The sequence below is a fragment of the Bradyrhizobium sp. CSS354 genome (assembly GCF_029051725.1).
In the GTDB taxonomy this organism is placed as follows: domain Bacteria; phylum Pseudomonadota; class Alphaproteobacteria; order Rhizobiales; family Xanthobacteraceae; genus Bradyrhizobium.
On sequence record NZ_JAACFU010000025.1, the window covers coordinates 1 to 57,671 of the forward strand.

Annotated in this window: 35 protein-coding genes and 3 pseudogenes; 14 read left to right on the plus strand and 24 right to left on the minus strand. The window is 58.1% G+C overall.

Annotation, left to right across the window (positions count from 1 at the left end; genetic code table 11):
• Positions 1-475, plus strand: a 475-nt coding sequence (locus tag GWG67_RS34650; RefSeq protein ID WP_275174100.1) for a hypothetical protein, incomplete at its 5' end; no start/stop codon positions are given.
• Positions 476-833: 358 nt separating this feature from the next.
• Here GWG67_RS34650 and GWG67_RS34655 read toward each other — a convergent pair.
• From GWG67_RS34655 to GWG67_RS34675, 5 genes and pseudogenes are all read right to left on the minus strand, one after another.
• Positions 834-1,127, minus strand: coding sequence for a hypothetical protein (locus tag GWG67_RS34655; RefSeq protein ID WP_148756540.1), 294 nt, complete (start codon positions 1,125-1,127; stop codon positions 834-836).
• Entirely contained in the window at positions 1,127-2,782 is a 1,656-nt protein-coding gene (locus tag GWG67_RS34660) for an IS66 family transposase (RefSeq protein WP_275174102.1), read from the minus strand. The genes GWG67_RS34655 and GWG67_RS34660 overlap by 1 nt, the downstream gene beginning before the upstream one ends.
• Before the next feature lie 73 nt (positions 2,783-2,855).
• On the minus strand, positions 2,856-3,203 hold the full coding sequence (tnpB, locus tag GWG67_RS34665; RefSeq protein ID WP_275174103.1) for an IS66 family insertion sequence element accessory protein TnpB: 348 nt from the start codon (positions 3,201-3,203) through the stop codon (positions 2,856-2,858).
• A 236-nt stretch (positions 3,204-3,439) separates the two neighbouring features.
• Positions 3,440-3,595 (minus strand): annotated as a pseudogene (locus GWG67_RS34670) (transposase); the annotation flags it as partial.
• A 156-nt stretch (positions 3,596-3,751) separates the two neighbouring features.
• Positions 3,752-9,313, minus strand: coding sequence for an AAA family ATPase (locus tag GWG67_RS34675; protein ID WP_275174104.1), 5,562 nt, complete (start codon positions 9,311-9,313; stop codon positions 3,752-3,754).
• Positions 9,314-11,279: 1,966 nt separating this feature from the next.
• On the opposite strand from GWG67_RS34675, the gene GWG67_RS34680 reads away from it, so the two are divergent.
• From GWG67_RS34680 to nolL, 4 genes are all read left to right on the plus strand, one after another.
• A complete protein-coding gene (locus GWG67_RS34680) occupies positions 11,280-11,963 on the plus strand; it encodes a response regulator transcription factor (RefSeq protein ID WP_275174106.1) in 684 nt (227 codons plus the stop codon).
• 90 nt (positions 11,964-12,053) lie between these two features.
• Positions 12,054-12,443: a response regulator transcription factor gene (locus GWG67_RS34685; protein ID WP_275174108.1), complete on the plus strand. Its 390-nt coding sequence runs from the start codon at positions 12,054-12,056 to the stop codon at positions 12,441-12,443.
• A 991-nt stretch (positions 12,444-13,434) separates the two neighbouring features.
• Positions 13,435-14,697, plus strand: coding sequence for a diaminobutyrate--2-oxoglutarate transaminase (ectB, locus tag GWG67_RS34690; protein WP_275174109.1), 1,263 nt, complete (start codon positions 13,435-13,437; stop codon positions 14,695-14,697).
• Between the two features lie 927 nt (positions 14,698-15,624).
• Positions 15,625-16,746 (plus strand): nodulation factor fucose acetyltransferase NolL, encoded by a 1,122-nt coding sequence (gene nolL, locus GWG67_RS34695; protein WP_275174111.1) that lies wholly within the window; start codon positions 15,625-15,627, stop codon positions 16,744-16,746.
• Between the two features lie 974 nt (positions 16,747-17,720).
• Here nolL and panB read toward each other — a convergent pair.
• From panB to GWG67_RS34725, 6 genes and pseudogenes are all read right to left on the minus strand, one after another.
• Positions 17,721-18,593: a 3-methyl-2-oxobutanoate hydroxymethyltransferase gene (gene panB, locus GWG67_RS34700; protein WP_275174152.1), complete on the minus strand. Its 873-nt coding sequence runs from the start codon at positions 18,591-18,593 to the stop codon at positions 17,721-17,723.
• Positions 18,594-20,011: 1,418 nt separating this feature from the next.
• The gene (bioD, locus tag GWG67_RS34705) at positions 20,012-20,644 is read right to left on the minus strand and encodes a dethiobiotin synthase (protein WP_275174113.1); all 633 of its coding nucleotides are present in this window, start codon (positions 20,642-20,644) and stop codon (positions 20,012-20,014) included.
• Positions 20,641-21,537: pseudogene (locus GWG67_RS34710) on the minus strand (aminotransferase class I/II-fold pyridoxal phosphate-dependent enzyme). The gene bioD and the pseudogene GWG67_RS34710 overlap by 4 nt, the downstream one beginning before the upstream one ends.
• An 83-nt stretch (positions 21,538-21,620) precedes the next feature.
• Entirely contained in the window at positions 21,621-21,974 is a 354-nt protein-coding gene (panD, locus tag GWG67_RS34715) for an aspartate 1-decarboxylase (RefSeq protein ID WP_275174115.1), read from the minus strand.
• 59 nt (positions 21,975-22,033) lie between these two features.
• Positions 22,034-22,558, minus strand: a pseudogene (locus tag GWG67_RS34720) (biotin synthase); the annotation flags it as partial.
• A 1,505-nt stretch (positions 22,559-24,063) separates the two neighbouring features.
• Positions 24,064-24,252 carry a hypothetical protein gene (locus GWG67_RS34725; RefSeq protein ID WP_275174117.1) on the minus strand — a complete coding sequence of 63 codons (189 nt, stop codon included), beginning with the start codon at positions 24,250-24,252 and terminating at the stop codon, positions 24,064-24,066.
• Between the two features lie 1,313 nt (positions 24,253-25,565).
• Here GWG67_RS34725 and gmd point away from each other — a divergent pair.
• The 4 genes from gmd (at position 25,566) to GWG67_RS34745 (ending at position 31,156) form a co-directional block, all read left to right on the plus strand.
• The gene (gene gmd / locus GWG67_RS34730; RefSeq protein ID WP_275174119.1) at positions 25,566-26,651 is read left to right on the plus strand and encodes a GDP-mannose 4,6-dehydratase; all 1,086 of its coding nucleotides are present in this window, start codon (positions 25,566-25,568) and stop codon (positions 26,649-26,651) included.
• Complete coding sequence (locus GWG67_RS34735) at positions 26,632-27,609, plus strand: GDP-L-fucose synthase (RefSeq protein ID WP_275174121.1); 978 nt, start codon at positions 26,632-26,634, stop codon at positions 27,607-27,609. Before gmd ends, GWG67_RS34735 begins: the two co-directional genes overlap by 20 nt.
• Before the next feature lie 219 nt (positions 27,610-27,828).
• A complete protein-coding gene (glmS, locus tag GWG67_RS34740; RefSeq protein WP_275174123.1) occupies positions 27,829-29,655 on the plus strand; it encodes a glutamine--fructose-6-phosphate transaminase (isomerizing) in 1,827 nt (608 codons plus the stop codon).
• A 151-nt stretch (positions 29,656-29,806) separates the two neighbouring features.
• A complete protein-coding gene (locus GWG67_RS34745) occupies positions 29,807-31,156 on the plus strand; it encodes an MFS transporter (protein ID WP_275174124.1) in 1,350 nt (449 codons plus the stop codon).
• 580 nt (positions 31,157-31,736) lie between these two features.
• Here GWG67_RS34745 and GWG67_RS34750 read toward each other — a convergent pair.
• From GWG67_RS34750 to GWG67_RS34810, 13 genes are all read right to left on the minus strand, one after another.
• Complete coding sequence (locus tag GWG67_RS34750; RefSeq protein ID WP_275174126.1) at positions 31,737-32,603, minus strand: electron transfer flavoprotein subunit beta/FixA family protein; 867 nt, start codon at positions 32,601-32,603, stop codon at positions 31,737-31,739.
• Between the two features lie 408 nt (positions 32,604-33,011).
• Entirely contained in the window at positions 33,012-34,769 is a 1,758-nt protein-coding gene (gene nifA / locus GWG67_RS34755) for a nif-specific transcriptional activator NifA (RefSeq protein ID WP_275174128.1), read from the minus strand.
• A gap of 258 nt (positions 34,770-35,027) precedes the next feature.
• Complete coding sequence (locus GWG67_RS34760) at positions 35,028-35,864, minus strand: SDR family NAD(P)-dependent oxidoreductase (protein WP_275174130.1); 837 nt, start codon at positions 35,862-35,864, stop codon at positions 35,028-35,030.
• Between the two features lie 1,373 nt (positions 35,865-37,237).
• Positions 37,238-37,645, minus strand: coding sequence for a hypothetical protein (locus GWG67_RS34765; RefSeq protein ID WP_275174132.1), 408 nt, complete (start codon positions 37,643-37,645; stop codon positions 37,238-37,240).
• 1,139 nt (positions 37,646-38,784) lie between these two features.
• Positions 38,785-39,759 carry a nodulation protein NodZ gene (locus tag GWG67_RS34770; protein ID WP_275174133.1) on the minus strand — a complete coding sequence of 325 codons (975 nt, stop codon included), beginning with the start codon at positions 39,757-39,759 and terminating at the stop codon, positions 38,785-38,787.
• A gap of 193 nt (positions 39,760-39,952) precedes the next feature.
• On the minus strand, positions 39,953-41,956 hold the full coding sequence (locus GWG67_RS34775; protein ID WP_275174134.1) for a carbamoyltransferase: 2,004 nt from the start codon (positions 41,954-41,956) through the stop codon (positions 39,953-39,955).
• A 193-nt stretch (positions 41,957-42,149) separates the two neighbouring features.
• Positions 42,150-42,938, minus strand: coding sequence for an ABC transporter permease (locus GWG67_RS34780; RefSeq protein ID WP_275174135.1), 789 nt, complete (start codon positions 42,936-42,938; stop codon positions 42,150-42,152).
• Between the two features lie 3 nt (positions 42,939-42,941).
• A complete protein-coding gene (nodI, locus tag GWG67_RS34785; RefSeq protein WP_275174136.1) occupies positions 42,942-43,856 on the minus strand; it encodes a nodulation factor ABC transporter ATP-binding protein NodI in 915 nt (304 codons plus the stop codon).
• A 4-nt stretch (positions 43,857-43,860) separates the two neighbouring features.
• A complete protein-coding gene (gene nodU, locus GWG67_RS34790; protein WP_275174137.1) occupies positions 43,861-45,573 on the minus strand; it encodes a nodulation protein NodU in 1,713 nt (570 codons plus the stop codon).
• 11 nt (positions 45,574-45,584) lie between these two features.
• A complete protein-coding gene (nodS, locus tag GWG67_RS34795) occupies positions 45,585-46,214 on the minus strand; it encodes a nodulation methyltransferase NodS (protein ID WP_275174138.1) in 630 nt (209 codons plus the stop codon).
• 24 nt (positions 46,215-46,238) lie between these two features.
• Positions 46,239-47,594 (minus strand): chitooligosaccharide synthase NodC, encoded by a 1,356-nt coding sequence (nodC, locus tag GWG67_RS34800; RefSeq protein WP_275174139.1) that lies wholly within the window; start codon positions 47,592-47,594, stop codon positions 46,239-46,241.
• A complete protein-coding gene (nodB, locus tag GWG67_RS34805; RefSeq protein ID WP_275174140.1) occupies positions 47,591-48,268 on the minus strand; it encodes a chitooligosaccharide deacetylase NodB in 678 nt (225 codons plus the stop codon). The genes nodC and nodB overlap by 4 nt, the downstream gene beginning before the upstream one ends.
• Complete coding sequence (locus GWG67_RS34810; protein ID WP_275174141.1) at positions 48,265-48,897, minus strand: NodA family N-acyltransferase; 633 nt, start codon at positions 48,895-48,897, stop codon at positions 48,265-48,267. Before GWG67_RS34810 ends, nodB begins: the two co-directional genes overlap by 4 nt.
• Positions 48,898-49,754: 857 nt before the next feature.
• On the opposite strand from GWG67_RS34810, the gene GWG67_RS34815 reads away from it, so the two are divergent.
• From GWG67_RS34815 to GWG67_RS34835, 5 genes are all read left to right on the plus strand, one after another.
• Complete coding sequence (locus GWG67_RS34815; RefSeq protein ID WP_275174142.1) at positions 49,755-50,699, plus strand: LysR family transcriptional regulator; 945 nt, start codon at positions 49,755-49,757, stop codon at positions 50,697-50,699.
• A gap of 2,138 nt (positions 50,700-52,837) precedes the next feature.
• The gene (locus GWG67_RS34820; RefSeq protein WP_275174143.1) at positions 52,838-53,557 is read left to right on the plus strand and encodes a MerR family transcriptional regulator; all 720 of its coding nucleotides are present in this window, start codon (positions 52,838-52,840) and stop codon (positions 53,555-53,557) included.
• Between the two features lie 390 nt (positions 53,558-53,947).
• Positions 53,948-54,388 (plus strand): hypothetical protein, encoded by a 441-nt coding sequence (locus tag GWG67_RS34825; protein WP_275174144.1) that lies wholly within the window; start codon positions 53,948-53,950, stop codon positions 54,386-54,388.
• Between the two features lie 625 nt (positions 54,389-55,013).
• Entirely contained in the window at positions 55,014-56,111 is a 1,098-nt protein-coding gene (gene hisC, locus GWG67_RS34830; protein WP_275174145.1) for a histidinol-phosphate transaminase, read from the plus strand.
• Between the two features lie 205 nt (positions 56,112-56,316).
• Positions 56,317-57,345, plus strand: coding sequence for an LLM class flavin-dependent oxidoreductase (locus tag GWG67_RS34835; RefSeq protein WP_275174146.1), 1,029 nt, complete (start codon positions 56,317-56,319; stop codon positions 57,343-57,345).
• Positions 57,346-57,671: the final 326 nt, after the last annotated feature.

Sequence of the window (57,671 nt, forward strand, 5' to 3'; positions counted from 1 at the left end):
GACAACGCCCCCCGTCTCACCCTATCAACAGGGTGGCCGCCTTCGTTCGGATTGGGTGGCCGCTTTCGATCGGAATCGCTGGCCGCCTTCCGTCGGAATCGGTGGCCGCTTTGCCTCGGATTCCGCAACTGATCTCCATGAGCCCAACGACGTGCTGGCGGCGGTGGGGTTTCTGCTCGCGTCAGGTGCCTTACGCATCACAGAAGAGTGCATGATGCCATTGAACGCGCGCCGTCTATCGCGAGCGGCAGCCGTGGCGTCCAGCTACGGGGCGAACTTCGCAGAAAAAAACGATGCACCAGTAGCGGCCCATGGAATGGTTCGCACCGCATCGCAGCAATGCTTTGCATTGAGATCGGATTACGAGCGCGGCGCCGGCTCTTTATTGTCAAAGCACCCCCTTCCCAACCAGTTCAGCACGGACTCTTGCGACTGGGATAACCTGATTTGCCTCCGAAGCTCTGCTCAAGCTTAGGCGAGGGTTGCATGCAACTAAAAACTACTTTCCGGATTGATATCGTCCTTCCGGCTCAAACAACGATGCTTTGAATGAGGATTGCCGTCCCATCTCGAACACTGCGCCTGCAGGTTTCGTTTGATTGCGCTTGATGGCTTGCAATTCTCTAGAGATTTGCAAAGAGCCAGCGAGCGTCTGGAATCTGACATTGCGGTCGAGTTGCAGATTTTCTGACAGTTCGTCACAATTAGCCGTCGCGCCAACACTCCCGCCGGGCAGCAAGAAACGCGAATGTCTCAAATTATCGAGGTCGCGCAGCTTACTTCGTAACCATGCGCTGTAGGCCGCAAGCGCGTTGATCTGTTCGGTTAGCGGTTTAGATCTCGTCGGACTCTTCGGTCTTCGGCTTCATCATCGCAGCGAGCGCTTGGCGGCGTTTTTCGATGATGCTGGGGGTGTCCTTGTGGATTGCGATCAGCTCCTTGAGGTTCTCGATCCCGTCATCGGTGAACGCCATCACCCCGTCTTCACCGACGCCGACGACCCATAGCTGGCCATCCTCGGTGTCCATTTCTTCGGCGACCTCGAACAGCCATTCCTCGTCTTCACCGAGCATCTCAGCGACATGGCTGAGAGTGAACACGTGGCTGACTTTGTTGACGTGCCCCATCAAGCCGCCTGCGCCGCAAGGCCTTGCTGTTGCGCAGTCTTCCAGTTCCAGGGCAGCAGCTCATCGAGCCTGTGGGCGGGGTGGGTGGCGATGCGAGCGAGTACATCGGCGAGCCAGGCCTGAGGGTCAACTGCGTTCATCTTGGCAGAGACGATGACGCTATACATGGCGGCGGCTCGGCGCCCTCCGCGGTCGGATCCACAGAATAACCACGACTTTCTGCCCAATGCGATGCCGCGCAGCGCTCTTTCGGCGGCATTGTTCGAGAGGCAGACGCGGCCATCGTCGAGGAAGCGCGTGAAGGAGGCCCAGCGCTTGAACATATAGTTCATGGCCTTGGCCAGATCGTGACCGCGGGAGAGCTTCGCGCACTGCTCGCGCATATAGGCTTCCAGATCGGCGACGAGCGGCGCGCTCTGCGCCTGGCGAACAGCCTTTCGTTGGTCGGCGTTTTGGCCATTGATAGAGCGCTCGATCTCGAACAGAGCGTCGATGCGGCGCACGATCTCCATGGCGACGGGCGAGATGACGATCTCCTTCTTTCCGGCCGCTTTGCGCCGCGCGTTCTCCTCAAGATCCGCCATGGCGAAGAACGGGCGCCGGGCATGGACCCAACAGGCCGCTTCCCTGATCAGCCCAGCACTTCGCGCGGGCTCGTAGAGCTTGATGTATCCGCCGAAGGCGTCGGCCTGGAGGATCCCGGTGTAGTTGGCCAGATGCGCCTGCGGATGCTCACCACTTCGATCGCGCGAGTAATAAAACATCGCCGCCGGCGGATCTGAGCCGCCGAAGGGGCGGTCGTCCTTCACATAGACCCAGCATCGAGCGACATCGCACTTGCCCAAGGCCAGCACGGGCACGGTGGTGTCGTCGCCATGGAGGCGTTCGGCTGCCATGACGTGGGCTTCCAAGAGCCGCGACAGCGGCTCCAACACCGTGCAGCACGCCCCTACGGCGTCTGCCATGGTCGACAGCGCGATTGGCACGCCTTCCAGAGCGTAGCGCTCGGCCTGACGGTTCAAGGGCTGATGCTGACCGAACTTCTCGAACACGATCATGGCCAAGAGGCTTGGGCCGACCCACCCCCTGGCGATGGCGTGGAACGGCGCCGGTGGCTGGCTGATCTTCTCGCAGTCACGGCAGGAGAACTTCTCCCGCACCGTCTCGATCACCTTCCACTGGCGCGGCACCACTTCCAGCGTCCGCGTCACGTCCTCGCCGAGCTTGCGCAGACGGTTGCTGCCGCAGCATTCACAAGCTGTCGGCGGATCAATCACCACCCGCTCGCGTGGCAGATGCTCGGGGAACGTCTGACGCTCGGGGCGCTTGCGCGTAAATCCGCGCACTGTCGTCGTCTTGGCCACGGCTCGTTCTGCCGCAAGCTCGTCCTCGGTGGCATCGGCCTCCAGCTCTTCGAATGTCAGCGCCAACTGCTCGATCAGGCGCGAAGAACGCTCCGACCGCTGTCCGTAGATCTGTTGCTTTAGCTTGGCGATCTGCAGCTTCTGCTGGGCAATCAGCGCCTCGTCTTCCGACGCTTTCGCGCGGGCGACCGCGAGTTCAGCGGCGATCTCCAAACCCTTCGCGCGCTCGACAGTCAGCGCCTCCTTCAGGGCGGCAATGTCATCCGGAGCAGCGTCGCGATTAGCATTCATGCGACGCAGTGAATCACAGATTGGACGCGATGTGACTCCCCAAAATGCAAAAAAAGGCTGCAGATTATTCTGCTCAGCCTGCGCTCTGCGGCCGCCAGCTTAGTTGGGGATTCCTCCAGTCGATGCCCTCAAGCATGTAAGCCATTTGCGCCACTGAGATCGATATCGCGCCGGCCGATGCCGAGGGCCAGATGAACTTTCCGCGGTCCAGGCGCTTGGCGTAGAGCGACAGGCCCAACCCGTCATGCCAGAGAATCTTGACCAGATCACCGCGGCGGCCACGGAAGATGTAGAGATCGCCAGCGTGGGGATCGCGCTTCAGGCTCTCCTGAACTGTTAGAGCAAGGCTTCGCATGCCACGACGCATATCGGTGTGGCCAGTGGCGATCCAAACCCTGACGCCGCTCGGAATCGGGATCATCGTCGCCGCAGGAGTTCAAGAACTCGCTGCAGCGCCTCAACGTCCACGTCGCGGTCAACGCGAACGCGACAGCCGCCGCCAAGCTCGATCTCGATGATTCCAGCCCTTGCACGCTGCGCAGGCGGTGAAGACGGCGGTTGCGGCACGCCGTTCGAGATCGGAGCCGCCACAGGTGTGATCTCGACGGGAACAAGAGCAGGCGCGGCATCTCCGCCCAGTCGACCCTGGCGCGCTTGTCGACGCCACGTAAACAGCAGGCTATGAGCCACCCCATGCCGGCGCGCGACGCCGCAGACCGTCTCGCCAGCCTGCAAGGTCTCTTCGACCAGGCGAACCTTCTCGTCGTAACTCCATCGCCGCCGACGCTCGGCGCCCAGCACATTGACCTGCATTCGCCACGTGACCTTAAAGCTAGACTTAAGGTCAAATCCTCGGCCCGCCTCTCAAACTACACAAGGCGGCCGCCGCCGGAGGGATACCTTACTTCTGTCATGATGACCGGAGCTCCCGGAGCCCCTCTGCTCGACGACCCACTCGACCTCAGACGCTCAAGAGACCTGTTCCGCCCGATCCACGCCCTCCGGCGCAACGGGCATGCTGAACTGAAAGACGGCTCCGCGAGGATCATTGGCGCCCGCCCACATTCGGCCCCCGTGCGCCTCAATAATAGAATGGCAAATGGCCAGCCCCATGCCCATGCCTTCGGATTTGGTGGTGTAAAACGCCTCGAACACGCGCTCTGCGCTGTTTGGATCGAGTCCTGGACCCGTATCCCGAAAAGCGACCACTACATTATTCGAGCCGTCAGTCCGCGTAGCGATCAGTAATTCGCGCTCGCCTTCGTTGATCTGGCTCATTGCCTCGATGGCGTTCGTGATCAGATTGAGGATCACCTGCCGCACCTGAACGCGATCTGCTCGAACGAGCGGCAACGCCTCAGGCCGTCGGGTTCGCACCCACACTTCATGTTTTGCGAGTTCCGCGCCAACTAGGGCCAGCACCTCTAAGATCACTTCGTCAATTGCAAGAAGCTCCGTTTGTATCGGAGCCTTATTCATAAGAGCGCGGATCCGGCGAATCACATTCCCCGCGCGCATACTGTCACGGACAATCAAACCGAAGGTCTGCCGAACCTCTTCCAGATTTGGGGGGTGAGCACCGAGCCAATTTAGCCCTGCCCCCGCATTGCTGCTGATCGCCGCAATCGGCTGGTTCACCTCATGGGCGATCGAGGCGGCCAGCTGTCCCATTGTCGTGATCCGATTAGCGTGTGCAAGGCCCATCAGAGTTTCGCGATAACGTCGTTCGCTTTCACGGGCTTCCGCTTCCACTTTCTTTCGCTCTGTCAGATCGAGGACGAAGCCAACACCGTGGTCCTGTCGCTCATCGAATACGGCGAGGCCAATTAGCACCGGCACGCGGCTGCCATCCTTCCGAATATACTCTTTCTCGAACTGCTGAACAGCTCCGGTCCTTTTTGCTTCTGTCCGAGCATCCATTGTGCGCTCGTGCCATTCTGGAGGCGTCAGGTCGAGACCGTTCACTCGCCCTGCGAGAAGATCGCTTTGGTCGTATCCAACCATCGTGAGGAAGGCTTGATTTGCCTCGATGATCTCGCCCCCTTTGCGGATGATAAAGATTCCGACGACGTTAGCGTCGAGTAAGCGTCGGATTTTCGCCTCCCGTTGCTGCACTTCGCTGTACAACCGACTGTTTTCCAGCGCTGTTGCAGCTTGAGAGGCAAGCATTTTTAACACCGAGTTGCGCGCAGTCGAGAATATGCGCGGGGCGAGATTATTCTCCAGATAAAGTACGCCGATCAGCTTGCCTTGCGTGATCAGTGGCAGGCAAAGAATAGAACGCGATTTGCGCTCGCGGATATACGGGTCTTCCGCAAATGAAGGCTGGGCGGCAGCATCTTCGAGAATGACGTTTTCGCGGACACGTAGGACGAAATGCAGCACGCACTCGGGAAGAGCCATCGGAGTCACGGGCTGTTCACCTACCTTTACAAGCAGCGCATCCGCTACCGTTGTAGCTTCCGCCTCGATCCGTGGCTCGTCCCCATCCAGCAGAATCAACAAACCTCGCTCGGCGCCAGCCTGCTCAATGGCAGTCCGCAAAAGCGTGTCGATGAGCTTTTGAAGCACAATCTCGCCGGAAATGGCCTGCGACACTTTTGTCACCGTCGCCAGATCAAGATGCTCAACCGGAGCTCCGATCCTCATGCCATTCACGGCAAGAGTGGTCTCCTCATGGTTGAGATGGGGATTCAGCTCGTCGAGTTGACGCACCTTACCATCTGCTCCCCAACGAAGGTAGCCATGCCGGGCGTCCTGCAGGTAAACCCGGGAGATCCTGTCAAAGCCGCGCGCTGCATAAAAGCGCGCTGCAAGTTCACAAGCGACCCCCTCGTGATGGGCGAAACCGTTACGTCCTGCGGTCTGGATTGAGTGTTCGTACAGCCGCATTGCGTCTGCATCCCGGCATTCCAGCCTCGCAATTTCAGCCCCGACCAAGGAAGCCCGATTGTCAAAGTTTTCGGGGCAATTTGTGGCCCATATCTGCAGCTGCCTGTGATGGGCATCAATCATTTCTCGATGTTGCTGTTGTTCGCTTTCACACAGCCTCTCGCAGTAACAGGAGAGAGACAGCGCGCCATAGAAGTGAAACTCCGCGATCAAGGACTCTGTCGGGATGGTCCACAATCGGGGCTCTGCCTTCGAGCGAGCAGCAATAGCTGCAGGATAATCGCCGGCCAGAAACCGCGCCTGAAGTTTGCGGATCCAGTAGACGGTTTCGCTCGGTGACAGCTCCGGACTGCGTTCAAATGATCGCTCGATGTCCTGCTCGTCAAATTGCTGATCATCGAAGGAACCGAATGAGCGCGTGAGGCCGCGCATGGTTCTAATAATTGCGAGCTGTGCAGTCATGGCATCAGCAGCAAACTTGACCTTTTTGTTCCGTATCGTAGCAAGGCTCTTCTCTATCTCATTCTGCACCTCTTTCAGGGGATCTCCTGCCATCAACATATTTGAGGTTAGATGAACCAAGCTGTACGCCTCATAGATGAAATCGCCGATGCTGTTCGCAGCTTCGAGCGCTCGCCGGATCAACACTCGTCCGTCCCTCAGGGGCTTCGTCCACGGGATCACGTTGCCTCCCATCGCCAAATAGACCGGAGCCCGAAAACGAGAGAACTCACCGCGATCAACCAGATCGCACGCAAGACGACCAAATTTATCAGCCGCTTGGTAGTCACCGAAGCGGCCGGCCGAGATTCGGCCCAGCCATGCGTAGTGGGTACAAGACGCATCAGTGTTGCCGTATTGGAGGCTGATGCTGACGGCTCTGCAGATGACCAGGGCGGATATATTGGCGTCCGTGAAACCTGCGGGCGGAAGAATCCGCGTCAAGACGGAAAGCGTGGCAAGCGTGGTCTGATCTGTCATTTCAGGCAAACCAGCAAGCTCCTCGATCGCGTCCGGCAGACGTGACCACATCCGCTGATATTCGGTTAGTGTTTCTTGGTCCGTCGGATGCCGCGACCACTCGATCCCGACATCGCGAAGATATTCGAGACCTATGAACACCGCTCGGCCGTGCTGACCGAGCGTCAAGTAAAGATCGACCCGCAAACATGCGACCGTCGCTCGTTCGGGCGCGCTCAAAGCGCGCTTCGACAGCGCAGACAGGAGGCACTCCGCAGCCTCCAGCCGGCCTACCAAGCATTCACATTCGGCCCGATTGGTTTCCAGTGCGAATGCGAGTTCGTGGCGCCTTTGCCACGAATCCTGCGCGAGCAGCGCAGCACCGACGGTGAAATATGTCAGTGCCGAGGCGTAGGCCGCCGACGCTCTGGCACGCTGCCCTGCGATTAAATTAAACTCCGCGAGCTGCTCTCGCTCCTGACCGGAAGCGATGAGCGCGACACCTCGATTGAGTTGACTGACAACATCGAAGATAGCCTCCTCACGTTTGTGCGCAGGGACATGTGCCGCAAGCATTCGACCGATCCGCAAATGGGCAGGAGCGCGCGAGGATTCCGGCACCAGCAAGTAAGCCGCCTCTTGAACGCGATCGTGGACAAACCGGTAGACTGTTCCGTGGCGCGCGATCAGTTCCTGCCGGATCGCCGGCCAAAGCCTCGCATGCACCTGCTCGTGTGAGGTTTCGAGCACGATCGCAAGCTCCGCCGTCCCGGCGATGTTGCCGAAACAGGCAAGCTGTTGCAGCGCGTTCTGCGTTTCCTCGGGCAGCCGGATGAGCTTTCCGAGCATCAGATCGACGACGTTCTCGGTGTACGCTTTTGCGTGAATGCGCTCGAGATCCCAACGCCAGAGCCCCGGCTCGTGATCGAACGTTAACAGCTGCTCTTCGGCAAGTTCGGACAAGAATTGAATGGCGAAGAACGGATTGCCCATCGTCTTCTGATGCAGCAACTTTGCAAGCGGGGCAGCGCGCTTTGGTCCGCAGCGAAGGGTATCCGCGACCAACTGCGCGACATCGACTGCAGTGAGGGGCGACAGCGTGATCTCCTCGAGATTTACGTCGGCGACCCTGATGGACTCGAGCTTGCGTTTCAGTGGATGGCCTGCATCAACTTCGTTGCTGCGGTAAGCTCCAATCAACAGCAGGTGCAGGTCCGACTGAGTCAGAAGATCCTCAATCAGGTCGAGCGTTGCGGCATCGTGCCACTGCAAATCGTCGAGGAAGAGCACCAATGGATGGGTTCGCCGGGCGAAAACACCGATAAAACGGCGAAGCACGAGTTGGAAACGATTTTGCGCTTGCCGGGGTGGAAGCTCAGCTGGCGCGGGCTGCTCGCCAATGATCAGGCTCAGATCGGGGATCAATTCGACCATCAGGCGCCCATTCGCGCCGAGCGCCTCCCGGAGCGCTTGCCGCCAGGTCGCGAGTTCGCCCTCACTTTTGCTGAGAAGAGGACGCACAAGACTCTGAAAGGTCTGTGCTAATGTCGCATAGGGAACATCGCGCTTCAGTTGCTCGAATTTGCCTGATGCTAACAGTCCGCGCGAGGGCACGAGTACTTTGTGTAGCTCCTGGACAAGCGAGGACTTACCAATGCCGGAGTAGCCGGCAACCAGCACCAATCTCGGCGCGCCGCTCTTCACCGCGCGATCGAAAGAGCCAAGCAAGGTATCGATGTCGCGGGCTCTGCCATAGAGCTTCTCGGGGATGAGCAACCGATCAGGTGTGTCGTCTGCGCCGAGCTCAAATGTGTCGATGCGACCGTGGTTGGCCCATGCCGCCAGACAGCGTTGCAGATCGTGCTCGAGGCCAGCGGCCGTCTGGTAGCGTTCCTCGGCGGCTTTCGCGAGGAGTTTCATCACAACCTGAGAGATTGGCTCCGGGAGGTTTTGCGATTTTTCAACAGGCGGTGTCGCTTTTCTTGCAATATGACAGTGGATCCACTCCAAGGGATCTGAGCCCGTGAACGGCAGCGCGCCGGTCAGCATCTGATAGAATGTCACGCCAAGTGAATAGAGATCACTTCGACAGTCGACTGAGCGATTCATTCGTCCGGTCTGTTCGGGCGCCATGTAGGGCAGCGAGCCGGCGATGAACTCGGCAGGCTCAGGCGGCACGCGCTCGCGGGAAAGTCGGGAAGCCAGACCAAACCCAGTGAGTCGGACCTGTTCGTCAGGACAATTGACCAGAATGTGAGCGGGTTTCAGGTCCTTGTGCACGAAGCCGCGCTGGTGAAGCTTGCCCACCGCCCTTGTGATACCAACAGCGAGGCGCAGGAAGCGCTCGGGCTCCATGCGGCTCCCGAGTAAATTTAACAGTGGCTCGCCGCATGGATCCTGCAGGACCAGCATAGTCCGACCAGCTTCCCGGATGAGTTCCAACGGCCGCACCGCCCACGCCTCGTCTAGCTCCTCCCTCAGCTCACATTCATGTGCGAGGCGGTCGAGCGTCGCTGGGTGTTCCGCCATGGGCCGCACGACAAGGACGACAGCCCTGCTGCCGTGGATTTGCTGGCGCCACGCACGGCAGAACGCGCGATCACCGTCCTCCCACAGGGGCTGGATGTCACTGTCGACATTTGAGCCGAACAGAGTTCGGCTGAGGGAATCCCACGGCATTTGCCCGCCCAGTCAATAAGGACTGAGCCAGAATCTGACACATATGGGGCGAGCTTGTGAAGGGACTTCGCACGGGGCGAGTACCGATCAAGGCCGCCGAAGACTGGACCGCGGCAGCCAAGATGCGACTTACACAATACGTCACGGACTGATCGTGTCGATCCAGCCCAATCCCGCGCGCAGGCGGGCCTGCACAGCATTGGCAACGGCGTTCCCGACTAGGGCGTATTTGGGAATCGTGCGATGTGGACTGCTCAATGAGGTCCTGCGTCAGGTATGCTGCCACTGATCGTCTCGGCGACGATCGCGGTTCTCAGGCGCACCCAAATTAAGGCCCCCGTGGCCGAAGCGGATATGGAGAAAACTCGCTCGGTTACGGTTTGCGGAGAATCGTAAGGAACTTGGTCAGCCGCCGGGACTCGCAATCTGCTCTTATCTGTTGGGACGGATAGCCGCGGGGCTGATCGCTATGCTACCCGAGAGCTTACGTTTTCCCGAACGCCGAATTGTCAGGAGCGCTGCCTCGGAGCGACGAAAAAAGACCTTGAACCCCACTTAACGTCGGGTTGTAGCACTCAGCTCGCGAGCTTACGAAGTCTGTCTCTTCACGGGAGAGACGATAGATCCGAGAGATATCTCGCTGCTTAAATCGCTTCAAGCAAGGCGTAAGCTATCCCAAAAGCGGAAGATAATTGCAATCAAAACGAAGGACGGCGGAACGCCTCTGTCGCCGCGCTCACTGTGACAACATTTATTCAACCTCTGCGGACGAGAACTTTGCCGGATCGGACTTTTGCCAATTCGATAAATCTACACCAGGAGCGTACACTGTACGCTAGGTACGAAGACGCAGGGAGTCACTACTACTCTGCCTTGCTGAGCGAGCCTCAGTTTTGCCACGCTGGTTGCTTCATTGGAGGCAGCATCACCACGGATGTACTGGCGATGTGGGGCGAACCCGGCGCGCTTTCTTCTCGACGGAGTGCGTCGGGCCGCCTTTAATGACCCTACCTCGGCTCTATGCTCTTGGCGGATCGATGAGCTACTGGCAGGTCTGACAAGGGCTTCAGGTTGACCGCTCGGGGCGCGTTTTGCCGTTCCTATGTAGGTCAAAGAGCTAATCTTCAACTCCGGGCACGGTGATGTCCGCCAATTCTGGTACGAGAATGATTCTTTCGCTGGATCAGCGATTGTCTGGCTGATGCAGGAGAGCAAAGCAGCTGGCTTTTGCTGGTGAAGGAAGCAACGAGACGAACGAACGTGAGCGCCCCTCCAACAGCGTGAGTTAGAGCGCATTCCTACAAACATGATGACGGAAAGGACTTGAATCGCACCTTGCGTCAGGTTGTACGAAGCCGATGCAAGGTGCTTTCCCCGAGCTCGCCAAGACGCAACTCACAGGCGCTCTGACGACGGAAAAGAAGTGTTCATGTCCTGATGCCGCTGCTAGTCGTTCTGGTTTCTATTTTCCTTAGTACGGGTGCGATAGTTTACGCCTCTTGCCGATCGCAACGCCGACGGGATCTGCGCGTGCACAAGCACAATCGCGCCAATTCGTTCAGCTCGCGCCCCGGCGTTCAACGACCAAGGCGCCGGGCATTCTGATGCTTCAGCCGCAAAATGAGTCGTCCGCTGCGGCCCCACTCGCGAAGGCCAGGCGACACGCGCCGCCGTGCTAAAGCAAGCGCCTCAAGTCCTGGATTAGGTGCTTCTCGACCGGCTGTTCATCGATTTGATCGATGCCGCGGGGCCGCTCCAACGCGCCGGGGATAGACGCGAAAGGCTGTTCTCGACCACTCAAGCGGTTTTTGCTAGACTTACCTGTAATGGGTCGGGTGCGAATGGCTAACCAGTCACGTACCTCGAAAATCTCAAAGATTCGCCTGCGCCAAAGGCTGCGCACCTCAATCAACGGTCGTCGTTACGAGATTATTCTACTTTAAACCGTACAAACGAGGCTCTTATCGTGACCAAGCGCTCTGAATCGCGGAAGGAAGCCGCAAATGTTGTAGGGCCGGAGGTGAGGCCGAGCGTCCTCGTCGTCGACGACGACCTCTCGATGCGCGAATCCCTGGTCAACCTATTTCGTTCGATTGGTCTAGATGTCGTTGCTTACGGAACGGCCCAGGAACTGCTCCAGAGCGAGCTTCCTGATGTTCCTAGCTGCCTCGTGCTTGACATCAGGCTGCCAGGATCAAGCGGGCTTGAGCTCCAGAGTGAGTTAGCCAAACTGAAGATTCACATTCCCATCATTTTCATCACCGCTCATGGCGATATTCCGATGACCGTCAAAGCCATGAAGAGTGGAGCAATCGATTTTCTCAGCAAACCATTTCGCGATCAGGAACTGCTCGATGGCGTAGTCGCAGCTATCGAACAGGATCGGAAGAGGCGGGGTGTAGAGAAGGTCGTCGGGAGGCTGCAGTCCTTGTTTGAGGCCCTAAGTCCACGAGAGCAGGATGTCTTGAAACTGGTCGCCGCCGGCCTGTTGAACAAACAGGTAGCCGCGGAACTCGGGCTCGCCGAGATTACAGTGAAAATCTATCGCGGGCACGTGATGAAGAAGATGGGCGCTCGATCGCTAGCCGATTTGATCAGGATGAGTGAGAGGCTTGGAATTGGCACCGACCGTTTCACGGTACAAACCTAAGTATGATTTTACAATTTCATCGAACACGCGCACCCTTCGGTTGGCTGTCATGCTTCTGCCACCGCCTTCGCCCAACTAGAACGGGGTGTCTTGTCCAGGTATTCAACCGTTTCCGTTGTCGACGACGATCCTTCGATTCGTGCCGCACTGAGCAACCTTTTGAAATCGCAGGGCCACGTCGTTCATACGTTTGCGTCGGCTGAGGAGTTCTTGCGGTCGTCTCAATTGAAGAACACGTCCTGTGTCATTGCAGACGTGCAGATGCCCACGATGAGCGGCTTTGAACTTTTGGAAAAGATGCGGGCCCAGGGCCACGCTGCGCCATTCATCCTGATTACTGCCGTCGCGGATGATCGTACGCGAGCCCGCGCGTTGAGCGCCGGTGTAGCTGGCTTTTTCGCCAAACCCTTTGCCGGTCTGGAGTTGATAACCTGCCTCGATGAAGCGCTCCGCGAGCATCGTGGCGGCACGGACGCGTGAAAGACGGGGAAGCAGCAGTCTCCACCACACCGCGCCCGCGCGGCGCTTGCGATATCGATCCATGTGCCGCTGCCACTGCTTATCTCGCGCCCGTGGCACCATGGCCTTTCCACCTTGCCGCATTCCTGTCTCTGTTGTTGTGCTTTCGGCCTCTTATCGAAGCACTTGCAAGGGCTCCTGACAACAACGCCACCTGTATGATCGCGTAATCAGACGAGCAGAGGCCCTCCTCGCCCGAACAAAGGTGCGCACTAACGGCGATGCTGAGCTTAGGCCGAAAGTACCACGGCAGCGGCTTGCCAGGCAGGACCTCGCCGAAAAGGGTTCACCCGAGCTTTCGCGAATTCTCCACAGAAAGTCCGGCCCCGGTGTCTGTGGAGGATGACGCGCCAATCACAGCGAAATCACGCAGCCCTTAAGACGATCGCTGCAATCACAAAAGGCTGCAGGCCATGTTGAACTTGCGAGCGATCCACAGTTTGCACCGCGAGATTGGAGCATTCCATCCCAGTATCCTTCGGCGGGCCGAAGCACCCGAAACTTACGTATCCGTTGCAGCCCTAACACTGATGCCCCTGATCGATGCGATCTCAAGCCCTGCCTTCGCTACCGACGGGAGTGCACCCTTTTGGGTCACCATGAAAGTTAGGTCCAGTCTTTCTCTTTTTCAGGATTCATCTCTAACGCAAGCTACCGCACGGCATGCGACAATTCCTCGCGCGCCGGCTAAGCAAGAGCCTGTCCGCGAAAGACGACCTTAGCCAGTGGCGTTCGTTGGACGTGGAGATACTACTAGACATAGTAGCTTCGTTCCGCACGGTTCTCAGCTAAATCAATGGAGCTGATTTTCGGACGCGCTACGCGCAACCCAAAGGACGTCGGGAGACGACTGTTCGACTCTCTTGTACGATGTTGGCCGCGCGCATGTTCGTCAGGCAGCTTTTCTTGTTGAGGAGACGATCACATGGTCGGAGTACACGAGCCGCGCAGAATGAAAACAGTCGAAACGCTCGAGTCGAATGTCCGCTCGTACTCACGTTCCTTTCCTGCTGTCTTCAGTCGGGCGCGCGGCTCGATCATGTTCACTGAGGGCGACCGAAAGGTCATTGACTTTCTGTCCGGCGCTGGAGCGCTAAACTATGGCCACAACAATCAGGAGATCAAAGCAGCCATCACCAAGTACCTGGAGTCGGACGGCGTCGTCCACGGCTTGGACATGGCCACTCCAGCAAAGGTCGAATTCATGGAGACTTTTAGCTCTGTCATCCTTCGTGAACGGAATCTTTCCTATCGCTTTCAATTTACGGGTCCTACGGGAGCTAACGCCGTTGAAGCAGCCCTAAAGCTCTCGCGTAAGATCACAGGGCGTCACAACGTCATTTGTTTCACGAATGGATATCACGGCCACAGCTTGGGAGCCCTAGCTGCGAGCGGTAACCGCTTTTACCGCAACGCCAGCAGCATTCCCTTATCCGGCACAACTTTCATGCCGTATGATGGGTATCTTGGCTCCGCTGACAGTCCGGCGGATTACGTGCGAAAGGTATTAGTGGACGAGAGCAGTGGTATTGACCTTCCCGCCGCCATTCTCGTCGAAACCGTGCAAGGAGAGGGAGGAATTAACGTCGCGGGTAAGGAATGGTTGCAGTCAATTCAGGCTTTGGCAAAAGAGGTCGGAGCTATTTTCATAGTTGACGATATCCAAATGGGCTGTGGTCGTACAGGCGAGTTCTTCAGCTTTGAGTTCGCTGCTTTGTCGCCAGACATTGTTGTGATGTCGAAATCGCTGAGTGGGTACGGCTTGCCGCTGTCGATGCTGTTGATCAAAGAAGCGATCGACGCATGGGAACCAGGCGAGCACACGGGAACGTTTCGAGGAAACAATCTTGCACTCGTTTCTGGCAAAGCGGCCTTGACCCTGTATTGGCGTAACCAGACGTTCTCGCACCAGGCCCAACGCTTGGGCGCATTTATGCGGCGTCGGCTCGATGCCATCGTGCATCAGTACGGAAACAAGTTTGCTGTTCGTGGACGAGGCATGGTATGCGGCTTCGATTGCAAAACGACACAGATCGCAGAGGCGACGTCACATAAAGCGTTTGAGAAGGGCTTAATTATCGAGCGATGCGGAGCGACGGATCAGGTTGTGAAGTTCTTGCCCGCACTTACGATCGACCAAGACACGTTGGGACAAGGCCTAGACATATTTGAGGAGTCGTTGACCGAAACGTTGAATTCAGCCCGAGGAAGCTAATTTGTAGGCACACGAGACAAACTGTTGCGCAACAGCATGGCCGCACAAGTCACTAGCGCCAGCTCCTCCTTGCCGCCGAAACGTTCAGGAGTTTTGAAGCCGCGATTATGGAGGTGACGCCTGAACGCCGATTCTGTCTGTGATCCGCTGAGTCGGCTGATGCGCGAAGAACGGCTGCTGCCCTCGATCCACGACAGTGAGTGCGAGCAGCACCCTTGAGCATAGAATCTCGCAATCGCGAACGACACTAGTGGAGCTGGCTCTCTATCAATCATCATGCGAGTACGATCCAACTAAAGGCCTTCGCGGATGCACACCAAGCCACGAGCTGCACCAAGAGATGGCGCGACGAAAGTCGTCAAGGCACGCGGGTTGACGGCATCAGTCACACGAAGCCGAACAAGCCTCCCAATCAAAACGGTTGGTCCTCGGCTTTTGCGCCAGAACTGCAGAGCACCGCTATCGGCGCACGCCCGTAGCACGTGCCGTAATCCCAATGTTGGCGTGCTCGCCGTTCCGTTACCGGAAGCCCCTGTGGGCGTGAGCACCTCGGCGTCAAGCGAAAGTGATGGACCGCATGCCAACTATGCTGGGCCAACCAAGGAAGCCCGACGCATCTGCCGGGTCTGAGATGCGTCGGGCCGAGCGGGAGACTGAGCGTGACAGTCTTCCTCCCGCAAACACGTCCGCAAGTCGTATGCCGCGCCTATGCCGCTACGGCCGTGTGCGAAATTAGGGTATCTTGTCTTTGCCACAAAGTTCCGCGAGGCATTCAGAGATGCGCGGCTCACAGCTGGTTCGTGGAAGGCCTAACAAGCTGAGCCTATCCTCCTTCCAAAAACTCCCGCCATCGCCTTTCGTTTGGATCAAAAATGAGGCAGAAGAAGCGGACAACGGGCCGCCGGCTCCTCAACAACAGATATCTAGATGTTTGATACATTGCTACCCGTGACTCGAACGAACGTCCCCAGCTCGCGCACGGCAGAGGCATACGATCGCGATCTCAGTTTAGATTTCGCGAAAGGTGCCCTCATTGTTTTGGTGATTGTTGGGCACCTGATCCAGTATGTCATCTACCGAGACGACGGATTTTGGTATTCACCGTACTACAAATTGATCTATATGTTCCACATGCCACTTTTTATGGCGATAAGCGGATATCTTTCTGCTCGATCGCTGCTGCAAAAGCCGTTCACTCGAGCCGCCAGCGACCGTGCGAAGCAGCTGTTGCTGCCGATGCTGTTTTGGTGGGCAATAATGGAGACAGCTAAGTTGGCGGCGTTGTGGCGCGCGACCAGCCTAACAAGCGGACTTTCGGAAGTTCTAGACGATCTCGCTGGCACGTATTGGTTCATCTGGGCCACGTTTATTTCCTACCTTCTCATCAAGATTTCTACCATCCTTACCCGCCGATCGTGGGTCATAACTGGCTCAGCCATACTGGTCGCGCTCGTGCCTCTGACATTCTCCATATCACCGCTGATCAGATTTACTTACCCGTTCTTCTGCTTCGGCTTCTTGCTTGCTCAATCGGGAGAACGATCGACCAGTGCATTGCGACATCACAAGCCGCTCCTGATTTTATTTCTCTCAATTGTGACCTGCGTATGCTTTCTAGCTTGGGGCAAGAGCACCTATGTCTACAACAATCTTGGGGTAATTCACGACTTTCGGTCAACTCAAGACGTGCTTGTGATGTTTGTTGGCTCTGCAGCTGCGTCCGCAATCGCTATCGTACTCCTGTTGCAATGCTGGCGCTTTGGCCATTCAAATCGAATGGCCCGCTTTATCGCTGTGGAGTTGGGCCAGACCACGCTGCTGCTCTACCTGGTCCAGGGTACCGTGTTCCGTCTCATGGATTTCATACAATTCGGAGAGCTTTGGGATCTCACGACCCGGTTGATCATCGCGGGTGTGCTCGGGGCCGCGATCATTGCGATCGCCCTAACGATCCGCTCGATCGTTCGAGGCGTTCCATATCTGTCTCAGCTCGTCCTTGGAATGCCGCCACGCTCAGGTCTCCCGCAAGCCAAACCTGCAATGAACTAGCTGTATCCATTTGATTGTTTGAGTACGGCAGGGTGCCGATAGCAACGACTTGTGAAGCCGCTGGAATAGCTTTCGAACCCAGATCCGGCGGCGACGGCGAGCCGCCGTCGAGGCGATGATCGGCATAAGAGCAACCCAATCGAGCGTGTATTGCTCTCAGTTGTATGGCACCGGCGAACTCAGCCCATTGCCGTCCATCCAAATACGGTCGAGTGCCGTGAGATTAGCTTCGGCTGTACCAGTCGTCTAGCCGTCAGTTTTCCCAGATCGAAGCCAATCCATTCACACTCAACAAGATGGTTCTTCGACTGCCGTACTGAACCCGAGATCTCCCAGTCGTTCGAATCTCCGTCTAGACCCGCAGCTGCCCGAAGTAAAAGGCCTTTGGAAACCAACAAGCCGTTCTTGTTCGTTGAGGCGATCCGATTGCTCATCGCGAGCCTGTCTGCTTCTCACCGTCTCGAGACGGTGACGATCTCGATCGGAAGATTTAATTGAGATTAACGATCATGCGGCGCACGACCGCGCGTTGTTGAACTCCCGCGTCCAATGCATGCGACAATGGCTCCACGATGAAACAGCTTGCACACGTACTTTGCATGGCCGCGAAAATGCAAGCGTGTCGAGGCTTGGCGGGCTCGCCGGTTCGACGAGGTCTCAAATAAAGCCGGACAAGTCTCCCGGGATCTGGCGCAGAGACGAACCCGAGCCGCTTCGCGGCACGGCCACCGTTTGGGAAGTCACGAGACGATCTGCCGAGATCCTCTTTTGGTCTCAACTAGGGCGGGTGCGAGGAAGGCGCTCACTAACGGTGATAACGGAGGTCGTCGAGCTTTCGGCCTGGGCTAGATGACGATCGTGCGGCCAACGTATCGTCGCAGCAAGCCCCGCCTCGTTATCGGACTGGCGCTCCTCTGCAATGGCGCCGCGCAGTTCCCCGACCGTACTTGCTCGTTTGCATGTTGGACCTTGCACTAGCTTGACTTGGAAGGCGTCCAGTTTACGACCGCCCCGCGCAAGCCGTCCGGAAGCCGATATGACTCCTGCGCCGCAGGGAATGCTCCGCTACGGACATCAGCTGCCCAGCGCGAGAGGCCCTCCTGCAGCAGCTGATGGCCCTCTACATAGACACGCACGAATTTTGGATAATGGCTTCCTGCGAGCCCCAACACGTCGTGGAACACTAGGACTTGCCCTGAGCAACTTGGACCCGCTCCGATCCCAATCGTTGGTATGGTCAGAGATTCAGTCACTCGGGCAGCGAGCTCAGCCGGGATGCCTTCAAGGACAAGAGCAAAGCATCCCGCATGCTGTAGCTGGTGCGCATCGTCAAGCAGACGTAGGGCATCGTCGGCGTTCCGACCTTGTACCTTGAAGCCACCCATTGCGTTGACGCTTTGTGGCGTGAGACCTATATGGCCCATCACGGGAATTTCGCAATTCACCAAGGCTCGGATCGTCTCGACACGCTTACCCCCTCCCTCAAGCTTGACGGCATCGGCGCCACGCTGAAGGAAGCCTCCAGCGTTGCGTATCGTGTCGTCGGGACTGAGATGAAAGCTAAGAAACGGCATGTCAGCTACAAGCATGGCCCGAGGCCTTGTCCGCGCGACCGCTTCCAGGTGGTGATTCATCATCGCCATGCTGACCGGTAAAGTGTCATCAAACCCAAGGCATACGTTGCCGACGCTATCGCCAACAAGAATGAGGTCGACCACAGGATCGGCGATACGCGCCGTTACCGCATCATAAGCCGTGGTCATGACGATGGCACGCCTCTCCTCTTTGAATCGTTGCAGAACTGGAATCGTGACGCGCTCAACTGGCAGCTGCGAAATGTGACTCATGTTCGATCGGACCCGGCCCGCATGTTTCTGGAAATGGCCTTTCCCTTGGAAGAGCAAATGGTCTCTGTCAATAGGGAGGCCGAAAAGACGCGTCGCTGAGAAGTTGGAGAGCACAAAGCTTCCAATGATTGCGCGATCAGCAAACAAACTCTTTCAAGATGTTCCTCTGCGAGGTGGTTCTGGGACTCCACCATCCAAACATTCTGCGACTCAAAACGGCGGCCTGTAGACGATGCACGCACGCGGCGACAGTGAATGTCCTTATGAGGGTCCGATCGACGTGCCAAAGCCCACGTTAAGGCGGCAAGTCGATTTCGTATGGCCGTTGATTGGCGCTCAAAGCCGCGGCTTCGGAGGACTGCAGGCACATTCCGATGCGTGATCCAGGCGAACGAAATAGGGAAGATGCACCGGCGCTCGCACGGCTGCCTCACACTCCAGAATGCGGATGACGTGTCCACCATCTTCGCGTGCGTCGCCTCTTGATCAGACCCGCCGCCAGGCCGATCTTCTCTAATCAAAATGACGAACGACCTTCCGCAACAGACCGTCACCAATGGACGCATAACTTCATCACCTCATGGCGGATTCGGGTAGGCATCCTCAACGGGTACCCACTCGCCATGACGCGATCGGATGGAAAACGAACGCACGGTCACACTGTGGACCGGCCGGCGAAGCCCGCGGTCTCCCGGCCGGCCGCACCGACATTGCAGGATGCGAAGCAACAATCGTCAATTTCGTAGGCAGTCTAGGGCAAGGCTCTCTCAAGTGTTCGAGAAGCGGACGACAGCTCGGACTCCTGGATCTTGCACTCCCGCGCGCGTCTTCAGGCCAGCGCATCGGCACCGTCACAGACGCGTAATAACTTTCAGCCAGGTCTCCTGCTATTACGCAATACGGCGGCATCATGTAAATCGTATTACCGAATGGGCGCAGCAAGAGATTGCGGTCTTTAAAGATGGCGTGAAGCTTGGGGCTAACGCCTGCGAGATAGCCCGGTCTATCTCGTCTTCAGATCGTGTGCTGTGATTGTGCCGCAACGGCGAACGTTTGCAAAATAGCAGAGTCCCATCTTCAAGGCGACTTCCACGCTGGCTGAGCTACTATCCGAGTAGAAAACATGTTCGGCGCCTCGGGGTGCGAGGTTCAAAAGGAGCCGAGCGACCTCTTCAGCCGGATCGTGCGTGGAGCCGGCGAACATGATTTGGTCAGCTTGCCGGCCTGTTCTTCTAAATCGCGCTCGCGATTTGCGGATAGTAATGGCCGTGAGTGACGATCCACCAGGATGCGATTTCATTTTTGATCCGATGGCGCAGTGTAGAGATAAGCACCGTCGCCATGCACAACTTTGGTCATTTCGTTGTCAAGAGCATGCGGCGTGAATGGATGCCAAGTTGGCCACCTCTTGTTTGGCGTCAAGGCCCGAAATCGCCGGGGATAAACGAGCCCTTGAAGACAGCCTGCAGGCTGTCTGCCGTCAGAGGAGAAATCCAGGGAAGCCGTCCTAACCAACGCACCCGCGTGATGTCACAAATTGCGCTCTCAGTTTCAGAATTTCTTTCCCCGATGAATGCGATCCCAAGAAGTTCGATCTGGCGCTTTCGCAAGGCCTCTATCGACAGCAGAGAGTGGTTGATGGTTCCGAGTTGCGTGCGGGCGCAAAGCACGACGGGAAGCCGCCACCGCTCGAAGACGTCGATGTAAAGTGCGTTGGAATGCAGCGGCACCATCAGTCCGCCGACGCCTTCGATGACGAGCGGTCGCTCCCCGGCATCCGGCACCACGAGCGAATCGGGATCGATGCGAATTGCGTCTATTTCGGCGGAATGATGCGGGGAAGCGGACGTTCTAAGACGGTAACGCTCCGGAATGATCCGATCGGCCGACATACCGCCCAGTCGGGCGACCAGTTGGCTGTCGGTCTCTTCTTTAAGACCGGCCTGAATTGGTTTCCAATAATTCGCGCCGAGGAGATGGGCAAGGCCTGCCGAAAAGACAGTTTTGCCGATCCCAGTATCTGTGCCGGTCACCACGATCCGCTGACTCATCGAGATCCGTCCCTCGTCTCCTCAGCGAGCGCATCGAGCATCGCATGTACCTCTTCCTCTCCGACGTTAAGCGTCAGTGAAATTCGTAAGCGGAGCGTGCCGGCCGGCCGGCCGGCACCGTTTGCGGTCTAATTCCTCGGATGTCAAATCCGCGAGCGTGTAGCGCCGAGGCTAGCCTCATGGCGCGGGCATTCTCGCCGACGATATAGGGCAAGATCTGCGAGTTCGAAGGACTTCTCTCGCCTCGCGCAACGATCTCCCCAATGCTTGAACGCGACAAGTTTCGCTAGGCGCTGTTGGCGCTCCGGCTCCGCCTGCAGGGTCAACAGAGCCTCCCCATGCACCTCGCCCACAACCAACAATGCATCGTGCCGGTCCGCGATCGTGAGCGAATCTTCAACCGGTGCGGAAACGCCATCCATGATGTGGAGGCTCTCGACTACGATCCAGACCTGCCCCGCTCCGCCCGCGGCACGCCAGTCGCGAATTTCGCTCTCTATATCCTCGTGTCCCTTGTGGGCGCAGATTCTGAAAGCGGATCGGCCAGCTCGCGCCCCTTCATGAGTACTGGCGTGAACCAGAGACTCAATGACAAGCAGGTTGTGCCGTTGTTGCAGCCTTGTCAGCACTGGAAAACTTGCAAAATAGCCACCGCCGAAGACCTCGCAGTTGCCGCGCAGAAGCCGTGATCCGCCGGCTCCGATCGGAGTACCGGATTCCAGCGCGGTTAGCATGGCCTTTTCCATGCGCGGCGCGCTCACCAGGGCCAGATCATCGCTTGATGAAAAGTCGGTCCCGATGCGCGGCATGATACCGCGCAGGCGATCGTCTTCCTTAAGCGCATCCAAACCTGCCACATAGCTGGCCGATTTAGCGGCAATGACGGAACTCATTCTTCACTCGCTGAGCAACGATGGACGCCGCAAAACTCCAAGTGGCGGCGAAGATTAAACGTTCCCGCGTTGGCCGTTTGAATTCAAACTGGCAGGATGCGATTTTCTCGATCAACCAGCACAATGCGTGACCTGAAGACTTTTGCATCCTCCTCGTCAAATGACGCGTATGCGACGATACTTATCTTATCACCGGGCATCGCCAGTCGGGCCGCCGCACCGTTCACGTCTACGGTGCCGGATCCTTGTGGCGCTTCTGTCACAAACGTTGCAAAGCGTGCCCCCGTCTCAAGATTGTAGAGTTCGACGCGTTCGTTGATCAGGATACCGGCCGCGTCCAGGAGCCCGCGATCAATCGAGATCGAGCCTTCATAGTGCAGGTCGGCTTCAGTTACCGAGGCGCAATGAATCGTTCCCTTCATCAAGACAATTTGCATTTTTCACCTACGCTGATGCTTGCGCGCAGCACCTCTATCGGTTTGACAACCTAAGCGAAGTCCACGTTGTGATTGTAAAAGTCGAGGCCGGCGTCGGCGAGCCGTGCGGCTTGCTTTGGCGTGAGCATGCCGAGCGTTTCGCACGTCTCCATGACAACACGTTTAATGGCGGCAATCGTGCCGCAGACCTGATCGAGATCGTGGTCCTTTGGACTGCGCCAGGCCGCGGCCATGCAGAAGCGAGTCGCCCCGGCGGCCTTGGCGTGCTGCGCGGCGGCGACCACATCCGCGCGATCCATCAAGCGAGTCGCCTTCAGGCCAGTGTCGTAATGCACGACCTGTGCGCAGCAGGCGCAGTGTTCAGAATAACCGCCGGCCTTGAAGCTGAGGAAGCTTGAGGTTTCGACATGGTTTGGATCGAAATTGCCGCGATGAACGGTCTGGCCGTGAAATAGGAGGCCGGCAAATGGCAGCGCGTAAAGCTCTCCCGCCTCGGCACCTTCCCGGTCGCGGCGGACCGGCGCGCCGTTGCGGCCGCTATCGCCCTCGACTTCCACAGCCTCCCGGGACTTTCGCTCAATCATATAGTCGACACCATCGTGCGTAGCTCCGCAAAGCAACACTCTTGCCCGGTCTTAAACGAGAATTGCCGCCGAGTTTCGCCGGGATGGCGCTCATATCAGGCTCATATCCGACTCTCACGCAGGATTTCCTCGCAGCATCGAAGAACGCGCAACAACACTCCCTCACTCCAGGCAACTAGCCGATGCGTACCGCGGTTGCGCTCCATAGGATCCTTTCCTGACACTAATGTCTTTGGCGGCGCGACATATATAACGGATCCACGGACCTGCTCTATTTGTCCCCCGGACGAGTCCTCGCTGGTGTGGTTATGCACGTCGCATTCCGCACACGAGCCGCTTGTGCGAGCGTTGCTTCCCGCCGCCTTCAGAAGCGCAGTGGATTGGGCTCTGGGGCGCAGAGGGTGACCCGCACGTCCTTGGCGGGCCTGTGCACCACTAGGTCACACAGGCTCCATCGACGGTGTGCTCGCCGCCTGTAGGAGCAGCAAAGTACTTTGCCGCCGCTCGACTTGAACACCGTCGGGCTCCGGTCGTCTCAAGCGGCAAATCTGCTTGGGCAGATGAGTGCGGTCTCATAAGGGATTTCGCCGCGTCGTCTCAAACAGGTCTTTGACGAGGCACATTTCGTCCCAGCTTGGAGATCGCCGTCGCGCCGACACCGAGACATGCTCCCATCCCCGAACGAACGAAGCCAATGATCTCGAGGTGACAGCCACAAGGCCCCTACGCGAAGTGAGCGGAAGGAACAGATCCTGGTTCGGTGGCGAATCGCCGACACGCCCTGCCTCGAGTTTTTCTAAGATTTGCTTCCTCACGCGTTCCTCCTTGCTTCGGCCGATAGAATTGACGCCGGCGCGGCTCGTGTCCTCTGGCTGATATATCGAGCGGTTGCCACCCCGGCGGGCAGTCCCAATTATTCTGATCATCTGCACCGAACTTATCTGGATGAAGAACATCGGTTCCGTCAGGAATCGTCCACCGGACCCGCATCGCCTTAATAAGCCGCAGCGTTATCGCGTTGAGCTATCCGTGTTTGGTCCAAGACGCCAGAGCTCGACTGAAACGCCCCACACCCAAAATGGCGGCGGAAGCCAATTCGCGTGGCGTGATCCGGTGAGCCGGTTACTTTGTCACCCAAAGCACGTCGCCGGCTTCAGCAAATGATGCAAAGCGATGCCAAATGCTTCGCCAGTTCGTCGCGCGAGAGGCTTGTAATTTCGCTCTTGCGGCGATCCGAGGGTGGGCTTTCATCTCATTCCTTCCCATGTCTAGCGGTTAGCCAGCTTGACGCCTGAAACACCGTCAACGCATCATCTAGGTGGCCGGCACCCTGACTCACAAGCGATTCACGGCCAGAGGCTCGGACGCGCTGACCGCACTTTTGAGCAGCCTCGCTCATTAGGGTTACCGATCAGGGCGTTTGCCCTAGAGGCGTCCGACGGCCGAGGCTTGCGCTGCGATCACAACGCCTTGACCTTCGATGCAACCGTTCGCTCCGGCGGACATCAGAACTGCCCGTCAACCTCATTTCTTTGCCGCTGCTCCGCGCGGCGAGCCAGCTTATCATATTCCTTGGCGATCTTGAGGAGCCTGCGTCTGGATGTGTCGTCCTTGAGCGACTCCGCTTTTACTCGCGTCGCTTCCGCACGGCCTCGCCAATGTTTGGCGTCGGGGAATGGCTTCTTCTGCTTCATGCAAAAGACGATGCAATTTTTACATCAAAAGAATGCGACACATGCCCTACGTAAGATCCCGTAGGTTGGCTTTCGCAAAAGCACCTCATTTGCCTTCATCTGCCGCCCGCTCTGTCAATGTCTGAGATGCGACAAACCATTCGTAGTAAACGCAAGCGCGTCGAGTAAGCTAGACTGCGGTCTTCTTGGTCGAGAACACCCGCTTGGAAACAGCACGCCAACGCAAGTTGATAGTGGAGATTGGACGCATTAGTCGGTCCGCGTCAGATCGCGCGCCAAATGCGCGACTCTCGACAAAAGGGCTTGAATCGGACGTAGCGTCAGATTGTAAGGTCTTCAATGCACCGCGCCTGGCGTACAAGAGCGTCCGGGCGACCAACTGGGAATGTGTCATTTGGAGCTCAGATTGCAGAACGCCCGATGCCGCGAAACGCCTCAGTGAAGTCGCCTCGGCGAATCATTGCAAGATCTCGCGATGAAACGGGGAGTGCAAGAGAACCGGATGCTAAGATCGGAGCAGCATCGCCTCGTGGTGATGGCCGATTTAAGATATTGTTCATGGTGGAGGTCGCCTTCCGAAAATTAGCGCTTCGCTGCTCAAAGTGGAATGGAAGTTGGAGGCCATGCAGCTGGTTGTGGATCCGCCTACCGCGAACCTGTAAATGGCTTGCTCGCGCCGAAACGGAGCAGCTGTAGGCATACACGTTGCCACAGCGTTTGGTACGCATCCTCCTATCGCGACATCTTCGTCAGGCCTTGCTGCAATGGGCCATCGTACGAAAGCTGGTGGGATTATGAGCTGGCTAACAGCTTACTGACAATCTCAGGAGGGTTCAGGCCTTGGAGATTACCAATGCCTCCTCGATAAACGCATCGAAAGCTCAAGGAGCCCGACTGCATGCCTGCCTCATTCGGGGCTCAACGATCGGCCCTTTCGAGCAGGTCGCATGTCCGAGGCGGCCATCCTATGGCCTGGCTCGCCGCGCGAGTTGAGCAAGCAGAGACAGTGGAACGGCTTCTCGGTCCAGACGGGTCGCTTACCACCTGTCCGCACCGCAATTCCACTGGTCGCACCCAAGCAGTTGAGCGACGCACGACGAAGCGAACGAAATCCGCCGGATTACAAACTTTCGTATAGTCCTTCAAAACCGTTTCGATGTGGAACGTTTACCTCCGTACAGTTGAGCGATCGATGCAATGCCTATACACGTCCAGAATTCGGTGCTTGGAAAGCATGACGCTTCCGCATCGGAGGCCGACGCCTTTAAAGGTCGCCGATCGCGGGACGACATTAACATGCGCAGAGAAACGATTTGTCAAACCAAGCGAGCAAACGGCGGGTCGCTCTCATCACCGGAGTGACTGGACAGGACGGCGCCTATCTCGCCGAACATCTGCTGTCGCTCGGCTATGTCGTGCACGGCATCAAGCGGCGCTCGTCGTCGTTCAACACCGCGCGGCTCGACCATCTCTACCAGGACCCGCATGTCGGCAAGGTGCCGTTCCTGATGCACTACGGCGACATGACGGACTCGACCAATCTGATCCGCCTGGTGCAACAAATCCGGCCGACCGAGATCTACAATCTCGCGGCCCAAAGCCACGTGGCCGTCAGCTTCGAAAGCCCCGAATACACCGCCAACGCCGACGGGATCGGCGTGCTGCGCCTGCTGGAGGCGATCCGCATCCTCGGCATGGAGAAGGAGACGCGGTTCTACCAGGCCTCGACCTCCGAGCTCTACGGCCTCGTGCAGCAGATCCCGCAAAGGGAGACGACGCCGTTCTATCCGCGCTCGCCCTACGGGGTCGCAAAGCTCTATGGCTACTGGATTACCGTGAACTACCGCGAGGCCTACGGCATGTTTGCGTCCAACGGCATCCTGTTCAACCATGAGAGCCCAACCCGCGGCGAGACCTTCGTGACCCGCAAGATCACGCGCGGCGTGGCGCGCATCGAGGTCGGGCTCGAGCAGACGCTCTATCTCGGCAATCTCGATGCCAAGCGCGACTGGGGCCATGCCAGGGATTATATCGAGGGCATGCACATGATCCTGCAGGCCGACAAGCCGGACGATTTCGTGCTCGCCACCGGGGAGACGCGCTCGGTGCGGGAGATGGTCGAGCTGTCCTTTGCGCAGGTCGGCCGTCGCGTCGAATGGCGCGGCGCGCGCGTCGACGAGACCGGAATCGATGCCAAGAGCGGCAAGACCCTGGTGAAGATCGATCCCACATACTTCCGCCCCACCGAGGTCGATCTCCTCGTCGGCGATGCCACCAAGGCACGCGAGGTGCTCGGCTGGACATCGAAGCGGAGTTTTGCGGAACTCGTCGCCGAGATGGTGGCGAGCGATCTGGCGGAGGCAAAACGGGATGCGGCCAATGGCAAACGTACCGTTTGAGCTCAACGGCAAGAGCGTCTACATCGCCGGCCATCGCGGCATGGTCGGTAGCGCGCTCGTACGCCGGCTCGCGCGAGAGGATGTGAGGCTCTTGACGGTGGACCGGAGCGAGGTCGATCTCTGCAACCAGGCCGCCGTGGTCAACTGGTTTGCGAGGACGCGACCGCAAGTCGTGTTCCTTGCCGCTGCAAAAGTCGGCGGCATCGTCGCCAACGCCACGCTGCGCGCCGAGTTCATTTACGACAACATCGCGATCGCGGCCAATGTGATCCATGCCGCACATCAAAACCGTGCCGAGAAGCTGATGTTCCTCGGCTCGTCCTGCATCTATCCGAAGCTGGCCGCCCAACCGCTAAGCGAGGACTCCGTGCTGACCGGCCCGCTGGAGCCGACCAACGAGCCTTATGCAATTGCAAAAATCGCGGGAATCAAGATGGCGGAGGCCTATCGTAGCCAGTACGGGTGCGACTTCATCAGCGTGATGCCGACTAATCTTTACGGGCCCGGCGACAATTATCACCCCGAAATGAGCCACGTGGTCGCGGCCCTGATCCGGCGCTTCCATGAGGCCAAGGTTTCGGGCGCAAGAAGCGTCGTAGTCTGGGGCACCGGCACGCCGCGGCGCGAGTTCCTCTATGTCGACGACATGGCCGATGCCTGCGTGCATTTGATGAAGACCTATTCGAGCGCGGAGCTGATCAACATCGGCACCGGCGAGGACATCACCATTGCCGAGTTTGCCCGCATCGTCGCCGAAGTCGTCGGCTACATCGGCGAGATCAGTTTCGATACCTCCCGGCCCGACGGCACGCCGCGCAAGCTGCTCGACGTCAGCCGTCTCGCGAGCCTCGGCTGGCGCGCGAGGACATGGCTTACACATGGAATGCGGCAGGCCTACCACGCCTTCTTGGCGGCATCGGCTACATCGAACAAACGGAGTGAACCATGCAGCTGCTAGCCGCTGATGGCGCTCATTGTTCGGTTCCAGAAAGTTGCTTTAGGATCTTCCGGCGAATTCGACCGGGCTCCGGCGTCGCTTGGAACTCGCGCACCGCCGGGTGACGCGTGCCCGATGGAGGGCAGACACGGGCTAGAATGGCCGATAGCTATGGCGAGCGAATTGGTCAGGCGAGCCGTGCGGGACGCTCTGTTTTGAACTCCAGGTAAACTGATTAGCATGTGCGGAATTGTCGGCATCTTGGGGCGCGGTCCGGTCGCGGATCGACTCATCGATTCACTTAAGCGATTGGAATATCGCGGCTACGACTCAGCAGGCATCGGAACGCTCAAGGGAGATCATATCGAGCTTCGGCGCGCCGAGGGCAAGCTGAGGAACCTTGAGACACGCGTTCGCTGCCATCCGCTCTCAGGCCATGTCGGGATCGGGCATACGCGCTGGGCTACTCATGGCAAGCCGACCGAGCACAATGCTCATCCGCATGCAACGGACAATGTTGCGGTGGTCCACAACGGCATTATCGAGAATTTCCGCGAGCTGCGCGCGGAGCTGAAACAGCATGGCGCCTGTTTCGCTTCTGAAACAGACAGCGAGGTGGTGGCGCATCTTATCGACTCATATCTGAAAAACGGCTGCTCGCCGCAGGACGCGGTAAAAGCGTCGCTGCCGAGGCTAGTGGGCGCGTTTGCGCTTGCAATCCTGTTCAAGGGTAAACACGATCTCATGATCGGCGCCCGGAAGGGCTCACCGCTTGCGATCGGCCATGGTGAAGGCGAAATGTATCTCGGATCGGATGCTATCGCGCTTGCGCCCCTTACCGACTTGATCACTTATCTTGAGGACGGCGATTGGGCCGTGCTCAACCGCAACTTCAGCGTGGTTTACGACGCACAAGGCACAGTCGCCCGCCGCGAGGTGGTGAAATCTGGCGCGTCGTCGGTTCTCGTCGACAAAGCAAACTACCGCCACTTCATGGCCAAGGAAATCCACGAACAGCCAGAGGTGATCGGGCAGACGCTTGCGCATTACGTCGATATCGCCACCGAGAGCGTGGCGCTGCCGCAGGAGCTTCCGTTTGATTTCAACGAGATCGGACATATCTCGATCACGGCTTGCGGTACGGCAGGCTATGCCGGCCATATCGCCAAATACTGGTTCGAGCGGCTGGCTCGTATTCCGGTCGAGCTCGATGTCGCCTCCGAATTTCGCTATCGTGAGGCACCGATGCGCAAGGGAGATCTTGCTATCTTCATCTCGCAGTCCGGCGAGACGGCCGATACGCTGGCCGCGCTCCGCTATGCCAAATCGCAAGGCTTGCATACGCTCTCGATCGTGAACGTTCTGAGTTCGACCATTGCGCGCGAAAGCGAGACGGTCTTGCAGACACTCGCCGGACCTGAAATCGGCGTTGCCTCGACCAAGGCGTTCACATGCCAGCTCGTCGTCCTGGCGGCGCTTGCGGTCGCTGCGGGCAAGGCGCGGGGTGAATTGTCGGAGAGCGACGAGGTCGATCTCGTGCGAGCGCTGATCGAAATTCCCCGGCTAGTTTCAGCGGCGCTTGGCAGCGAGCCGCAGATTGAGAAGCTCGCACGGGACATCGCCAAATCGCGTGACGTGCTATATCTTGGTCGCGGCACGTCGTTTCCACTGGCGCTGGAAGGGGCCCTGAAGCTGAAGGAAATCTCCTATATTCACGCCGCTGGCTATGCGGCGGGAGAGCTCAAGCACGGCCCCATCGCCCTGGTCGACGAGAGCGTTCCCGTAATCGTCATCGCTCCTTGCGACCGGCTCTTCGAAAAGACCACCTCGAACATGCAGGAGGTCGCCGCACGCGGCGGCAGGATTATCTTGATAACGGACGCTTGCGGAGCCGCGGAGGTGTCCATGGATACACTCGCGACGATCGTGCTGCCGGAAATGGGGACGACATTTACGCCCATTGTCTATGCGATTCCGGTGCAGCTCCTGGCCTATCACACGGCCAACTTCATGGGCACGGACGTCGACCAACCGCGAAATCTTGCGAAATCGGTAACCGTCGAATGAGCCATGCCAATTGCCGAAAATATGCCGGAAACGTCAGGCGCTTACAGCTTGGTCGATAGCGCCATGATGGCAGATTCACGGCCATGAAACGCACTCGGCCGGCGTGAGATTTTCTCCGGAACCGGCCATTTCAAACGAGAGGAAGCTCGCCATGTCACCAGCGTCCATTGGGCACGCGTCAAATGCCAAATCGCGCATTGGCGCCATCTTACGTGCGACGAGCGGCAACTTCCTCGAGCAGTTCGACTTCTTTTTGTTTGGGTTCTACGCCAGTACCATCGGAAACGCGTTCTTTCCATCAGAGAGCGAAACGGCTTCACTGCTCAACACTTTCGGTGTGTTCTGGCTGGGTGCCTTGATGCGACCTGTTGGCGCGATCGTGCTTGGAGCCTATATTGACCAGATTGGCCGTCGGCAAGGCCTGGTGATCACGCTTTCGATCATGGCCATTGGCACCATCATCATCGCCTTTTGTCCCGGCTACGCGACGATCGGCATTGCCGCACCCGTGATCGTGCTGTTCGGACGGCTGTTGCAGGGATTTTCTGCCGGCGTTGAGGTTGGCGGCGTTTCCGTCTACCTCTCCGAGATTGCCACTCCGGGCAACCGCGGTTTTTACACGTCGTTTCAGTCCTCGAGCCAGCAGGTTGCGATCTTTGTCGCGGCTCTTATCGGATATTTTTTGAGCGAAGCACTTCCGGCTGAAATGGTTGCCTCATGGGGCTGGCGGATCCCGTTCTTCCTTGGCTGCTTGATCGTTCCGCTTATCTTCCTCCTGCGCCGGACACTGGAGGAAACTCCGGAGTTTCTGGTCATGAAGAACCACCCAACGGCCCGCGAGGTCTTCGCCTCCACAGTTGCGAACTGGCGCATTGTCATTCTCGGCATGATGATCGCGATGCTGACGACTACGACCTTCTATTTCGTCACGGTGTACACGCCTACATTCGGCAAGCACGTATTGCAGCTGTCGTCGCAGAACACGCTCTTGGTAACGCTTTTGGTCGCCGTGACGAACTTCATCTGGAACCCAATTGGCGGCGCGATTTCAGACAAAATCGGCCGGAAGCCGATCTTGGTGACGATTGCCGGCCTCGCCTTGGTGACCGTGTATCCGGCGTTGTCTTGGCTCGTGACCGACCCAAGCTTTGGCAAGATGCTGGTGGTGGAGATGATATTCTCGTTCTACTTTGGCACCTATAGCGGGGCCATGTTGGGCGCTCTAGTCGAAATCGTGCCGAAGCACGTTCGCACAACCTGCTTTTCTTTGGCCTTCTCACTCGCCGCAGCTCTCTTTGGCACGTTGACGCCGCTCGCATCAACTTGGCTGATCCATCGGACCGATGACAAGGCTTCGCCAGGTTTTTGGCTAATGTTTGCAGCTTTGCTCGGCATCATCGCCGCGCTCACGATTTATCCAGGAAGCACAAAGAGAGTTGCGAAACCGGCGAGACCCGAGCGGTCTAACAGGGCCGTAACCGCGCAATTTGCCACGCATTAGCACGCGCGCCCACGGCGACGTTGACGGCCCGAGACCGAACTTCGTGCGTGACTGCCCTTGCGGTGATCTCACGGTGGTGCGCGGCCGACTCTGCCGGTCACGGTTCTTCCTGTGCGATCGCGGGCAGTATCGGGACGAGCTGGCGCTGATGTTGACCGGGGATGGCTGAGCATTATCAGCTAACCCCTGTTCTGTCATCGAGGGGACGATGATAATGCCCGCACTTTGCAGTCACGCGAAACACCCAGATCTCGCGCGAGGGATAGATCCCTCGCGCGAGCTCCGCGCAGCGAATTCGGCGGGGTACTCTGTACGGCTGCCACACAAACTGAACGGCCACGTCCGTCAAGCTGGATGAATTCCCGAGCGAACCGATGTCTCGCGCCGAACTTACGAGAGGTCTGGTATGTGGATCAGATACCGGCCGCTCGGCGCTCAGATACGCAAGTCGGATGCTCACCCGTTTTATGTATTTCGAAAGGAGCGGCCGAAAGGTCGATCTTCCTCGTGCAATCGAGCGACGGGCCAATGCATGACCACGACCCAGGCCATCGCTGGCTCTGCTCGATCGGCCGCGACTTCACGCGCCGGTCGCTTGTGCGGACGAGGTACCGCGCGCGAGCTGTGCGAGCTCCTCCTCAAGCATAGGGTTGTGCTTGAACATGGCGTCGATCAATGCTTGCGCCGGCTGCTCGGCCGCCTCCACCCACGTCGCCTTCTCCGCGCGCGCGGCGGGCGCGAAAACACGTTTGACCACCGTCGGCGACCCCCTCAGACCGCATTTGGCCATGTCATCCACGCCAGCATTTTGGGCGCTCCATTTTACGATTGTGGCCCGGGCGGCACGCAGCGCATCTATCATTGCGCCGCGGCGAATTTGATTGGTTGCCTCTAACATGCTGACCAGACACGGCAGCTTGGAACGCAACACCTGGACGCCGCCTTCGCAGCGCCGTTCCGCCTCGATTGTGCGTGCTTTGAAGTCCAACGCTTTGATTGTGGAGACGTACGTAAGCTGCTGGACCCCGAGCCTCTTTGCGATGCCAGGCCCCACCTGCGCCGTATCGCCGTCGATCGTCTGCTTGCCAGTGAATATCACGTCCGGCGGGCCATATTCCCTCCCGATAGTGCGAACCGCGCACGCCAGCGCGTAACTCGTCGCCAGCGTATCGGAGCCCGCGAAGCTGCGATCGGTGAGTAGGACAGTGCGATCGGCACCAAATGTCAGTGCCTTTCGGAGAGATTCTTCGGCCGACGGTGGCCCCATTGTGAGGACGGTAATTTCGCCGCCGAACCTATCTCGTAGCTCGAGCGCAGCTTCCAGTGCGAAGAGATCATATGGGTTGATGATTGTCGGCACGCCCTGGCGCATGATTGTATTCGTAACAGGGTGTACGCGGATTTGCGCGGAGTCCGGGACCTGTTTGATGCAGACGATGCTGTGCATTACTTCTCCTAAGATGCTGAGCCGGCTCCCGACGAGCAAATGTCATACCACCCCAGGCATTTCGCCGATGAGGAAGGCATATAAAGACTGACGGCGAGTCGGTTGTCGCAACTGCGACGGCTTGAGCATGGTCGTGATCTCGAGCTGATCTGAGTTACGAGCAGCAACGGAGCCGCAGCAACCACGCGCCGGCTTCTCGCCAAACCAGTTTTCAGGGCGAATACGTTGCAAACAGACGGATGACAAGACAAGCCGACGCGAAGACGCCCGATACCTCACCGGCGAGCGTATCCAACCAAGACATAAGGCGAGCATCAGCATCATGCATCAGAGCTGGCAAGCGCCTCTTGCCACGCTCTCCTATCCTAGTCGGACGAGCGCGAGAGAGGAGCGAGCCCGACGCTTCGTTCAGAAGCGCTTGATCTCGACACCGTGTCTTCGCAAGGCATAGCCAATCTGGCGCGGGGTTAGTCCAAGCAGGCGCGCGGCTTTCGCCTGTACCCACCCGGATCTTTCCATGGCGGCGATGACGCGCTCGCGATCGGTGAGTTTCGCAGCACCCACCGCGGGGCGCCCCGGTGGCCCTAGCGGTGTCAGCTCGCTGCTTACCGGCTGAACGGCTGTTATAGCTTCTGGAGGCGGCATGCTCAGCGTCGCGGGAAGTGAGAAATTCGGGCTCGGCTGTCGCGCCATTTCCACCGGACCACAGTTCCATAGCATGGCCGACAGGCATTGCCCGTGGCAGCATGCAAAATCATGTCTTACGATCGACGATCCTTGCGCGAGGGTCGCGGTCCGCTGCACGCAGTTCTCGAGCTCGCGGACATTACCGGGAAATTCGCAACTCATGAGGACCTCAATCGCACTTGAATCGAACACCAGAGCACGGCCGTTTTCATTGTTGAAGTTCATCAAGAAGCGAGCGGCGAGAAGCGGAATATCAGTGCGTCTTTCACGCAGCGGGGGCAGTTGCAGAGGAACCACGCTGATGCGGTAATAGAGATCGGCACGAAACTCCCTCCTTGCCACCGCCTCTTCAAGATTCCTGTTCGTCGCTGCAATCACGCGGACGTCGACCTTGATCGTCTGATTGCCGCCCACCCGCTCGAATTCCTGCTCCTGAAGCACGCGCAGAAGTTTCGCCTGGAAAGACGCCGAGATCTCACCGATCTCATCCAGAAACAACGTTCCCTTGTCGGCGAGCTCGAAGCGACCCTTGCGCGCATTGAAGGCGCCCGTAAACGCCCCCTTCTCGTGACCGAACAATTCGGATTCTAGCACCGTCTCAGTCAGGGCTGCGCAATTCAGCTTGATAAAGGGGCGTTTGGTCCGCGCTGAATGCTCGTGAATAGCCTTCGCGACCAGCTCTTTTCCGGTACCCGATTCGCCGCGCAGCAGAACCGTGCTGTTGGATTTTGCGATCACCTCGACCTTCTCAAGTAACGCGCGGAGCGCCGGGCTATCGCCAATAATTCCGTCGACTTGAACCTTCTTACGCTCCCGCCCATGAGGCTTTGGTTCGGACAGCTGCTTCTGCAGCCGGAATTCCTCGTCCATAAGGCGCCCGCGATCGCGCTCAAAAATGGAATGCAGCTTCGCGGTCTGGCCCACAAGGCTAGCGACCATGGTCAGCAGGTGGAGGTCGTCATCGAGCTGCGCGCGCATCCCGTTGTCCGCGATACGGTCAATGCTCAGCGTACCCGCAACTTTCTCGTCAATGTCTATGGGAACGCCGATGAATGCAACACGCGTATTAACGGCGGCAGCATCTAGCATCTCGACATCCGAAGAACTAAAGGCCGAATGCAGCGCTACGTTCTCGGCGATGAGCGGCTGCCCCGACGCCACGATTTGATCAATTGCTCCTTGCGGCAAGCGCACCGCGCGGCGGGAATCGCGGTCTTCGTTCCGACCGTCGCCTATGATGATCGGCGGCACGCCGTCATGACCGAAGAGACACACGATGCCGCGGCGCATCTGCACGAGCGATTGCAGACGCTCGATGACGCTCTCCAGCTTGGCTTCGAGCCGGGCTAGGCCGGTCAGCGTGTGCGCTATTTCAAAGACCGTGCTTAACGATTTCTCTTGCGACGGCACAATATAACCGGAGGGGTCCGCTTCGGAGGTTGAGTTTAGTTTTTCGCGCAGGGAAACGTTGTCCAGCATAACGACTTCTCCGTTCCTTTCTTGATCCTCCCATGATCTTGATCGGACTTGTTGGACGCGTGTTGCATGCCCCTCGATCTGACATCCGGTTCTCAGGGCGGTGCGAGAGATGACGCCTCTTCTTGGCACGTCGGCAGCACCTACAGTGACTAGATTTCGCTGCGTTATTCTTTCAACTCCCTGGCGGATTCGCCCTGGCCAAAATGACGTCCATCCGGGATGGCTCAGATGAACCGGGCTTCGCCTGGAGCGAGTTCATCACAAGTGTTGTCCGCCATTGATCGGGACTTCGGCGCCAGTGACATAACTTGCCGCATCTGAACATAGGAAGAAAATGACCTTGGCGACTTCCTCGGGTGTACCCACTCGGCGAAGTGGGATCTTTGGCACAAGATGCGCTTCCGTGGCAGGCGACAAAATGTCCGTCTTGATTTCTCCAGGCGCGACCGCATTGACGCGAATGCCATGTGAGGCGTAATCGTGCGCCATTTCGCGCGTGAGACAAGCGAGCGCAGCTTTCGAAGTCGCATATGCCGTGCCTGCAAATGGATGCACGCGCGAGCCGGCGATCGAAGTCACATTGACGATCGAGCCTGAAGCCGCTTTTAGCTCATCGAACAGACCTTGGGCGAGAAGGATCGGCGCCACCAGATTGAGGTGGAACACGCGCATCCAGGTATCGACTGAGGTCGCCAGTGACGTCAGCCGGGCACCGTTCGGCATTTTTGGTGACGTTCCGGCATTGTTTATCAGTCCATGCAATGGTGCGCCGGCAAGGCACTCCTTGATCTCGGCAATCACGCGCGGCAGCGTCCGATGGTCGCTCAGGTCGACTTTGATATAGCTGTCGCCCTCTGAATTCCATGGGCAGCGCACCGCGTCGAATGGTTGGCGCGCGCAAGAAATGACGCGCCAACCGGCCTGCGAAAACAATTTTCCGGTGGCGCGACCGATACCGCGCGATGCTCCGGTCAACACCAGCGTCTTCCGCTCACGCAGCAGGCGGCGCGCTCGATCGGCGTGAGTTGGACCGCCAAAGTCCGTGTCCGACGATTGAGCTGGGACCGCCTGTTCATTTAGTAGACCTAGATTCACATGCCGCTCCCGTCCGCTTCCCTCGGCTGAGCACCTGGTGCAGGATCCGGGCCAAAGCGACGCAGGGCACAAGCGGCGAACCTTTGCGACCCAAATGGCAGATTCCGAACATCTCGCCTGTTCGCTTTTCTACAATGGCAACGCCCCGTCAATGGCAGGACCATCGCCGTGTTTCCGGGCGCGTTACAAATGCGTGCGGGCTCGATTTTCGGGTCGAGAAGCCGGCGTTTGCACCGCGAGCTGACTACATCGCTCTGCCCAGGTGGCCTGAGGCTCATTCGCCAGGGCAAGATAGATCAAAGCTCCCCTTGGCGGAGATCAGGACCGATGCTAGTTCGTGCGATTCCTTCTCGGCCGCTGTGCGCGCGCACACGCGGCTGTTGATCAATCCGATACGATGGGCCAGGGGTCGTGCTGCTCGCAAGGTCCAACAAAAAGGACGTGATGGGCGCATGAATGAATAAAATGAATAAGAAGACTAGCTAGTGGCAAACAGATTGCCCAGCAAGGGCGATCTATCCACCGGGCGCGCCCTTGTTGCTGCTGGAACAATTACACGTGATTGGCCTGCTGCGTTGAACGCCGGACAACAATCACTGTGCTCTTCGCCGTCTGCTCGGGGATGGCACTTTTTGGCTGCGATGATGATACGGCCAAAGCCCTTCCGGACGACACGGCTTACGCATCTTGGCGCGAAGCATTACGTAGCCAAGCCGCTGGCGCTCGTAGTATTGGCCGAGGCTTCGCACCCGTACGCCTGATCGTGCCGGCATAGCATCCGTCGCACAAGCAGCCGTATTAACGGTCGGCCGGCCAGGCGTTGCACCCGGGGCGGAAATCACCACCGTTTCGTTTCTGCGATATACCTCGCCAAGCAGATGGGTCGACGCCAGCACTATCAGGCCGATGATCTCGGCAGGCCATTAATTAGCCCGAGCAGCCTCGTGGTAAGTGGTTCGGCGTGGAATAAGGCACCCCTTTGGTCCGCGCGCTAAACTGGTAGCGCTCGTGTCCTCGGAACTGGTCGGGATTGCGGAGGCAGAGAAGCGCGGGCTGTTCGAGCATCGTCGCGGCCTCCCTCGCGGTCGTTTTGGGTCTCGACGATGTCGCGGTGATGGGCGCCGATTTTTGGAATCGGCGAGCACGGCCGGCCATTCCCCGGTCGACGTCAGGCTCAGCCAGGCCGGCCTGCGCGATCTCCTTGGCCCGCAACACGTAGCTGGCGGCCAGCACTCAATGCCGCGCCGCAAGCTTCGTACCTGGCTTTCGTGGTCAACTAAACCACGCTCTCCGCTTCACGCGGCCGTGAGCATAGGACTCCTGCAGTCGGATGCGGCCGCCATCATTGCGGCTACATCCAACAACAGTGCTAGTCACATGAAATCATCCTCGTACGCGTATCTGGGGGAACCTGGTGCGCTCTCGGTATCACTGCTCCCGTTCTCCTCAGCTTTGGAGAGATAGAGTCGAAGTTTGTCCGCACGCTGCCATTCACCGGCACTGTTCTTCGTCCACTTGTCGGGATGCTGCGCAGGGTCCAGTACCATGCCGCCATCAGCCAGTTGAACGAAACCCATCTTCGCTGCACGGGCTTGTGCTTCTGGATTGTCCGGATGCCAATTCAGCAATGGTCGTTCGCCATCGATCCGAAGTTGATGCTCAAGCAGAATATCGCCGGCGTTCTCGACAAGTGGATGAGCGACCTGAAAATCCACGAACGAGGTAATCTCAGCCCGGCCAGGAAACTGGTGTCGCCAATCGTCCGATTCGAATTCAGTCATGCTGAACCCGCCTTCCGTTCTCATCAGTCCGGCGCTCTGGTTTCCCAATTGGTAGCTGAAATACCGCGCTTCGTCCGAATCTCGCCTCACCGCGTATTGCCTAGCAACTTCCGCGGTACGTCTCGCCCTCGAGGCTACGAATTCCGAATACTCTCGTGGATTCTCGGCAATGTGCATGATATCATCGCCATGAAACCCGCCTCGCTTCCCTCCTGAAAGACGTGATGTCCATCTCCATCACTGGAGGTCTGTCATTCAGGATGTATGCTGGTGCTCCCGCAGAAGATGAGCTTCCGCCAGAAGTCGATTCGTCTAAGCGCATCTGGTGCAAACGTGTCAGCGAAGCTTTCGGTTCCCGCATCGGTTTGCCAGCTGGCGTCATGCGTGTAGGCGCTATCGGAGGATCCACCAATTCGACCATACATAGCTGTTCGCTCTCCTATTTTTTGCATTCGGTTCAGGCCAGCAAGGCGCGGGAGATACCCATAAATTGCTTAGCTGACGACTAGCTGTTCTCCCGGACGCACAAACCAATCAGAATTGGCTCAAGTCGACGAAATTAGGTTGCAACTCGGCTTGACGAAGCTCGCGCATCGGTTCTGCTACGTCCGCTGGATCAAAAAACGGAAGGGCCGTTGCTGGCTCGAGGCGGCGGGGCCTGCTACTGCAGCTTCGGCTCCCGGTCCACGGGCTTCACTAGGCTTGGCCAATCATTGCTTCATGCCCCTGCGTACCAAACCTAAAGGTCGCCACCAACCCGCAAGATCGGGTGGGACTGCGCGGCCGACCTGCTGTAAACAGCCCGACTTGGGTAAAGGCAGTGTGACCAGCGAGACCAGAATAGGGAGCGCCGAGAGCAAAAGCCCATGCGCCCGCTGTCGAGATCTGGACCTGATCTACGCTCGAGACAGCGGCTTCTGGAAATGCCACATATAAGCTCTGACCGAACGCCGCACTCGATCACGTGCCGTAAAGGGGCAGGCCTCTTGTTGACAGGCACCCACCAGATGGCACCAATGTCCATCGGCGTCGCGGTTGGTCTCAATGGGGCACCAAAAAAAAGTGAAGCTGCTAACGCCGAAACGGCGTCACCTTTTGAATGCCGACTGAGACCACTGCAAGCCGATCAACGCGGCAGTTCATGAAGCCGCAAAATGCTCGTATGGATTATCGATCATCGTCAAATGCACCGAATTGCTCAGGTCGAATTCAATAATGCGGGGCACGAGCAGACGAGCGTAGCGCGTGAAGGCGCTGGTTGGGGGAAAGCGGATCACGGTAGCGCATCGCGCAAGAAGATACATGTCGACGAGAGCGGAAGCTCCACCTTCAATTCCCATTTCCGCACTATGCAACGGCCCTGCCCGATCGGCCTGGAAGCGTTTTGGTACGGCGAAGACATCGGGAAACATACCCGATACGTGATCGAGCACCTGTGCACTGTCCGTGCACAGGAAAACCTTTACAGGCTTTGGATGTGGCAAAGCCTTGGCTTTACGGATTGCCATGCAGACCTGATGAAGGGCGAGCTCCGAATCGGCCCAGTATGGCCCATGCTCCATGATATCTTCGCCATTGCCGTGCCGAACATGAACGCCGATGATGCTATGGCCGCTAAAGTGTTCCTCACAGAACGCGTCGATCCGCGCTCGAATCTCAGGCTTGAGTTTGATGTTCCGAAAGATCAGTCGTTCGGCTTCCTCGCTACAACGCCACATCAGGCAAGCGTCACAGACAATGGTGTTGGCTTCGTTATCTTCTCTTGACTGGAACAGCTCGGTCAGTTCGTCACGTTCTCGGAAGATCTGCTCATCCGGGCGATTGATGCAGTCGATCGATGGCCTATTCCACCACCCCGGGAAGAACGGTCCGGGAAACGAGAGCTGGTTGACCCGATCATCGCAAATCACCGGCACTCCAGCAATGTCCTCAACCGGCTCGAAGAACACCGAAAAGGCGTTGCTGAACGGTTCGTCGACGTAACAGGAACCGCGCCAGTCGATGACGAGCGTCCGCCCGGTCCGCTGCGCGTACGACCAGGCCGACGCCAGCGACCAGAGGCAATCACCAAGGCCGGTACGCCTCCGAGAAATAACAAAGCGTTTCTTCGTCAAATTATCAAACCCTTTCGTTGCGCAAGATCAGTTTTGTGTGGCGTACCTACTCTTCTGCAATTCCGAGCCTCGCCAATGGACGGCTGTTCACCTGGACGCAAGGCGATCAACCCGCAAGCCTATCCTTCACGGCACCCGATTGACAGGTCATGCAAGAGGCGTCCACGGAGCCCTCTTCCGCATTGCTCACCTTTTACGACCGCGCAGGATGCAGCCGAATACGGCGCTGATCCCAGAGCCCGCGCAGTTCGTTGACGAGACCTTCGCGCCTAGTCCTGTCAGAGGTGACTCTTGCGAGAAGATCGGCAAGAACAGCTTCCTTCTCAATTTGCATCAGCATGTCAAACAGGTCGTGTGAGACGCGCACGCTGTCCTGGCTGGAGTGACCCATGCGGATCTCGCAGACTGTCTCCTGGCGTTCTCGGCCCGCATGAGCGCGAACCCGATAAAGAGATACATGGGGCGGCAGTGATACAGCGAGTGCAGTCCAGCTTTCGAGCGTTGTTGCCCGCTTCTTGACGAGGAATGAGCCCACCACAAGACCATCCAGCTCGGTCGATAAAAACGCCGTAATCGCATCGGCAACGGAATCGACGATCGGTTCGGCATTATTGTTGAATGACGTATTAAGCAGAATTGGGACGCCTGTCCGGCACTTGAACGCGTTGATGAGATCCCAATAGGCGGCATTGCTCGTGCGGGAAACCGTTTGCAGCCGAGCGGTACCATCGATATGCGTGATCGCCCCCAGCAAAGCACGCTTGGATTCGCGTACGCGAACGACGAAATTCATGAAGGGATATTCTGCGCGAGCATCCGGCAACTCAAAGAACGCGCCCGCATCCTCCTCCAGAACCGACGGCGCAAATGGTCGATAACTCTCACGCTTCTTGACCATCGCGTTAATCCGCTCCTTGTTTGCGGCGGGCCTCGGGTCCGCAAGAATACTGCGGTTGCCGAGCGCACGAGGGCCGAACTCAGACCGGCCCTGTACCCACCCGATCACGGCGCCATCAGCGATCCACTCGGCTGCTTTAGTTGCGACGTCAGCGGTCCGTTCCATCTCCAGGTGTCCGGTCCATCGCTTCAGTTCCTGTTCGATGCTGTCGTCGCTGCCGACATCTGGCCCCCAATAAACCGCCTGGAGTCGCTCGCGGGGCGCCGGCTGCCCGGCCTCTTTCGACACCATCAGTGCCGCGCCCAATGCGCATCCGGCATCATGCGCAGCCGGCTGCACGAAGATGTCCTCGAAGAGGCCTGAATACAGGAGTTTTCCGTTCAGAGTGCAGTTGTGGGCGACCCCGCCAGCCAGGCACAACCGTTTCATTCCGGTCGACTCACGGTAATGCCGAAGAATGTGAAACACGATCCGCTCCAGCGCCTCCTGCAACGATGCGCTCACATCTTGATGCTGTTGCGTGAACGGCATTCCCTTTCGCCGGACCTCGATATTGCGCAGCAATGCCGGGCCGACCCGGTCGAGGTGAACGCGGTAGCCACCGTTTGCGGAGAGCTCATAGAATTGGGCAAAGAGCTCGCGATAGCGTGCGGGATCTCCGTAAGGAGCCAGTCCCATCACCTTATACTCGTCGAACAAGCCGTAGCCGAGATATCGGATCGTCTCCAGATAGAACAGTCCGAGAGAGTTATTCTCTGGAAACGTCATAAGCTCGGTCATTTCGGTACCCGACCCGACCGCCAAGAGACCCGAGAGGAAGTCGCCACAACCGTCGATCGCGAGAACCAGGCTTTCTTCAAAACCCGACATCGCCAGAGCGCTCACGGCATGGGCCTGATGGTGGCCTACGAATGACACCCGCGAGGGATCAATTTCGGTTCCGAACTCCGCCGCCAGAAGGTGCCGTAATAGCAAATTGGCATTTAGCGGAATTGAGATCTCAGGTTGTGAGATGAACAGCCGTTCGAGCATCGCGTTGCAATAGGGTTCGGTGGCGTAGAACGCAATACGATCGACGTCGCCAAGCTCCACACCCGCAGCTGCAAGACAGTATTGAATCGCACCGCTCGGGAGCTTGTTTGAGTGTTTGATCCTATTGAGGCGCTCCTCTTCAACGGCAGCGATGACGCGCCCGTCCCTGACAAGTACTGCGGCGCCGTCGTGCAGAAACGTGTTCGGCAGTTCAAGCGGATTTTCATAGACCCTATCGAGCCCGCCACTCAGTCCTAGACACAGCATCTTGTTCTCCGTTCATCCTGAGAGGCCTGTTGGCCTATTTCGTATCGCTTGCTTTGCAAGTAGACCGCACATCGCGGCGGGCGGATCCGGCATTGCTAGCGTAACAAGGCCCACATAAGCGTCGCACGCGAATCGCGTTACGCCCGATATCTGAGCTCGCCCACGCGATGCTTCGCTTGAGGTCTTGTTCCTCTCACCGCATCAGCCGTTGCCGAAGCAACGCGGCCGAGACGAGGAAGGGAAACGCCGCGTAGATGCAAAGTGCGCCCACATGCAAGCCGAGGCTGTCGACCGGCCGGCCGAGCATTGCTGGACGAATGAGATCGACCGAGTGAGTCAGTGGCAAGAAGGCGGCTATGCGTTGAAATGACCCTGGCAACTGGCTCATTGGGAAGATCGCCCCGCTCAAATACATCATGGGCGTGAGAATGAGTGACTGGTAGAAGATAAAATAGTCGTGGCTCGGTGCAAGTGCTGAAACGACCATTGCGAGGCTCGCGAACGTAACGCCAGTGAGGGCGATGGCTGGTAACGCATAGGGGATGGATGACCACTCGGCATAACCCAGTGCAACGGCAACTATCGTAATCGCCGTCCCGGCGAGCAAGGCCTTACTCGCTGCCCATGCCACTTCACCGAGAACAATGTCGCCGAGCGTAAGGGGCGTACAGAGCACTGCCTCCCATGTGCAATTTGTCTGCATGCGAGCGTAGGCCGCATAGATCGTTTCGAAGGTTGCGGAGACCATCGCGCTTGTGGCGACCATGCCAGCGGCGAGAAACGAGATGTATGAGGTCCCCTCGACGCCACCGATGATCATTCCAAGGCCAAAACCAAGGCCAAAGAGAGAGCTCATCGGCTCGGCGAGATTCCCAAGAATCGATGCCAAAGCGACTTTCCGCCAGACCAGAAAATTCCGGCGCCATACCGCGATCCAGTTCCATGGATTGGCAGGGAGCGCCGGCGCAAAACGTTGCCACATCGTTCAGTCCTTCATCTCTCGCCCGGTTAGCCGCAAGAAGACATCCTCCAGATTTGGAGGACGCTGCAGAAGGCGGAGATCTGTGCGGTTTGCAAGCCGGACGCGCACCTGCTCTGGATCCCTGACATAGCAGAACAACGTCTCTCCGCTGACCTCAGCGCGCTGCACTTGGGGTCTGACCAGCGGCAGCAGTTCATGCGGATTACCACCGTAAATCTCGATCACTTGGCAGCCGATCTGCTGCTCGATCAGCGCGTGAGGCCGGCCTTCGGCGATCTTGCGGCCGTGCTCAAGCACGCAAAGGCGGTCGCACAATCGCTCCGCCTCTTCCATGAAGTGGGTGGTGAGAAGAATCGTTTTGCCGCGCGCCAAGAGCGAGCGCAAGCGTTCCCAGATCAGGTGACGGCCGTGCGGATCGAGGCCGGTCGTCGGCTCGTCAAGCACCAAGAGCTGCGGGTCATTAATGAGGGCACGAGCCAGCGTCAGGCGCCGCTTCATGCCGCCGGACAGTTGGCCCACCCGGGCATCCGCCTTATTCTCCAGGCGCGCGAATTCGAGCAGTGACGGCGTGACCGCTTTGACCTCGGTCGCGCTCATGGCGAAGTAGCGACCGAAAACAAGCAAGTTCTCGCGCACCGTGAGCTGAAGATCAAGGTTGTCAGATTGTGGGACAACCCCGATGCCCCGGCGCGCCAAGCGCGCACGTGTCGGCACCGGCTCGCCAAGCACGCATATCTTACCTGCGTCGGGCGATGCAACACCCAGGATCAAACGCGCAAGCGTGCTTTTACCCGCGCCGTTTGGTCCCAGCAGACCGAAGCACTCTCCCGGCGAGACCGTAAACGAAAGAGCGTCCACGACGACCCTGTCGTTGTAGGACTTGCTCACCTCGAAAAGGTCGACTGCCGCGGTTGACATTTGCTTACGCCATCGCGACGGACGTTGTTCGCGCCGCTTCCTGGGTCGCGCGCTTTTTTGTCCAAAGCAGGCCGTCACACCATACGTGGTCGACGCGTCCCCACTGGCACGCGGCGGCAGCATCCGGGAAGAAGCCGCGTCCATGCAGATTGGCGCTGGTATTGCAAAGCAACGGAATGGCTGTGAGCTTCTCGTACTCGATGAGAAGCTCGGCCACTTTATGTGGAGAGGTTCTGGAAACGGTCTGTAGGCGGGCAGATCCATCGAGATGCACGACGGCCGGAATTTTGTCCCGCCATTCCGGTCGCGTCTGGTGATCGAACAGCATGTACGGATCGGGTACGCCAGGGCTAAATATCTCGGCCGCGCGATCCTCCAGGCATATCGGCGCTACCGGCCTGAAATGCTCGCGAAGTTTGATATCGTTGAGATGATCTTTCATTCCTTCCCAGGTCGCGGCTGCGAGAATGCTTCTGCCACCCAGAGCTCGTGGTCCGATCTCGGCGGGTCCAGCAAGGAAGACGACCGGCTTGTCGCCCGCGAGAATTGCCGCAAGTTCGCCCATCGTGCAGGGCGCGCTCTCCCATTCGGGCGGGACTTCGCTGGGACGAACGGCCGGTCCACTGTAGACCGACCATTCCAGAGCTTTAAAGCCTTGCTGTGCCGCCAGTGCAGAGCAAGCAGCACCGATGGCTGAGCCGCTGTCGTTCGGAAAGGGGGGCACCCACACGGCATCGAACAGGCCGGTCGCACGAAATGCACTATTCCACTTAATATTCAAGCCACAGCCGCCGGCGATGCAGAGGTTACGCGCCCCCGCAAGATCCGAATGCCGCTGCACAACATCAGAAATTGTGCGAACCAGCAGACGCTCTAGAAAGACGTGAAATGACGCAAGGACGTCTTCGGCTTGCTTGGCCTTTAATCGCAGTGCGCACGCATTGAAGAAGTCGTGCAGAGCTTCAAGTGGCGATCGTGAGCTGTTGGTTTCTGCATGCTCACGGCAAGCGCCGTCAGCATGCGTGGCAAAGTGCGCCTCATAGAGTTCCTGAAACGTCTCGATAATATCCCCGTCGGGCGATCCCAGCGCGATATAGGCCATCAGCTTGCCGGCTATACCGAGATCCCAGCTGGTCCGGTCCGCCCGCCTGTAAGGTCCAAAGTGATGTCCTGCCGTCGCATAGGCGTGACCTATCATAGGAAACAGACATTCGATGAAACGGATGGCGTGGGGCTCGACATAGTAGAGGCGTGGAAACATGCAGCCGTCCCACACCAAGCAGAAAGCAGATTGTGCGGATTTGGCAAACGAGCTGGCGCAGTATGCGGATGCTACGTGCCCGGTGACATGGGGATAGCTTTGATAAGGATATAGCTTCCCGTCTAGCATGAGGCCGATGCGATCGCGGGACGTCAGGGGGCTGTCGCCGTGCCGTTCGACATACGGCGCGCCCTTGAGTTTGACGGTCGTCGGCCCACTAAGGACTTCAAACTGCGATTCGAACTCTCCATCCCAGCCATCAATGACGAACTGATCAACATCGCTCGGATCCAGCCCGTGCTCCGCCAAGGCGCCAACAACGGCGTCCAGGTTGTCAATGGTTTGATAACGCGGATTGCTGTTCAGCTTCTCCTGTTCGACACAAAACACCAGCCGGCCGTCCTCGATCAGAGCGACTGCCCCGTCATGCGTCAACTTGATACCGCAAATACGCATAGTGGCTCCTTTCAAGCTCGGCCGTTAAGACGGACCGAAGATTGCTCCGGATTAAGAAAGCGGACTAACAAGCAGTCTTCGTCAGCTGACTGCCCCTGGCACTGCGCGCGTTCGACCTCAATGAGCGCTTCAGTCAACATCGCGATGACCGTCTCGGCGCCAGCGACATGCCCCCATCGCTTGCAGGTGGCATCACGTGCAGATCCGAAGATCAGATGCCCACCTGGAGCAAGCATCTTCACCATTTTGCCGATCGCGATACGCATCTGTGTCATGTCTTCGAGATAGTAAAGAACTTCAGCGACCACGATCAGATCGAACAACTCTGCGGTCGAGAACTGCAGAATATCGCTCGCCGCCCAGCTGATATGCGACCACCTCTTGGTCCGCTGGACCGCTCGACCGATCGCTCGCGGCATAACGTCGATGACCGTGAGTCGCTTGCAGTGAGGAGCAAGCTTCTCTGTGAATGCACCGGCCGCGCACCCGACCTCGAGGCCGTTTGAGACGGCACCGTCCGACAGCGATAGCCGCAGCAATTGGGTGTGACGCTTACGTTCGAACGGATTGTCGTCAAGCCGCCACGGGTCGTCGTTAGCCAGCTCCCGTTCTAACGATTGATATGTGTTGTCAACACCCACGAGTTTATCCCCCTACGAAATTGCTTATTCAGTCTCGGCCGCAACGTCATCCGACGCGATCAGCCGCTGGGCGGCGCGCAAACGACCTGCCCTGCGAATCGAGCCAGGCGTTCCCGATCCTGGGTTAAGGCTTGGTCCAGTTGCCGCCTTTTCGATCGAGGCCTTCGATTCATCAACGTCTGATTTCGCTACTTTGCGCGAGAGCCAGTCGCTGTTGCTCAAGGTACAGAGCGCGTAGGCCTTCATTGGGAGCAGGAGGAAGATGTTGATCGGGGTGTGCAGCGCGAATCCGAGAAATCGAAGCTCGCGGGCGCGAATCGCCGCCACGCTGCACCGAACCATGGTCATCGCGACGATGGTCAGACCGGTCCACCAGGGCACGCTGTCGGTGAGCGCGAGCTGAGCGAGCGCGGCAATCGACGAGATGGCGAGCAGCAGCGGCCCGAGGTTCTGTCCGAGCACATCGAGCGTGAGGTACCGATCGAGGCCGGGCAGCAGGTGCAAACCGAGTAGCGTATCGCGGTAAGTGCTCCGCGCCCAGCGGAGCTGTTGTCGCAGATACGGCAAGAGCTTGTCCGGGACCACCGTGGCGGCGACGGCGTCCGGAACGTACTCGGTTCGAAATCCTGCCTTGAGCATGAGGATCGTCAGATGGCGGTCCTCACCGAAGTCGCTCGGCTTTCCTCGGAAAAACTGCGTCTCGTACTGGTCGAGCAACAACATGAGCGCGGAACGGCGGTACATGGCACACGGCCCACAGCAGCACATGACCGCACCAAAGCGCGTCTGAGCCGCACGCTCCTCGTTGCAAGCCAACCAGTACTCCATGTCGATCAATCCGGTCAGCCAGCTGTCGTTGCGGTTGCTGGCCGTCAATTGACCCATGGCCGCGCCGACGGCTGGATCCTGCATCTTGCGTACGAGCTTGCTGACGACGTCGCTAGCGATTTCCGTGTCGGAATCGACGTTAAGCACGAGATCGCCGAATGAGCGGCGTATCGCGGCAATCTGCGCCTTGCGCTTTCCGACGTTGCTTGGCAGCAGAATGATGCTGACCCTCGGGTCATGCGCGTAGCTTGCGTGTACGGGTGCCACTGCACCGACATTTGCGGAGCCATCATCGACCACATAGACCTGCAATCGCCCTGTGTAGTCCTGGCCTGCAATAGACTTCAGGCAGGCCGCCAGCGTGCGCGGGTCCTCGTTGAAGCAGGGCACGATGACATCCACGCTGGGCAGAGCACCGGCGTTGACCGGGTCATACGGCGGCAGTGAGGCGTCGGTTCGCAGCGCATAAAGCGCCTGCGCGCTCTTATGGACGCTGGAGAGCAACGCGTAAGAGGCAACAGCAACGGTGCTGATGGTGGCAAGCAAGGTCATGGGCATTGATCGATTCGGTTAGGTTGAGGAAGCGACCGGATTGCAAATCCACGGTCGTGCAGTGCTGGAATGAGCTGGGCGAGCGCCATTACGGTCTGGTCGCGCCGACCAGCATCAGGGCGGCGTCCCAGCTCGTCGGGAGGGCATCCGTCATGCAGGAGCACGATTGCCCCCGGTTGCAGCGAGGTCAGCACTGCGGCAACAATCGCCTCGACGCCGGGACGAGCCCAGTCTTGCGGATCGACTGACCAGTGCAGGGCGGCCAGATCGGCCTTCGCCGACGCGGCGAGTGCCTCCTTAGTCCATATCCCGTACGGCGCGCGCATGTGCCGCACAGAGGCTCGGGGGCAGGCCATTCCGATGACCTTGTTCGTGGTAAGGATCTCGTATTGCGCCTCATCCGGCATGCATTTGGACAATTCCGGGTGCGTCATTGTGTGGTTTGCGATTTCGTGCCCTTCAGCAATGATGCGCTGGATCAGCTCCGGCTGGCCCGCTGCATATGCACCGATCACGCAGAAGGTGGCGGGGGCCCGATGCTGGGCCAGCACGTCCAGGATAGCTGGCGTGCAATGCGGGTTTGGACCATCATCAAAGGTCAGATAGACGCAGTGCTCTTCGCCGGCCTCGGCGTAGTCGCTCCGCGCTTCAGTCACGTCGTTTGTTGACGTCACAGTTCTGGCCCGTTCCGTTCAATCATCTCACCTGCCGGCCATTCGCTCATTGGCCTGGCAATCGGCAGAACGAGGCCGACCACGTCCTCCACTCGCGTCGGAGGCACAGTGAGATAGATATCCGGACGAGCGGATCGAACGCGGAGCCCTGGTAGAACAGTCGCTAAGCCCTGTCGTCCGAGCAGTCTGGTAATATGTTTCTGCAGGGCAGATCGGACCGTGCCAAAGCCGAATGGCACGCCAAGATCTCGCAATACGGGATACATCACGCGGATGGAGTGGCTGATTCCGAGCCCCTCGAGATCCGGGCGTACCCCGTACAATCCGAGTTCAGCCACGAGCAGATCAACCTCACCAACTTTTATAAAGCGGCGCAGTGCGCCGATGTGAATCGCGACGCCACGATCATCGTAGCCAATTGCCCGAATCTCAGGCCTTGCGCCGGCCCAGCTTCGATGACCTTCAAAGGGCTTTGCATTGAATTCCCCGGTCGGACCATAGGTCTTGCGGAAGAAGTCGGACAATTCAATGTGGTCAGCAATTTGAAGCTCATTCTCCCAGCACAGCCTCCAACGAACCGGAGGGCGCGCCGAAACACCTCGTGTGGACGCGGGCGCGATCATGTTCATGGAGAGTAACTCCTATTCATTATCTGGCTCCTGACGCAGGCCAACAGTTCGCAACGTTCGAAAGGCTTGCTCAGGAACTGGAGTCCATGTTGCAGGACTCGGCTCACGTGGTTTCCGCAGTCGTCTGTGAGCAGAACGGTGGGAATCGCGCCTCCGGATGCAACCAGATGATAAAAAAGTTCAAGACCACTCATCACGCTCGACTGCATGTCCGCGATCAAGCAAGACGTGATCAAACGGCGGCCCGATTTCAAGAACCCGTCTGCGCTCTCAAATGGTTCGGGCACGTAGCCCGCGGAAAACACCACATCCGTGAGACCTTCACGCGCTGACCGATCTGCATTCACAATCGAGACCACATCGAGCGTGTGCGCAACTCGCATCAGATTTGCAAAGGACGCCTTCGCTTGCATGTTCCGCACGATTTCACCCCAGCAGGGACGCGATCCAATCGCCTGCGACCACAACACATTCGGCACCCGCAACCGGAAGGGTCCGACTGGACGAAAATCTACGGCCAAGTTGAGCGTTCGCTCAATTCTACGGCGGTACACGGCGGATATAGGATGGGTTGGCAAAGCCATACGAAGGTTTGCCCGTCGTATCCGCCAACGCAAGTTTGCGAATCCCCGCGGTTCTAGATCGGGGTATGGCTCGCGCAACACGCGCGAATCTGCGAACGCACGGTCTAGACGTCTTGACCGATCCCTCGTGCTGGACTGAGACGCGCAACGATTTGTAACCATTCTGATCGATCTGACTTCTCGCTATACGATCGTTTGCTATCGTCATTCGGTACAAATGGTAAAATCGATTGTGTCGATAGAACACATTCAAACCGTGGATCACTCACGATTATGCGTTTCAAGGGCCTCGATCTGAATCTCCTCGTCGCGTTCGACGCCCTGGTGACGCAAGGCAACCTCACCACGGCGGCAAGGAGCATCAACCTCAGTCAACCCGCCATGAGTGCCGCCGTCGCGCGGCTTCGCACCTACTTTCGAGATGAGCTATTCACGATGAGGGGCCGAAAACTGGTTCCAACGCCGCGGGCTGAAGCGCTCGCAGCCCCGATTCGCGAGGCGCTCGCTCACATTCAGCTCTCCATCATTTCTCCGGACCACTTCAATCCGTCCCAATCAAATCGGCGATTCAGGATCATCCTGTCCGACTTCATGACTGTCGTATTTTTCCGAAGGATCGTGGACCGCGTCGTGCGGGAGGCTCCTAGTATCCGCTTCGAATTGCTGCCACCTTCAGAGGAACCAGATGAGCTGCTCCGGCGCGGTGAAGTTGATTTTCTGATGTATCCGGAGATGTTCATGTCGAGTGCGCATCCAAAGGCGGCACTGTTCGGGGACACTTTCGTTTGCGTGGGCTGCCCCATGAACAAGCAGCTGGCATCGCGACTTACGTTCGAGAACTACATGTCAATCGGGCACGTGGAAGCTCAATTTGGACGTTTCTTGAGGCCCTCCTTCCGCGAATGGCTCTTGCTCGAACATGGTTTCAAAATACGCACCGAGGTCGCGGTGCAAGGCTTTGGTATGATTCCGCCTATGTTATTGGGCACCAACCGTATCGCGAGCATGCCCTCAAGACTCGTCAGCCATTTCGCAAAGACGATGCCCCTGCGGGTTGTCGAACCTCCGTTGCGACTTCTGACATTCACCGAGGCCGTCCAATGGCCCGCCATTCATAATACTGATCCCGCAAGCATTTGGATGCGCAACATATTCTTCCAAGAGGCATCCACAATGGTCTCTCCGCCCGAGACCAGCCAATTTCACAGCCCGTTGTAGGATTGTTCGGGGCGGTTGCGGCCTGCTCTCGGTTAACCAGATCTACGCCAGGCGAAGGCTTCGGTCCTCTGACTGACGTTGGGCAAGGTCGACATTGGCGCGCTTGGACGCGGTTTGATCGGGGCGTTGGCGCGATTGATCTCGCGTTGCCGTGACGATCTTGCGCATCATACAGCTCGCTCGGCGGCGCTCCGCAATGATTTTCCGCTGATCCGGACCACCTGCATCGCACCGCTCCAAGTGAGCCGAGCTCAGAGCTAGCAAAATCATCCGGCGAGTCAGGTGAACAATATCCCGCCTCAGCACTAAACTTCCCTTGAATCGCACGCCGCGTCAGGTTGTAGACCAGCACCTGCGATCGAGCCGCAAGATGGACGCTGGTAGCGCCCCCCTGGTCCAGCTACGAGTCTTGATCATTCCGGCCGATATGTTCACCCAAGCCAAATCGGATGATGTATCCGGGCTCCTTCTTTCGGATCTCGCGACAGTGGTGTTCCCTTGAACGTGTCGCGGCGTGACGCGCGCGGTGCCGCCGCCGTCGATCTCGAGTTGCTGCCCCTCACCGCTGAGCCCGATGGGCTCCTTCGGGGCGGTAACATGATTTGCCTATCTTCCCCGAAGCATCTATGTTCAGCGCGCCGCACTCAAAGCGATACCGCTCGAGGATGCTACTGAGCGAGTAAGCTGCCGGACGAGCAAGCCAATATCGCGAGAGGTCGAGCCTATGTTCGAGAGGATACTCGCGGCGAATCCCCAGACACTGCCCTCAGATTCGAGGGATCGCTTTGGCTTGAGCATGGTCTTAAGATGCGCATCAAGATTCTCCGCCAAGCTATAGCATCATCCTCCTTTGCTATTGCGGACCCCGTATGACGCGGCTACCAGGACGGCTCGCCAAGCTTTGTGCAAAGACTATGCCGCTGCGGATCCTTGCACTTCTAGTGCATTGAATCTGGCGAGGCCGTCCGATGTACTGCGCTGCGCGACACTGATCCGGCACAGGTCTGGAAATGCGAGTTATTGCTGTGCACGTCGGCGTTTGCCCGGGCATGACCGCGTGGTGGGGGGCCCCGTCGACTGTTCTGAGCGCCTCCACGTTGAGCGGATGCCGGAGCGCTCCTTCGAAAGTCGGTCCTCAATCGCGAGCAGCGCTTCGCCCACCGCGCCAAATGCGCTTGCATTGAGATGCATGCCGTGGGTGCTTTTTGAAGCCCGCCTTCTCATTCTCCCGAACGCTTTGCGGCCGCGGACTTGCGCCATTGAAGAGCCGCCATCATCTTGTGGCATTCCAAAGACCGACGTTGCGATGCGCTGCAATGGCGTCGCGCCGACAATGCCATCTCAACAGGACGGGCAGAGTGCTGAAAACGCTGCTAGGCGCCGAGCCGGCGGCCGCGCCACGACCTGGGGTCGAATTAATCTGCAATGATTGACCAATGAACGCCCGACTCGACGATAGACATCACAGCAAGGATGGCGATCGAAAGAGGCCCATCTGATCAGATTCAGTTTTCTGGCTCCGCCGTTTCGTGCAGCAGTATCTTAAGATCAAGCAGCTGCATTCACCTGCTTTCGCTTCGGGTGCTGATCAGACAGAAGATGGCTGCCGCAGCGGCAGCATCCAGGAGACATGGCACCGTTTCAGCTAGCGCAGTCTTGGACAACGGGAAGCAGACGCCGTGTTGCACAACGGCATCACGCGATCCTCCTGACACATTCTTTCGCGAACGTCGCCGCTCCGTCTCGTTTTTGCCCCACCACGGCCAAACGGCTTCGCCACGTGCGGCGCGAGTGCGACAATGAAAGGAGCCTACTCTTGGACGAGTTGAGTGAAGTCTACGATCCGGAGGATCTCGCAATGTTGGGACACCTTTTTGATCAAGCAATCACATGTTTACCGAAATGCATGCGAACCAGCGAGAATCGTGCGGCGATCGCGAGACTTGTTCTGCAACGCGCAGCGAGGGATGAATTGGGGCCGCTGGCGAACTTAATGCTTGCACTTGTCTCGGCCGCTTGATCAACAGCGCGCTCTCAGTCCTTCTGCGGTTTGCAGCAAGAGACGCATCATCTAGATCATTGAAATAACACCTTGATTCTCACGTGGCGTCAGGTTGTAGGCTTGAAAATTGAGGACCATGACAAACGCCACACCACGACGGCGCCGATGGCGCATTGGAGAACTTGCAGAGGCGACCGGTGTAACGGTACGCACTCTGCATCACTACGAACATACCGGGCTGTTGACCGTCTCGGAGCGTACCGATGGCGGTCACCGCATGTACGATCGTGAAAGCCTACAACGCGTCTCTCAGATTCGCGCGCTGCGTGATCTCGGCTTCTCACTTCCTGAGATCCGCAAAGCAATCGAGGGCCGGACGTCTCTCACGGACCTATTGCGCAACCATCTGGAACGGGTTGAACTTCAAATCGCGCGGGCGACATTATTAATGGACCGATTACGCAATATGACGACGCAAGGTGAGACACAAGTCAGTGTCGACCAACTGCCGGCCACGTTAGACGCAATGTCGCGGATTGAGACGCCTACCCCCTCGGCGATCTGCACATGTGCCGCTAACGCTAACCGCGAAGACCGGTGGCGGAAGATTCGCGACGAGCTACGAAGCTGCATGGATCAGGGCGAGCCTCCATGCAGTGGACGAGCAAAAGCGGTCGCGCGTCAGGCCCGATCGCTGCTGACTGAGATCGCAGGAGTTGATTCGACTGTCTCAATGATACTCAAGGTGCTGACGCGATTGACAGAACCACACAATCTCGCCGGCTGGGATGCGAGCCTCATGCGATACCTCGATCTCGCCCTCGCCGGGCTGGAGGACCAGCTCGGAAAGAGTTGACGCCCGGTTGCGCACGCTATCGGTTACCGGAATGTCCTTAAACCCAATGGGTTGATAGTGATCATTCAAGTCTGACTGACGATCGTTAGCCGGTCGCATTTCGCCTCCGAAGCTGCGTTGTCCGGGTCTCTTTGGATCTGTGGCTCAGTGGTTCTTGGCAAGAAAACTCAACGAACACGTTTCGAAGTACTTGATTCGTACGTAACGTCAAATTGTACCATCTAACGCATCGTCGCAGCGGCGGTGCGGACAGAGCGTCGGCTAGACAGAGGGAGACACCAATGCTCGGCATCGCTTTCGGAAATTTCCGGTGAGAGGCCTCGGCGAGAACACGTCAGTGGAAATCCAGATCGTCTATACGCAGGCTATTACAGCGAGATCGGCCTAATCATGCGTCAAACTGGGGAGGCGGGCGCACGGATCGTCAGCGATCCGCTGATCACAAGCGACTTTTTGGCAATTGCGGCCGACGCCGCAAACGGCACGCTCTTCACCTTTATGCCGGACCCGACGAAGAATGCTGCAGAGCCAGCCGCCGTCGCCAGGCTCATGACTTCGAGCCTATCTGCCGCGGGTTACACGCTCCACGCTTATGCCGCGGTGCAAGCATGGGCAGAGTCCGTCAAACAGGCCGGCACCTTCGATCCCACCCCGACCGCTGCGGCCCTACGCTCTGGCTCAATCAAAACGACCATTAGCACGGTTCGATTGGACTCCAAGGGAGACAATGCCGCTCCTGGCTTCATCGTTTACCGCTGGCGCGACCATAGCGTCGAGGCGGTCGAGCAGAACGGATCGCCCGTCCCAGCACCGCACGGAGCGTTCAAATGATGAACCATCCTCGATCTAGCGATTACGCGCTGCTCTCGTGCCTCGGAGTTGCTGCAGTCGCAGCATTTCTCGCCCTCGCGGCAGTGCTATCACAGGTGTCGTGCGCGCCCGAACTGCAGCCCGAAGAGCACGTCCCCATTCGCCTGGTGCCACTGCAGTGACCACCACTTCCAGACTCGTAAGGCAGACGAACATTGGCACCTTCTTCCAGCTAGTCAAACTGATGCGCGTCTCACTCTCGGGAGTGAGCTGTCCGCGCCTCTTCAGAAGGAACGCACGCACCATGTGGCAAGATGTCAGCCGCGCGCAGTCTGTCAGCCGATCGCGCGAGTTCAAGGCAAGCATTAGCAGGGTTGTTCGGCCGAGTGGACGTGGCGTTCCACCCGCTCGGACAGGTATTCGCTGGGATAACGCCGTGCGGCGCCTGATCCGTGCCGATATCGCTACCGGCCTTTGAGCCGGGCTCTGATCCGGTGCGGCGCTTAGATCTAGCCGACCCATCGCCCCAAACACTCGCATTCAGTCGTGCCTTGCGCATGCCGGCCCCGAACATACGGCGCGTATCGACTAAGCTCAATGAGCGCCCTCAACCGCTCTCGTCGACACACCAAAGGAGAATACCAAGTTGGATGGGAAATTGCGAACTCTGCTTTCCTCGCTCACGCCGGTCGCCCGCGAGCTGGGCGCTCTGCCGTCCGGCCGGCCTACCCCGGACGACGGTTGCGTGAAACTGAACACAAATGAGAACCCATTTCCTTTGCCAGGCATCGTGATGCGAAGCGCAATTGCGGCTCTTGAGCTGCAATACCTTTATCCAGAAGACGACAATATCAGCTTGAGAGAAGCGGCCGCAGCTGCCTACGGCATCGCGACCGATCGCGTGATGGCTGGCAATGGATCGTCTGAACTCCTCAGTCTAATCTACAGAGCCTTTCTTGCCCCCGGCGACGGCATCGCAATGATGTCGCCTGGCTTCTCGTTCAATCGCAAGCTTGCCATGTTGCAAGGGGCGCGCTTCATTGAAATTCCCTGGTCTGAACCTGACTGCTTGCCGATGGATGAGCTGCTTTTCGGTCCCACTAAAGATGCCAAGTTCATTCTGCTGGCCAACCCAAACAATCCGACCGGAACCTTTGTTCCGGTCGCTGATATTGAACGCCTCGTTATACGATCTGACCGATTGATCGTATTGGACGAAGCCTATGTCGATTTCGCACCTGAGGATGGCCTACGCCTTGTTGAGCGCCATTCGAATCTTCTGGTCCTGCGCACGTTTTCCAAGAGTTATTCCGCCGCTGGCATTCGCGTCGGCTTCGGTTTCGGCCATCCCGAGCTAATTGGACGGCTTCGTAACATCCAGAATGTTTTTAACATGAATGTGGTCGCTCATGCGGTGGGCATGAGCGTCCTTGCGCATCGCGACGCCTACGAGGAGAACCATCGCCACGTCAGGCTTGAGCGGCAGCGCGTAGCGGCCGCCCTTTCAGAATTTGGGTTCTCTGTAACGCCTTCCCACGCGAATTTCCTCCTCGCCCGTGTGCCCTTAGGCCAGAGTGGCAGATGGTGGCAGGCGGCGTTGGAAGACCACAAACTCCTTGTTGCCTTCTTTCCGGATGCCGGCTTGGAGGAGTGCATTCGGGTTAGTATCGGTACAACGCGTCAGATGGATGCTTTTCTTACAGCTGTCGGCAGCATTCTTGAAACGGTGGGATGCCGTGGCTAGTGGCCCCTTCCACTGATGTCACGGATCCCCGTTCGTGATCGATCCGGACGAACACTCGATGCGGCTTCGCGACGCAGCCATCCAGTCAGCGCATGACGCGCCGTTGAGAACGGCTTCGCAGCCTATGCAGCGCATTGCCAGCGCGCGCCTCTTGCACCCACGCAACCCGGCGGACTTCGGTTCCCTCTATGTAGGAGATAACTGAGTGAGAAACGTTCTTCCCACAAACCTGACCTGCGGCATCTTTGATCATCTTGACGAGGACGGCCGCGATATCGCCCGGCAATATGCGGACCGCCTCGCGCTGGCGGAGGCCTACGACCGGCTCGGTTTCTATGCGTATCATCTGGCGGAGCATCACTGCTCTCCTCATGGAAGGGGCCCTTCGCCGAACTTGTTTCTGTCGAGCGTCATACAACGCACACGGCGACTTCGCGTTGGCCCACTGGTCATGCTGCTCAACCTCTATCACCCACTGCGTGCATTCGAGGAGATCTGCATGTTGGATCACCTGAGCAGCGGCAGGGTTGAGGTCGGCCTTGGCCGCGGCTCCCTGCCGATCGAACTGAGCTATTTTGGCGTTGGAGCCGACGTTGCCTCAAGCCGTTACGAGGAAGCATCCCAAATCTTCGTTAGCGCGATGAATGGCGGCCCGCTCTCATACCAAGGGCAACATTTTGCGCTAAGCGACGTTCCTTTGACGCTTTCACCTCACCAGCGTCCTTGTCCCCCAACTTGGATTGCTACAAATCGGCCAGAGTCCGCTATTTGGGCGGCGGCAAATGGCGCAAATCTGGCGTGCATGGGGCCTTCTTCTGCCGTTCGCAAGGTCACCGATCGCTATCACGCTCATAGAAGCGCGGAGCGTGACGCCAGCGGTTCAGCACCGTTCCTCGCATTGCTCCGCATGGTCGTAATCGCAAGCTCTGAAGCGGCGGCCCGTTCCCTCGCCGCGCCAGCCTACGAAACATGGCTGAAAAGCTTTAAGTTCCTGTACGAGCTCAATGACATCCCGCCTCCATCCAACCTGCCCCTGACCTTGGATGCCGCAATCCACAGTGAACTGTGCGTTGTCGGAACGGGCGCTTCGGTGCGCCAAACTCTTCTCGATCATGTCGAAGAGGCAGGGGCCAACTATCTTCTTTGCCAGCTCGCCTTCGGATCTCTGACACTGGATGCCTGCCTCAATACGGCAACGGCGATTCACTCCGAGCTCATAGCGGCACAGCACTGACGGTGAGCCCAACAGCAATTCCAGTAACTTCGCTCTTGACTAGGCAACAAATGGCAACTCCCAGGCCAATGAGTACCGGAGCCGAATGCATTTATAAGGCCGCTCTTTCGGTCCAAACGGCTTCGACGCAGATTCGACCCTTTTTGGACTGCATCACCAAACGGGAGGCGTAACGGCAATGAACGCCCTGTCCTCCACATTGCGTGCGTTGACACTACCCGAGCAGTGGATCGCCTGGGCAGGCAAAGTCGGCTCACGCTCCGTCCGCTTTGGCGCGCCGGTTCGTCGATCGCATTCTACACGAGCCGAGGTGCGGCTTATTGCTC

Bases quoted from the DNA above. Each gene is read 5' to 3' on its own strand.
- GWG67_RS34655 (WP_148756540.1), bottom strand. From the start codon at position 1,127: ATGGGGCACGTCAACAAAGTCAGCCACGTGTTCACTCTCAGCCATGTC.
- GWG67_RS34660 (WP_275174102.1), bottom strand. From the start codon at position 2,782: ATGAATGCTAATCGCGACGCTGCTCCGGATGACATTGCCGCCCTGAAG.
- tnpB (WP_275174103.1), bottom strand. From the start codon at position 3,203: ATGATCCCGATTCCGAGCGGCGTCAGGGTTTGGATCGCCACTGGCCAC.
- GWG67_RS34675 (WP_275174104.1), bottom strand. From the start codon at position 9,313: ATGCCGTGGGATTCCCTCAGCCGAACTCTGTTCGGCTCAAATGTCGAC.
- ectB (WP_275174109.1), top strand. From the start codon at position 13,435: ATGAAAACAGTCGAAACGCTCGAGTCGAATGTCCGCTCGTACTCACGT.
- nolL (WP_275174111.1), top strand. From the start codon at position 15,625: ATGTTTGATACATTGCTACCCGTGACTCGAACGAACGTCCCCAGCTCG.
- panB (WP_275174152.1), bottom strand. From the start codon at position 18,593: ATGAGTCACATTTCGCAGCTGCCAGTTGAGCGCGTCACGATTCCAGTT.
- bioD (WP_275174113.1), bottom strand. From the start codon at position 20,644: ATGAGTCAGCGGATCGTGGTGACCGGCACAGATACTGGGATCGGCAAA.
- panD (WP_275174115.1), bottom strand. From the start codon at position 21,974: ATGCAAATTGTCTTGATGAAGGGAACGATTCATTGCGCCTCGGTAACT.
- GWG67_RS34725 (WP_275174117.1), bottom strand. From the start codon at position 24,252: ATGAAGCAGAAGAAGCCATTCCCCGACGCCAAACATTGGCGAGGCCGT.
- GWG67_RS34735 (WP_275174121.1), top strand. From the start codon at position 26,632: ATGGCAAACGTACCGTTTGAGCTCAACGGCAAGAGCGTCTACATCGCC.
- glmS (WP_275174123.1), top strand. From the start codon at position 27,829: ATGTGCGGAATTGTCGGCATCTTGGGGCGCGGTCCGGTCGCGGATCGA.
- GWG67_RS34745 (WP_275174124.1), top strand. From the start codon at position 29,807: ATGTCACCAGCGTCCATTGGGCACGCGTCAAATGCCAAATCGCGCATT.
- GWG67_RS34750 (WP_275174126.1), bottom strand. From the start codon at position 32,603: ATGCACAGCATCGTCTGCATCAAACAGGTCCCGGACTCCGCGCAAATC.
- nifA (WP_275174128.1), bottom strand. From the start codon at position 34,769: ATGCTGGACAACGTTTCCCTGCGCGAAAAACTAAACTCAACCTCCGAA.
- GWG67_RS34765 (WP_275174132.1), bottom strand. From the start codon at position 37,645: ATGACTGAATTCGAATCGGACGATTGGCGACACCAGTTTCCTGGCCGG.
- GWG67_RS34775 (WP_275174134.1), bottom strand. From the start codon at position 41,956: ATGCTGTGTCTAGGACTGAGTGGCGGGCTCGATAGGGTCTATGAAAAT.
- GWG67_RS34780 (WP_275174135.1), bottom strand. From the start codon at position 42,938: ATGTGGCAACGTTTTGCGCCGGCGCTCCCTGCCAATCCATGGAACTGG.
- nodI (WP_275174136.1), bottom strand. From the start codon at position 43,856: ATGTCAACCGCGGCAGTCGACCTTTTCGAGGTGAGCAAGTCCTACAAC.
- nodU (WP_275174137.1), bottom strand. From the start codon at position 45,573: ATGCGTATTTGCGGTATCAAGTTGACGCATGACGGGGCAGTCGCTCTG.
- nodC (WP_275174139.1), bottom strand. From the start codon at position 47,594: ATGACCTTGCTTGCCACCATCAGCACCGTTGCTGTTGCCTCTTACGCG.
- GWG67_RS34810 (WP_275174141.1), bottom strand. From the start codon at position 48,897: ATGAACATGATCGCGCCCGCGTCCACACGAGGTGTTTCGGCGCGCCCT.
- GWG67_RS34815 (WP_275174142.1), top strand. From the start codon at position 49,755: ATGCGTTTCAAGGGCCTCGATCTGAATCTCCTCGTCGCGTTCGACGCC.
- GWG67_RS34820 (WP_275174143.1), top strand. From the start codon at position 52,838: ATGACAAACGCCACACCACGACGGCGCCGATGGCGCATTGGAGAACTT.
- GWG67_RS34825 (WP_275174144.1), top strand. From the start codon at position 53,948: ATGCGTCAAACTGGGGAGGCGGGCGCACGGATCGTCAGCGATCCGCTG.